The 57,139-nt window shown below is 70.6% G+C and carries 47 protein-coding genes and 1 pseudogene; 20 read left to right on the forward strand and 28 right to left on the reverse strand.

Annotation, left to right across the window (positions count from 1 at the left end; all coding sequences use genetic code 11):
- From ACIBK0_RS25965 to ACIBK0_RS25985, 5 genes are all read left to right on the forward strand, one after another.
- Positions 1–1,101: sulfate adenylyltransferase subunit 1 (locus tag ACIBK0_RS25965; protein WP_399084559.1), on the forward strand; the 1,101-nt coding region annotated here is incomplete at its 5' end.
- Positions 1,102–1,326: 225 nt separating this feature from the next.
- A complete protein-coding gene (locus ACIBK0_RS25970; RefSeq protein WP_399084562.1) occupies positions 1,327–2,436 on the forward strand; it encodes an aliphatic sulfonate ABC transporter substrate-binding protein in 1,110 nt (369 codons plus the stop codon).
- Positions 2,437–2,472: 36 nt separating this feature from the next.
- Positions 2,473–3,261, forward strand: a complete 789-nt coding sequence (locus ACIBK0_RS25975) for an ABC transporter ATP-binding protein (RefSeq protein ID WP_399084565.1) — start codon at positions 2,473–2,475, stop codon at positions 3,259–3,261.
- Positions 3,248–4,150, forward strand: a complete 903-nt coding sequence (locus ACIBK0_RS25980; protein WP_399084568.1) for an ABC transporter permease — start codon at positions 3,248–3,250, stop codon at positions 4,148–4,150. The genes ACIBK0_RS25975 and ACIBK0_RS25980 overlap by 14 nt, the downstream gene beginning before the upstream one ends.
- Before the next feature lie 7 nt (positions 4,151–4,157).
- Entirely contained in the window at positions 4,158–4,943 is a 786-nt protein-coding gene (locus tag ACIBK0_RS25985; RefSeq protein WP_399084571.1) for a sirohydrochlorin chelatase, read from the forward strand.
- 55 nt (positions 4,944–4,998) lie between these two features.
- Here ACIBK0_RS25985 and ACIBK0_RS25990 read toward each other — a convergent pair whose 3' ends face one another.
- The 4 genes from ACIBK0_RS25990 to ACIBK0_RS26005 all read right to left on the reverse strand — a co-directional run bounded on the left by ACIBK0_RS25990 (position 4,999) and on the right by ACIBK0_RS26005 (position 10,133).
- Positions 4,999–7,602, reverse strand: coding sequence for a fibronectin type III domain-containing protein (locus ACIBK0_RS25990; protein WP_399084574.1), 2,604 nt, complete (start codon positions 7,600–7,602; stop codon positions 4,999–5,001).
- A 155-nt stretch (positions 7,603–7,757) separates the two neighbouring features.
- A complete protein-coding gene (locus tag ACIBK0_RS25995) occupies positions 7,758–8,375 on the reverse strand; it encodes a DsbA family protein (RefSeq protein ID WP_399084576.1) in 618 nt (205 codons plus the stop codon).
- A gap of 55 nt (positions 8,376–8,430) precedes the next feature.
- Complete coding sequence (locus ACIBK0_RS26000) at positions 8,431–9,030, reverse strand: TIGR03086 family metal-binding protein (RefSeq protein ID WP_399084579.1); 600 nt, start codon at positions 9,028–9,030, stop codon at positions 8,431–8,433.
- Positions 9,031–9,095: 65 nt separating this feature from the next.
- Entirely contained in the window at positions 9,096–10,133 is a 1,038-nt protein-coding gene (locus tag ACIBK0_RS26005; protein ID WP_399084582.1) for a ketopantoate reductase family protein, read from the reverse strand.
- 108 nt (positions 10,134–10,241) lie between these two features.
- On the opposite strand from ACIBK0_RS26005, the gene ACIBK0_RS26010 reads away from it, so the two are divergent.
- Both ACIBK0_RS26010 and ACIBK0_RS26015 read left to right on the forward strand, forming a co-directional pair.
- Positions 10,242–10,688 (forward strand): hypothetical protein, encoded by a 447-nt coding sequence (locus ACIBK0_RS26010; RefSeq protein ID WP_399084585.1) that lies wholly within the window; start codon positions 10,242–10,244, stop codon positions 10,686–10,688.
- 174 nt (positions 10,689–10,862) lie between these two features.
- Positions 10,863–11,759, forward strand: coding sequence for a transglutaminase-like domain-containing protein (locus tag ACIBK0_RS26015; protein ID WP_399084589.1), 897 nt, complete (start codon positions 10,863–10,865; stop codon positions 11,757–11,759).
- On the opposite strand, the gene ACIBK0_RS26020 is transcribed toward ACIBK0_RS26015, so the two are convergent.
- A complete protein-coding gene (locus tag ACIBK0_RS26020) occupies positions 11,695–12,069 on the reverse strand; it encodes a DUF4440 domain-containing protein (RefSeq protein WP_399084592.1) in 375 nt (124 codons plus the stop codon). The two genes, ACIBK0_RS26015 and ACIBK0_RS26020, sit on opposite strands and share 65 nt — an antisense overlap.
- Entirely contained in the window at positions 12,062–12,610 is a 549-nt protein-coding gene (locus ACIBK0_RS26025; protein ID WP_399084595.1) for a DUF1697 domain-containing protein, read from the reverse strand. Before ACIBK0_RS26025 ends, ACIBK0_RS26020 begins: the two co-directional genes overlap by 8 nt.
- A 397-nt stretch (positions 12,611–13,007) precedes the next feature.
- On the opposite strand from ACIBK0_RS26025, the gene ACIBK0_RS26030 reads away from it, so the two are divergent.
- Positions 13,008–15,263, forward strand: a complete 2,256-nt coding sequence (locus ACIBK0_RS26030; protein WP_399084597.1) for an MMPL family transporter — start codon at positions 13,008–13,010, stop codon at positions 15,261–15,263.
- 164 nt (positions 15,264–15,427) lie between these two features.
- Here the strand turns inward: ACIBK0_RS26030 and mgt are convergent, their stop codons facing one another.
- Positions 15,428–16,627, reverse strand: a complete 1,200-nt coding sequence (mgt, locus tag ACIBK0_RS26035; protein ID WP_399084600.1) for a macrolide-inactivating glycosyltransferase — start codon at positions 16,625–16,627, stop codon at positions 15,428–15,430.
- Positions 16,628–17,252: 625 nt separating this feature from the next.
- On the opposite strand from mgt, the gene ACIBK0_RS26040 reads away from it, so the two are divergent.
- Positions 17,253–17,381 (forward strand): hypothetical protein, encoded by a 129-nt coding sequence (locus tag ACIBK0_RS26040; protein ID WP_399084603.1) that lies wholly within the window; start codon positions 17,253–17,255, stop codon positions 17,379–17,381.
- Positions 17,382–17,391: 10 nt separating this feature from the next.
- Here ACIBK0_RS26040 and ACIBK0_RS26045 read toward each other — a convergent pair whose 3' ends face one another.
- The 3 genes from ACIBK0_RS26045 to ACIBK0_RS26055 are packed head-to-tail and all read right to left on the reverse strand — an operon-like array spanning position 17,392 to position 20,437.
- Positions 17,392–18,672 carry an ABC transporter substrate-binding protein gene (locus ACIBK0_RS26045; protein WP_399084606.1) on the reverse strand — a complete coding sequence of 427 codons (1,281 nt, stop codon included), beginning with the start codon at positions 18,670–18,672 and terminating at the stop codon, positions 17,392–17,394.
- Positions 18,672–19,505, reverse strand: coding sequence for a carbohydrate ABC transporter permease (locus ACIBK0_RS26050; RefSeq protein ID WP_399084609.1), 834 nt, complete (start codon positions 19,503–19,505; stop codon positions 18,672–18,674). Before ACIBK0_RS26050 ends, ACIBK0_RS26045 begins: the two co-directional genes overlap by 1 nt.
- Positions 19,502–20,437, reverse strand: a complete 936-nt coding sequence (locus ACIBK0_RS26055) for a carbohydrate ABC transporter permease (protein WP_399084612.1) — start codon at positions 20,435–20,437, stop codon at positions 19,502–19,504. Before ACIBK0_RS26055 ends, ACIBK0_RS26050 begins: the two co-directional genes overlap by 4 nt.
- A gap of 200 nt (positions 20,438–20,637) precedes the next feature.
- Between ACIBK0_RS26055 and ACIBK0_RS26060 the strand changes: the two genes are divergently transcribed.
- Positions 20,638–21,501 carry a phosphotransferase enzyme family protein gene (locus tag ACIBK0_RS26060; RefSeq protein WP_399084615.1) on the forward strand — a complete coding sequence of 288 codons (864 nt, stop codon included), beginning with the start codon at positions 20,638–20,640 and terminating at the stop codon, positions 21,499–21,501.
- A 60-nt stretch (positions 21,502–21,561) separates the two neighbouring features.
- Here ACIBK0_RS26060 and ACIBK0_RS26065 read toward each other — a convergent pair whose 3' ends face one another.
- The 4 genes from ACIBK0_RS26065 to ACIBK0_RS26080 all read right to left on the reverse strand — a co-directional run bounded on the left by ACIBK0_RS26065 (position 21,562) and on the right by ACIBK0_RS26080 (position 25,917).
- Positions 21,562–22,284, reverse strand: a complete 723-nt coding sequence (locus tag ACIBK0_RS26065) for a 3'-5' exonuclease (RefSeq protein WP_399084618.1) — start codon at positions 22,282–22,284, stop codon at positions 21,562–21,564.
- A 105-nt stretch (positions 22,285–22,389) separates the two neighbouring features.
- Positions 22,390–23,628, reverse strand: coding sequence for an SAV2148 family HEPN domain-containing protein (locus ACIBK0_RS26070; protein ID WP_399084621.1), 1,239 nt, complete (start codon positions 23,626–23,628; stop codon positions 22,390–22,392).
- Positions 23,629–23,731: 103 nt separating this feature from the next.
- Positions 23,732–25,051: a copper amine oxidase gene (locus ACIBK0_RS26075; protein ID WP_399084624.1), complete on the reverse strand. Its 1,320-nt coding sequence runs from the start codon at positions 25,049–25,051 to the stop codon at positions 23,732–23,734.
- A 56-nt stretch (positions 25,052–25,107) separates the two neighbouring features.
- Positions 25,108–25,917 carry a Tat pathway signal sequence domain protein gene (locus tag ACIBK0_RS26080; protein WP_399084627.1) on the reverse strand — a complete coding sequence of 270 codons (810 nt, stop codon included), beginning with the start codon at positions 25,915–25,917 and terminating at the stop codon, positions 25,108–25,110.
- 177 nt (positions 25,918–26,094) lie between these two features.
- Between ACIBK0_RS26080 and glgX the strand changes: the two genes are divergently transcribed.
- On the forward strand, positions 26,095–28,203 hold the full coding sequence (glgX, locus tag ACIBK0_RS26085) for a glycogen debranching protein GlgX (RefSeq protein WP_399084630.1): 2,109 nt from the start codon (positions 26,095–26,097) through the stop codon (positions 28,201–28,203).
- Here the strand turns inward: glgX and ACIBK0_RS26090 are convergent.
- Positions 28,200–28,475, reverse strand: coding sequence for a hypothetical protein (locus ACIBK0_RS26090; RefSeq protein ID WP_399084633.1), 276 nt, complete (start codon positions 28,473–28,475; stop codon positions 28,200–28,202). The genes glgX and ACIBK0_RS26090 overlap by 4 nt on opposite strands.
- A 506-nt stretch (positions 28,476–28,981) precedes the next feature.
- Between ACIBK0_RS26090 and treY the strand changes: the two genes are divergently transcribed.
- On the forward strand, positions 28,982–31,396 hold the full coding sequence (treY, locus tag ACIBK0_RS26095) for a malto-oligosyltrehalose synthase (protein WP_399084636.1): 2,415 nt from the start codon (positions 28,982–28,984) through the stop codon (positions 31,394–31,396).
- Here treY and ACIBK0_RS26100 read toward each other — a convergent pair.
- The gene (locus tag ACIBK0_RS26100) at positions 31,356–32,540 is read right to left on the reverse strand and encodes a cytochrome P450 (RefSeq protein ID WP_399084639.1); all 1,185 of its coding nucleotides are present in this window, start codon (positions 32,538–32,540) and stop codon (positions 31,356–31,358) included. The two genes, treY and ACIBK0_RS26100, sit on opposite strands and share 41 nt — an antisense overlap.
- Positions 32,541–33,048: 508 nt before the next feature.
- Between ACIBK0_RS26100 and ACIBK0_RS26105 the strand changes: the two genes are divergently transcribed.
- Positions 33,049–34,299, forward strand: coding sequence for a M14 family zinc carboxypeptidase (locus tag ACIBK0_RS26105; protein ID WP_399085089.1), 1,251 nt, complete (start codon positions 33,049–33,051; stop codon positions 34,297–34,299).
- A gap of 53 nt (positions 34,300–34,352) precedes the next feature.
- Here the strand turns inward: ACIBK0_RS26105 and ACIBK0_RS26110 are convergent, their stop codons facing one another.
- The 3 genes from ACIBK0_RS26110 to ACIBK0_RS26120 all read right to left on the reverse strand — a co-directional run bounded on the left by ACIBK0_RS26110 (position 34,353) and on the right by ACIBK0_RS26120 (position 37,116).
- Positions 34,353–34,709, reverse strand: a complete 357-nt coding sequence (locus ACIBK0_RS26110; RefSeq protein ID WP_399084642.1) for a subtilase-type protease inhibitor — start codon at positions 34,707–34,709, stop codon at positions 34,353–34,355.
- Positions 34,710–34,855: 146 nt separating this feature from the next.
- Positions 34,856–36,181, reverse strand: coding sequence for a M14 family zinc carboxypeptidase (locus tag ACIBK0_RS26115; RefSeq protein ID WP_399084645.1), 1,326 nt, complete (start codon positions 36,179–36,181; stop codon positions 34,856–34,858).
- 383 nt (positions 36,182–36,564) lie between these two features.
- A complete protein-coding gene (locus ACIBK0_RS26120; protein WP_399084648.1) occupies positions 36,565–37,116 on the reverse strand; it encodes an FHA domain-containing protein in 552 nt (183 codons plus the stop codon).
- 193 nt (positions 37,117–37,309) lie between these two features.
- Between ACIBK0_RS26120 and treZ the strand changes: the two genes are divergently transcribed.
- Positions 37,310–39,055, forward strand: a complete 1,746-nt coding sequence (gene treZ / locus ACIBK0_RS26125; RefSeq protein ID WP_399084651.1) for a malto-oligosyltrehalose trehalohydrolase — start codon at positions 37,310–37,312, stop codon at positions 39,053–39,055.
- Positions 39,056–39,158: 103 nt separating this feature from the next.
- On the opposite strand, the gene ACIBK0_RS26130 is transcribed toward treZ, so the two are convergent.
- The 3 genes from ACIBK0_RS26130 to ACIBK0_RS26140 form a co-directional block, all read right to left on the reverse strand.
- Positions 39,159–40,100: an aminoglycoside phosphotransferase family protein gene (locus tag ACIBK0_RS26130; RefSeq protein WP_399084654.1), complete on the reverse strand. Its 942-nt coding sequence runs from the start codon at positions 40,098–40,100 to the stop codon at positions 39,159–39,161.
- A 146-nt stretch (positions 40,101–40,246) separates the two neighbouring features.
- A complete protein-coding gene (locus ACIBK0_RS26135; protein ID WP_399084657.1) occupies positions 40,247–41,368 on the reverse strand; it encodes an aminopeptidase P family protein in 1,122 nt (373 codons plus the stop codon).
- 95 nt (positions 41,369–41,463) lie between these two features.
- A complete protein-coding gene (locus ACIBK0_RS26140; RefSeq protein ID WP_399084660.1) occupies positions 41,464–42,084 on the reverse strand; it encodes a LysE family translocator in 621 nt (206 codons plus the stop codon).
- Between the two features lie 281 nt (positions 42,085–42,365).
- On the opposite strand from ACIBK0_RS26140, the pseudogene ACIBK0_RS26145 reads away from it, so the two are divergent.
- A pseudogene (locus ACIBK0_RS26145) lies at positions 42,366–42,674 on the forward strand (phosphodiesterase); the annotation flags it as partial.
- 40 nt (positions 42,675–42,714) lie between these two features.
- On the opposite strand, the gene ACIBK0_RS26150 reads toward ACIBK0_RS26145, so the two are convergent.
- On the reverse strand, positions 42,715–43,338 hold the full coding sequence (locus ACIBK0_RS26150) for a PDZ domain-containing protein (protein WP_399084663.1): 624 nt from the start codon (positions 43,336–43,338) through the stop codon (positions 42,715–42,717).
- 92 nt (positions 43,339–43,430) lie between these two features.
- Positions 43,431–44,297, reverse strand: a complete 867-nt coding sequence (locus ACIBK0_RS26155) for a LysR family transcriptional regulator (protein WP_399084667.1) — start codon at positions 44,295–44,297, stop codon at positions 43,431–43,433.
- A gap of 95 nt (positions 44,298–44,392) precedes the next feature.
- Here ACIBK0_RS26155 and ACIBK0_RS26160 point away from each other — a divergent pair, with 95 nt between their 5' ends.
- Positions 44,393–45,130 carry a hypothetical protein gene (locus ACIBK0_RS26160; RefSeq protein ID WP_399084670.1) on the forward strand — a complete coding sequence of 246 codons (738 nt, stop codon included), beginning with the start codon at positions 44,393–44,395 and terminating at the stop codon, positions 45,128–45,130.
- A 67-nt stretch (positions 45,131–45,197) separates the two neighbouring features.
- On the forward strand, positions 45,198–46,718 hold the full coding sequence (locus ACIBK0_RS26165; protein WP_399084673.1) for a hypothetical protein: 1,521 nt from the start codon (positions 45,198–45,200) through the stop codon (positions 46,716–46,718).
- Here ACIBK0_RS26165 and cyc2 read toward each other — a convergent pair.
- Complete coding sequence (gene cyc2, locus ACIBK0_RS26170) at positions 46,657–48,864, reverse strand: germacradienol/geosmin synthase Cyc2 (RefSeq protein WP_399084676.1); 2,208 nt, start codon at positions 48,862–48,864, stop codon at positions 46,657–46,659. The two genes, ACIBK0_RS26165 and cyc2, sit on opposite strands and share 62 nt — an antisense overlap.
- Positions 48,865–49,459: 595 nt before the next feature.
- Between cyc2 and ACIBK0_RS26175 the strand changes: the two genes are divergently transcribed.
- Entirely contained in the window at positions 49,460–50,308 is an 849-nt protein-coding gene (locus ACIBK0_RS26175; RefSeq protein ID WP_399084679.1) for an alpha/beta fold hydrolase, read from the forward strand.
- A complete protein-coding gene (locus ACIBK0_RS26180; RefSeq protein ID WP_399084682.1) occupies positions 50,305–51,573 on the forward strand; it encodes a cytochrome P450 in 1,269 nt (422 codons plus the stop codon). The genes ACIBK0_RS26175 and ACIBK0_RS26180 overlap by 4 nt, the downstream gene beginning before the upstream one ends.
- A gap of 4 nt (positions 51,574–51,577) precedes the next feature.
- Here ACIBK0_RS26180 and ACIBK0_RS26185 read toward each other — a convergent pair whose 3' ends face one another.
- A complete protein-coding gene (locus tag ACIBK0_RS26185) occupies positions 51,578–52,777 on the reverse strand; it encodes a damage-control phosphatase ARMT1 family protein (RefSeq protein ID WP_399084685.1) in 1,200 nt (399 codons plus the stop codon).
- A gap of 89 nt (positions 52,778–52,866) precedes the next feature.
- The gene (locus tag ACIBK0_RS26190; protein ID WP_399084688.1) at positions 52,867–54,666 is read right to left on the reverse strand and encodes a S8 family peptidase; all 1,800 of its coding nucleotides are present in this window, start codon (positions 54,664–54,666) and stop codon (positions 52,867–52,869) included.
- A 432-nt stretch (positions 54,667–55,098) separates the two neighbouring features.
- On the opposite strand from ACIBK0_RS26190, the gene ACIBK0_RS26195 reads away from it, so the two are divergent.
- Entirely contained in the window at positions 55,099–56,016 is a 918-nt protein-coding gene (locus ACIBK0_RS26195; RefSeq protein WP_399084690.1) for a lytic polysaccharide monooxygenase, read from the forward strand.
- Positions 56,017–56,020: 4 nt separating this feature from the next.
- On the opposite strand, the gene ACIBK0_RS26200 is transcribed toward ACIBK0_RS26195, so the two are convergent.
- Positions 56,021–56,686 (reverse strand): Tat pathway signal sequence domain protein, encoded by a 666-nt coding sequence (locus ACIBK0_RS26200; RefSeq protein WP_399084693.1) that lies wholly within the window; start codon positions 56,684–56,686, stop codon positions 56,021–56,023.
- Positions 56,687–57,139 lie beyond the last annotated feature (453 nt).

Genomic DNA, 57,139 nt, shown 5'->3' on the forward strand with positions numbered 1-57,139 from the left:
ACCATCGACGTCGCGTACCGCTACTTCGCCACCGCACGCCGCCGCTTCATCCTGGCCGACACCCCCGGACACGTGCAGTACACCCGGAACATGGTCACCGGCGCCTCCACCGCCGACCTGGCCGTCGTCCTGGTCGACGCCCGCAACGGTGTCATCGAGCAGACCCGCCGGCACGCCGCCGTCGCCGCGCTGCTGCGCGTCCCGCACGTGGTCCTCGCGGTCAACAAGATGGACCTCGTCGACTACCAGGAGCCCGTCTTCGCCGCGATCGCCGAGGAGTTCACGGCGTACGCCTCCGAGCTGGGCGTCCCCGAGATCACCGCGATCCCGATCTCGGCGCTCGCCGGTGACAACGTGGTGGAAGCCTCCGCGAACATGGACTGGTACGGCGGTCCGACGGTCCTGGAGCACCTGGAGACCGTGCCGGTCAGCCACGACCTGGCGCACTGCCACGCGCGGCTGCCCGTGCAGTACGTGATCCGCCCGCAGACCGCCGAGCACCCCGACTACCGGGGTTACGCCGGTCAGATCGCGGCCGGTACCTTCCGCGTCGGCTCCGCGGTCACGGTCCTGCCCTCCGGCCGTACGTCGAAGATCGCCGGAATCGACCTGCTGGGCAAGCCGGTCGACGTGGCCTGGACCCCGCAGTCGGTGACCCTCCTGCTGGAGGACGACATCGACATCTCGCGCGGCGACCTGATCGTCCCGAGCAAGGACGCGCCCCCGACCACGCAGGATGTCGAGGCGACCGTCTGCCATGTGGCCGACCAGCCGCTCACCGTCGGCCACCGCGTGCTGCTCAAGCATGGCACCCGCACGGTCAAGGCGATCGTCAAGGACATCCCGTCCCGGCTGACGCTGGACGACCTCTCCCTGCACCCGCACCCGGGCCGGCTGGTCGCCAACGACATCGGCCGCGTCAAGATCCGTACCGCCGAGCCGCTGCCGCTCGACTCGTACGCCGACTCGCGCCGCACCGGCGCGTTCATCCTGATCGACCCGGCCGACGGCACCACGCTCACCGCGGGCATGGTCGGCGAGTCGTTCGCATCGCCGGAGCCGGTCAAGGACGAGGGCGACGACGACGGGTGGGACTTCTGACATGACGTCCACCGACTTCTACTCCACGTTCGCGAAGGAGGGCGGCCGCGTCGGCAGCGGCGCCCTCGGCAGCGGGCAGGGCGGAGTGGCGCGATGTGCGCGATGACGTACGCGCACTGCCTGCGCGCCCTCACCCCCCACCGCCTGCGAAAACGAAGACCTGCCGACTTCCCGGCCACGACCTGAGAGCTCGTGACCGCCGGGCCAACGAGAGGAACACCTCCCGTGCCTGCCATCCGCTCCACCCTTGTCCGTCGCGGCATAGCCGCCGCCGTGGCACTTCCCCTCCTCGCCCTCGCCGCCTGCAGCTACGGCTCCGAGGCGAAGGACGACACCAAGGCGAAGGTCGCCGCCGGTTCGAAGAAGATCGACGGACTCGACTCCGTGAAGATCGGCTACTTCGGCAACCTGACCCACGCCACCGCGCTGGTCGGCAACCAGAAGGGCTTCTTCCAGAAGGAGCTCGGTGCCACCGAGGCGAAGTACCAGACCTTCAACGCCGGGCCCTCCGAGATCGAGGCGCTGAACTCGGGCTCCATCGACATCGGCTGGATCGGCCCCTCGCCGGCCATCAACGGCTTCACCAAGTCCAACGGCAAGAACCTGCGCATCATCGGCGGTTCGGCGTCCGGCGGTGTGAAGTTCGTGGTCAACCCGAAGAAGATCAAGTCCCTGAAGGACGTCAAGGGCAAGAAGATCGCGACCCCGCAGCTGGGCAACACGCAGGACGTCGCGTTCCTCAACTGGATCGCGGACCAGGGCTGGAAGGTCGACGCGCAGAGCGGCAAGGGTGACGTCTCGGTCGTCCGCACGGACAACAAGATCACCCCGGACGCCTACAAGTCCGGCTCCATCGACGGCGCCTGGGTGCCGGAGCCGACCGCGTCCAAGCTGGTCGCCGAGGGCGGCAAGGTACTGCTCGACGAGTCGACGCTGTGGCCCGACAAGAAGTTCGTGATCACGAACATCATCGTGCGGCAGAGCTTCCTGAAGGAGCACCCGAAGGCCGTCGAAGCCGTACTGAAGGCCTCGGTCGAGACCAACAAGTGGATCAACGCCAATTCGGACGAGGCGAAGGCCGCGGCGAACAAGCAGCTGGAGTCGGACTCCGGCAAGGCGCTCCCGGCCAACGTCCTCGACCCGGCCTGGAAGTCCATCCAGATCACCAATGACCCGCTGGCCGCCACCCTCAACACCGAGGCGGAGCACGCGGTGAAGGCGGGTCTGCTGGAGAAGCCCGACCTGACGGGCATCTACGACCTCACGCTCCTGAACAAGGTCCTCAAGGGCGCGGGCGAGAGCACGGTCGACGACGCCGGTCTCGGCGTCAAGTAAGCCCGGATCCCGATGAGTTCCCAGGAGGTGACGACCATGGCCACGACCTTCGCCAAGGCCGCCGACGCCACGACGTCGGTCGAGTACGCGGCGCGCATCGAGCACGTCTCGAAGTCCTTCGCCGGTCCCGCCGGGCAGCAGCTCGTCCTGGACGACATCACCCTCGATGTCGCGCCCGGCGAGTTCGTCACCCTCCTGGGGGCCTCGGGCTGCGGCAAGTCGACGCTGCTCAACCTGGTCGCGGGCCTCGACGCCCCGACCGCGGGCAACATCACGACACACGGGCGCCCTGCCCTGATGTTCCAGGAGCACGCCCTCTTCCCGTGGCTGACCGCGGGCAAGAACATCGAACTCGCCCTGAAGCTCAGGGGAGTTCCGAAGGCCGATCGGCGCGGCAAGGCCGAGGAGCTGCTCGAACTCGTACGGCTCAAGGGCGCGTACGGCAAGCGCGTGCACGAGCTCTCCGGTGGTATGCGCCAGCGGGTCGCGATGGCCCGGGCGCTCGCGCAGGACAGCCAGATCCTGCTGATGGACGAGCCGTTCGCGGCACTGGACGCCATCACCCGGGACATGCTCCACGACGAACTGACCCGGATCTGGAGCGAGACGGGCCTGTCCGTCCTCTTCGTCACGCACAACGTGCGCGAGGCGGTGCGGCTCGCGCAGCGCGTGATCCTGCTGTCCTCCCGTCCCGGGCGGATCGCGCGCGAGTGGACCGTGGACATTCCGCAGCCGCGCCGCATCGAGGACGCCCCCGTGGCGGAACTGTCCATCGAGATCACCGAACAACTGCGTGGGGAGATCCGCCGTCATGGCCAGCACTGAGACGAAGGCCGACGCAGCCGTCAAGGACAACGTCGAGCTGGGCGGTCTGGAGGCGGGACTCGACGCGCTGGAGTCCTCCGCCGCCGGCCGCAGGTCCTTCGGCACGACGTTCCGGCAGAAGGTGCTGCCGCCGCTCGTCGCCTTCGCGGTGGTCCTGGTGGCCTGGCAGGCGCTGATCACGTTCAAGATCGTCGACGACCCGACCAAGCTGCCCTCGCCGTCCGACGTCTGGAGTGAGGTCCAGAACGCCTGGCTGCAGGGCACGCTGCTCGACTACATCTGGACCAGCGTCTCGCGCGGTCTGCTCGGCTTCCTGTTCGCCCTGGCGATCGGCACCCCGCTGGGTCTGCTGGTGGCCCGCGTGAAGTTCATCCGCGCCGCGATCGGCCCGATCCTGTCGGGCCTGCAGTCCCTGCCCTCGGTGGCGTGGGTCCCCCCGGCCGTGATCTGGCTGGGCCTGAACAACTCGATGATGTACGCGGTGATCCTGCTCGGCGCCGTCCCATCGATCGCCAACGGCCTGGTGTCGGGCGTCGACCAGGTGCCCCCGCTCTTCCTGCGAGCGGGCCGCACGATGGGGGCGACGGGCCTGCGCGGGACCTGGCACATCGTCATGCCGGCCGCGCTGCCCGGCTATCTGGCCGGTCTGAAGCAGGGCTGGGCGTTCTCCTGGCGGTCCCTGATGGCGGCGGAGATCATCGCCTCCTCCCCCGACCTGGGCGTGGGCCTCGGCCAACTGCTGGAGAACGGCCGCAACGCCAGCTCCATGCCGATGGTCTTCCTCGCCATCTTCCTGATCCTGTTCGTCGGTATCGCCATCGACCTGCTCATCTTCACCCCGGTGGAGCGGTGGGTACTGCGCAGCCGCGGTCTCCTGGTGAAGAGCTGAGCCCGTCATGAGTCAGCCGGTCCTTCTGGTCATCGCCCACGGCAGCCGCGATCCGCGCCATGCCGCGACGGTGGATGCCCTGGTGCGGCGGGTCCGGGCCCAGCGCCCCGGCCTGCGTGTGGAGACCGGCTTCCTCGACTTCAACATCCCCTCGGTGCAGGGGGTGCTGGAGTCCCTGGCAGAGGAGGTGCGGCGCGAAGCGCCTCGTTGGAGGGGTGGTGGCGGGCGACGGGAGGGAGTACGGGACGTGGTGGCCCTCCCGCTGCTGCTGACCCGCGCCTTCCACGCGAAGGCGGACATCCCGGCGGTGCTGCGGGAGGCCCCGTCGCGGCTGCGCATCCACCAGGCGGAGGTGCTCGGCCCGTCCCCCCTGCTGACCGCCGCGCTGGAACGGCGTTTGTACGAAGCGGGGCTGACCCCCGCCGACAAGTCCTCGACCGGGGTCGTGCTGGCCTCGGCGGGGTCCACAGACCCGGAGGCGATCGCAGTGATCGCTGAAATCGCGCGGGAGTGGCGGCACACCGGCTGGTGCGCCGTGCGACCTGCGTTCGCCTCCGCATCCCTTCCGCGCACCGAGGACGCCGTGCGCGAGCTGCGCGCCCTCGGCTGCGCACGCGTCGCGGTCGCCCCCTACGTCCTCGCGCCCGGCTTCCTGCCGGACCGTATCGCGCGGGGGGCCGCCGAGGCCGACGTACTGGCCGATGTGCTCGGCCCCGCGCCGGAGGTGGCGCGCGTCCTGCTGGAGCGGTACGACGAGGCGCGCGTACCGGCGCCGGCGGCCGTCGGCGCCTGACGGCACCGCCGGCCGCCCCCCGGCACGTGCGGGGTGGGGCCTCCTCTGTGGGTGGCTAGGGCTTGGTGGTGGCCGTCGTTGTGGCCGTCGGTCCCGTGCCCGCCGCTGTGACCGCCGCGACCGTGACGGTGTACGAGGTGGCGGGCCGCAGGCCGCCGATGACCCGGAACATTCCCTTCGCCGAGGGCTGGGTGACCAGCACGTCCCGGCCCATGACGTCGATCGGGTCGCGGCCGTCGGAGACGGTGACGCGATAGCCGATGATCTTGGCGTCCCCGGTCGCCGTCGGCGGGGTCCAGGCGACGGTGGCCGCGCCGGCTGCCGTACGGAGCTTGGGGCTCGTGGGTGCGCCCGGGAGCACGCTCGCGGTGGCCGGTGTCAGCGGGAGCGAGGCCAGGGACGGGGCGCTGCTGCCCTGAGCGTTGCTCGCGGTGACGGTGACGGTGAACGGGCCGCCGGACGAGGGGAGTCCATCGATGCGGACGATCGCGGTGCGCTTGAACTCGGCTGCTGGGACGCTCTGTTCGCCGACCTGTCGGCCCGACGCGTCGTAGGCCCGTGCCGTGTACTCCGTCACCGGCGAACCGCCGTCCACGAAGCTCGGGTTGAAGGTGACGTACAGCGCGTCGGCGCCCGCGGTACTCGTGCCGGCGCGGGAGGGTGCCTCGGGCGCCGAGGGAGCGCCGACACGGCTGCCCAGCAGACCGGCGTAGGCGGGCTCGAGACCCGCGTTGCCGAGGATCTGCGACGGTACGTCGGACAGTCCCGTCATGATCTTGTTGCCGCTCGTCACCAGGCCCTTGTTGTCGCCGTCGGACGTGCCCTCCTCCCACCAGTTGTCCTTGACGAGGGTCGGGTCGTTGTTGCCGAGGTCGTCGCGGTAGTCGGTGTGGCGGGAGGCGACGTTGGCGTACGAGGCGTTGTAGAGGACGTTGCCCTCGACGGTCTCGTAGGTGCAGCCGTTGTCGGTGTAGACGTTCTTGCCCAGGCCCCACTGGTCGTGGATGACATTCCCCGTGACCTTCTCGCCGTCGGCCAGGGAGGTGCCGGTGAGACCCTGGGTGTAGATGCCGCCGCCGTCGTCGAGCATCTGCATGTAGTCGAAGATCAGGTTGTCGCGGACGGCGTTGTCGTGGCTGGGGTTCGCGGTCGCCGGGTCGCCGATCTTGTCGGGCCAGCCGCCCCAGCCCAGGGAGATCGCGCTGTAGCCGACGTGGTCGATCTGGTTGTGGGCGATGGTGTTGTGCTGGGTGTAGCCGTTGAGGATCGCGACACCGCCGTGGAACTCGCGGGGCAGGCCGTAGAGATGATTGTTCGTCACCTGCACGCCGGAGGCGGGGGTTTGTCCGTCCACTCCCCCGATCTCCAGGCCGTTGCCGGAGATGTCGGTGAAGATGGTGCCGTTGACCGTCGAATCCTTGGACCCGGTGCCCAAGTCGAGCCCTGACGCCCCGAGATGGGCGAAGACGTCGTCACTGAAGTCGATGCGCTGCCCGTGGACGACGGAGACATTGCCCGGCATCTTGGTCCAGGACGCGAACGGGCAGGTGCCGCCCTCGACGTACTGGCACAGTCCCTGCGTCGCCCAGCCTTTCTCCCCGGTGATGGTGTAGCCCGCCTGGATCTCGGAGAAGCCCTCGGGCCGGGACGGCGTGAGCCAGGTGGCATAGCTGAACTGCAGCCCACGGAAGGCGATGTCGTGGACGGCAGCGGAGGCGGTCCCCTGTCCGTCGATCAGCTTCTCGGCCTGCGCCGCCTCGACATCCGCCCGGGCCAGGTTCTCGCCCTTGCGCGGCAGATAGTAGACGCGGTGCGCGGCGCGGTCGAGGTACCACTCGCCGGGCTGGTCCAGGAGTTCGTACGCGTTCTCGATGTAGGTCGCCCTGCCGCTGTTGGTGAGATGGCCGGGGCCGACCATGCTGACGGTCCGGCCGGGGATGTCGGGGAACTCGACCCGCTTGTTGGAGTTGTCCCAGCACGGCTGGACCATCGTGATCGTGGTGCCCTCGGCGGCGGCGATACGGCAGCGCGGCTCGGTCCACTGGCCGAGCCCGTTGCGCTCGATGTTCCAGAGGGCCTCGCCGCTGGTGTAGACGAACTCGGCGTCGGACGGGCGGCGCCAGTGGGCGAGCGTGTCGGAGGACGCCGTGTAGCCGACGGCGGTCTGGGTGAGGTCGACGGGGACGGTGCCGCGGGCCCGCTGGGCGCGCACCCCGTCGACGTACAACTGCCGTGTGTCGGTGAGGCCTCGGGGCGCGGGGGCGGACCAGAGGCCGGGCCTGCCCGCGACCTTGCGCCACCCGGAGACCTGGCGGCCACCGCTGACGACGGTCCGGCCGGTCCCCTGCCAGATCACCTTGTGGCCGCCGGTTCCGGAGTCGCGGGCGTCCAGGACGAGCGGCTCGGTGCGGCGGTACGTGCCCGACGCGAGGTGGACCGTCAGGTCGTCCTTCATGTCCGCGACGCGGGCGCGTGCCAGATCGCGGGCGCGGTCCAGAGTGCGAACGGGATGGCGAGCGGTGCCGTCAGCGTGGTCGTCCCCGGCCGGGGACACGTAGAGGTCGGATGACAGGGGCTCGGTGGCGGAGGAGGCGGCGCCCGGTACTCCGAGGGCCAGAAGCGTGGAGATCAGGGTGACCAGGACGGCTCTTCGGCGCATGGGCATGTTCCCCTCCCGTGGGATCAGGCTGTACCCAACGCCGAGAAAGGTAGGATCTATGACGGGTCACCGTCAATGAATGATGCAAAGAACGACGCAAGTCCCTTCCTCGCGCGGTGATTCATCCGAGCAGCGTTCAGATTTCAGACCATCGTTCAGTCGAACGACAGCCCGCCGGTCCGGGTCCGCTTGAGCTCGAAGAAGTCCGGGTTTGCGGCGAGGACGCGGAAACTGTCGAAGAGCTCCGCCGCCTTCTCGCCGCGCGGAACGGCCCGCAGCACCGGACCGAACCACACCGTTCCCTCGACGTGGATGGTCGGTGTCCCCACATAGGCGTCGGAGTCGCGTTCCTTGCCCGCGTCATGGCTCCGGCGCACCGCCTCGTCGTACGACACGTCATGTGCCGCTTCGGCCAGTTCGGCCGGGAGACCGAGTTCGGCCAGGGAGTCGGCGACGACGGCGTCGAAGTCCTCGGCCCCGCGCTCGTGGATGCGGGTGCCGAAGGCCGTGTAGAGGTCGCGCAGCACCTTCTCGCCGTGCCGCTCGGCGGCCGCCACCGCGACCCGCACGGGGCCGATGGACTTGTCGACCAACTCCCGGTACCAGTCGGGTAGTTCGTTGTCGGCATTGTGCAGGTACAGGCTCATCGGATGAAAGCGGAGGTCGAGCGGCCGCTGCCGCTCGACCTCCAGCATCCAGCGGGAGGTGATCCAGGCGAAAGGGCAGGCGGGGTCGAAGTAGAAGTCGACGCGAGTGGGCGACGTGTTCGTCATGCCGTCGAGGCTAGCCACTCAATGGCACAGAGACACGGTCCAATTATCCCCGGTATCAATGGTCCAATTCAACCTGGGCCAGACGCGGATCCCGGCCGCTGTGGGCGAGGGCGCGCTCGAAGACAGGCGCATTGTCCGGCACCGGAACCGGGGCGGCGAAGCCGTCGTACTGGCGGTAGAGCTCGCCGTGCGTGTCGACCACGTCCAGGACGAGCCGGGCGGCGCCGTCCGAGATGCGGTACTCCTGACCGGTGGCGGTCGCGACGTCCCAGCCGTGGACGGCCGTCTCCTTGATGATCATCGAGGCGAGTTCGACGGCAGGCATCTTCGCCATCCCGAGGTCGACCTCGCCCTCCCATACGGCCGGTTCGTCCCAGGCGGCGACGGCGCGGTCGAGCTGAGCCGCGTACACCTCGGCCCAGTCGGGGGCGGCCGTGAAGTCACGCCCGGTCAGCTCCTCGGAGAGCTGCTTGCGCAGCGCCCGGTGCTCCAGGCCGTGCGAGGTGTAGAGGACCCAGTGGTTGACCAGGGTGCGGACGTCCCAGCCGGGGCAGTGGGTGGGCCCGGTCAGCTGCTCCGCCGTGACGCCGCGCGCGACACGCGCTGCCTCGGCGGCGCATTCGCTCATGTACGAGTGCATGTCGTCGTTCTTCATGCACCTCACGGTAGGAACTGCCTGCCCAGCACTCTTGAAGAAACGCGACACCTCACGAAGGGGGCTCATTCAGCAGTCGTGGCGGCCGCGTCGTACGAGGCCACCGCCTCGTCGGCGAGCCGCACCAGCTCCGCCACCGACAGCGACCCGGCCTCCCTGTGCTCGCGCGCGAAGGTGTTCGCCAGCCGCTGGAGCAGGTCGTTCAACGGGGTCGGTACGCCGTGCAGTCGGCCCAGGAGTGCGATCTCGCCGTTGAGGTAATCGGCCTCGATGGTGCCGGTGCCGCGGTTGAGCGACTGCCAGGAGGAACCGGCGCCGCGCTCGGAGCCGTCGAAGGGCTCGAAGCGAATCTTGTCGCCGCGGGTCCTCTTCTGCTCCTCCTCACCGACGTACGCGATGCCGGCGGCGTCGAGCGCGGCCTCGCCCTCCGCGCGCACCCGCTGGAAGAGCGCCAGGCCCTCCCCGCTGGTGAGCACCCCGGTGACCGCCTCGATGGAGTTGGCGAGATTGCCGAGGAGTTTGGCGTACTGCCAGCGGGCGACATCGGGCACCACCGGCGCCTCGAAGCGGGACTTCTCCAGGTCGGCGGCGATACGGCGGGCCGTCTCGTCCGTGCCGTGCGGATGACGCCCGAGGTGCAGGATGCCGGTCAGCGGCGTGCCGGCGGCGGACACGACCCCCGGTTCGACGAAGGTGGCGGGCAGCCAGACACAGACGCCGTACACCCGGCTGAAGCGACGCAGCGCGAGGCGCTGGCTCTCCACTCCGTTCTGCGCGCACACCAGCGGCAGCCGCTCGGCCGCCGTACCGCCGCCCGCGACCGGGCTCGGTCCCCACGCCTCCAGGGCGGCCTCGCTGTCCTGCGTCTTGACGGCGAGTATCAGCACGTCGTCGGTGCGCAACTCCCCGAGTGCCACCGGCCCGTCGACCGCGGGCAGCCGGTGCGTGCGCACTCCCTCCGGGGTCATGAACCGCAGCCCGCCCGCACGCAGCGCCTCGTAGTGCGCGCCCCGCGCGACCAGCACGACCTCGTGCCCCGCCTCGGCCAGCCGACCGCCGATCGCACCGCCGACCGCTCCTGCTCCGATGATGATGTACCGCATGCCCACGAGCCTCGCACAGATGGGTGTAGCGGCCATGGACGATTCCGCAAACTCCGCGGGCTGTCACGGCCCTGGTCCACCGCCGCGTCACATGTCAGGCTGTCCGCCGTGCGGAGACGGACCTTGCTGCTGGGAGCGTTGTTCCTGGTGATCGCCGTGTCCGGAGGTTGCTCGGCGACACTCCAGTGGCAGCGGGCGGAACTGATCGACGACACGGGGATACGGGTCACGGGCGTGGTTTCCCGGATCATCGACGCCGGCACCAAGTACCAGAGGCAGGAGATCTCGTACACGGTGGACCAGCACCGCCACACCGTGGTGCGGAATCTCGACACCGACCTCAGCCATCCGAAGCCGGGGCACCGGGTGTGCCTGGAGGCGGCCCGCACGCGTCCCGACGTGGTCCGGATGTGCGGGGAACACTATCCGCAGGGCGACGACATGTACCCCGTCTACATTCTGGTGACGGTGTTCGGCACGGCGGGGCTGCTGTTCGTCATCGGGTACCTCGTCACCGGCGTGCGCCAGGCACGACGGATCGGCATCACGGCATGAACGCCCTTCCCCGTCGGCGGCCGACCCGTACACGGCATCGGCGGAGACCACCCCGTACACCGCATGGACGGTGTCCCACCGGCGCGGGCGCCGTACGCCTCGCGGACAAGGACATGGCCCGCCCGGACGCCCTGGCTTGACCTTCCCCCTGGGACAGGCCCGAGGGTCCGGGGCATGGACATCTATCTGACGCAGAGCGCGTACAGCGATCCCGGTGACCTCGACGTGAGCGGGCTTCCCAGGGATCTGGGCGCGCTCGCCCATGTCGTAAGGGATGTGCTCATCCACCGGGGCGAGGGTGAACTCTTCGCGTACGCCATCCCCGAGCCGCGACTGGCCGAGGACGCCGAGTCACGGTACGTGACGGACGTGCTGCGGATTTTGCGGGAGCGCGCCGAGCGGCCCCTGACCCGGCGGCGGGAGCCGGACGAACGGTTCGTCGGTACCTGCCGCGACTTCTCCCTGCTGCTGTGCGCGCTGCTGCGGGCGACGGGCACACCGGCCCGGCTGCGCTGCGGTTTCGCCACGTACTTCACCGAGGGCTTCCACGAGGACCACTGGGTCACCGAGTACCGCCTTCCCGACGGCGGTTGGCGGCTCGCGGACGCGCAGATCGCGTACGGCCCCTATGACGTGGACTTCGACCCACTGGACGTGCCGAGGGACCGGTTCGTGGTGGCGGGGCAGGCCTGGCGGGAGTGCCGGGCCGGGCGAGCCGACCCCGGCACGTTCGGGGTCAGTTGGCTCCGCCTCAAGGGCCTCTGGTTCGTGCGGGGCAACGTCCTGCACGATCTGGCCGCTCTCAACGGCGTCGAAGTGCTCCCCTGGGACGGCTGGGGCCCCGAGATTCTCGACGACGCGGCGCTCACCGAGGACGACATCGCGCTGGTCGACACCGTCGCGGTGGCCCGATCCGAGGACGAGCTGCGACGGCTGTACGAGGATCCGCGCCTCACCGTCCCGGACGAGATCACCTCGTACACGACCTACGGCGGCGTACGAAAAGTCACGCTGCGTCGGAGTCGTACAGCGTCCCCTGGTGGAAGTACAGCAGCCACCTCTCCTCGGTGAGCCGCCACAGTGAACTCCGGTGCGCCCGGCGGCCGTTGTTGTCGGTGTCGAAGGTGAGGTGGACCAGGTCGGGCGCGAGCTGGACGCCCTTGATGCGGGAGGCGGTGGCGGGCCGGGCCCCGGGTTCGTTCTCGCCGGCCAGCGCGGCGACGATCGAGGCGCGGTCCCAGATCCGGCCCGATGCGCCGAACTCGTGGAAGTCGGGGTGCAGGAGCGCGCCGACGAGTTCGGGCGAGCGGCGGATCTCCGGGTCGAGCAGACGCAGTTCGCCCTCGATGGCGGCCTCGACCGGGGCGTTGTGCTCAAGCACCGGTCATCTCCTCCAGTTTGACGACGGTGTTCCAGTTGCGGGAGGTGGCCGTGATGCCCTTGAGCAGTCGCGGCTTCGACAGCGTCTCCGCCAGCTTGGAGCGTCCCAGGCCGTCGGGGGCATACAGGTACAGGACGCGGTCGCCGAGGCGGAACTCCTCCGGCAGGAAGGCCGATTGATCGACCGAGGCGAAGCGCTCGGCGTCGACGGGCCCGGAGAAGTAGGTGGCGTGCAGTTGCTTGGCCTCCAGATCGGCGGCCGGAAACGGGCACGCCTCCCGCACGGCCTTCAGATAGGCGTGGTCGCGCACCAGCACGCCGACGGTGAAGCCGAAGTGCTTCTCGATCGCTTGGGCGAGCTCCGCGGCGAGGGACTCCTCGTCGCCGTGGTCGCTGCTGAACACCGCGTTGCCGCTCTGGAGATACGTGCGTACATCGGCGAGGCCGAGTCCCTCCATCAGGGTGCGCAGCTCGGCCATCGGCACCTTCTTGGCGCCACCCACATTGATCCCGCGCAGCAGCGCCGCGTACGTCGTCGTCATCCGCACACCATAAAGCGGCCGTCGCGCCCCGTGGGGGTGAGCGCGACGGCCGCGGCCCGCACCGAAAGTTACCTGCGGGTTGGCACGAAACACTGTCCGATCGGCCCGCACAGTTCAACACCTACATAGAGCTGTGACTTAATCAACAACCCTTCGAAATAATAAAAGAGGACTCCACCCGACAGAACGGACACCCTGATCCACATCCCCGAGAAGTCTCGTTACGTGTAAGGGGCTTCCATCCTCCCCAGTGCGGAGACCCCGGGGTCCGAGGGGAGGAGTCGAGCCCTCGGGGGTTCACCAGGCAGCACGACGAGACCTTCTTATCCGGCCCATACCTTCATAACGAAAGGTGGCGGCAGGGGGCTGTCACCGCGCACAAGGGGGCTGGCCCGTCATGGGGAACGGAGATACACGGGTGCGGGGCATCGCCGCCCGGGCAGGCGGCTGGAGCGCCCGGCACCGATGGGCGGCCGTCGGAATCTGGGTGCTGTTCGTCGTCCTGGCGATGGGGCTCGGCTCGGCGACGGGCCGCGTCGATGTCAAGGAGAGCGACCAGCTCAAGGGCGAGACGCACACCGCCGCCAAGATCATCGAGGACGCCGACATCAAGGAGCCGGCCAGTGAGACCGTCCTGATCCAGGCGAAGGACGCGAACACCAAGGCCACGGACGCCGAGTTCAAGAGCGCCGTCGTCGCCGTCGTCAAGGCGGTCGAGGGCACCGGCAAGATCACGGACGTGACGTCGCCGTACGACACGAAGACGATCTCGAAGGACGGCCGAAGCGCGCTCGTGCAGTTCGACATGCGCGGCGACTCGGAGACCGCGGGCGACCGGGTCGAGCCCGTACTGAACGCCGTCAAGGGCGTGCAGAAGGACCACTCGGGGCTGCGGATCGAGGAGATCGGCGGCGCCAGCATGATGAAGACGTTCGACGACGCGTTCGGGGACGACTTCCAGAAGGCCGAGCTCTCCGCGGTACCGGTGGCCCTCGGCATTCTGCTGATCGCCTTCGGCGCGCTGGTGGCGGCGCTGCTCCCGGTGGCGCTCGCGATCACCGCGATCATGGCGACGATGGGCCTGATGGGCGTCGTCAGCCATCTGATGCCGATGAGCGACACCGCCAACTCCGTGATGCTGCTGGTCGGTCTGGCCGTCGGCGTCGACTACTGCCTGTTCTATCTGCGCCGTGAGCGCGAGGAGCGCGCGGCCGGGCGTGACGCCCAGACGGCCCTGCGGGTCGCCGCCGCGACCAGTGGCCGCGCGATCATCGTCTCCGGTGTCACGGTGTGCGTGGCGATGGCCGGCATGCTCTTCACCGGGCTCGCCGAGTTCGAGGCGATGGGCCTGGCCTCGCTGATGGTCGTGGCCGTTGCCATGGTCGGGTCGGTGACCGTGCTGCCCGCGCTGCTCTCGCTGCTGGGCGAGCGGGTCGAGAAGGGCCGGATTCCGTTCCTGCGCAAGGCCATGGAGCGCCGCGCCGCCCGCACCAACGGGGAGAGCCGCTTCTGGACCGCCGTCCTGCGGGGCGTGCTCGCCAAGCCGCTGGTCTCCGTCCTCGTGGCGGCCGGCACGCTGCTGGCGATCGCGGCTCCTGCGATCGGCATGAAGACCCAGAACCTCACGCTGGACCAGGAGTTCGGCGACTCGCTGCCGATCGTGCAGACGTACAACCGCGTCAACGACGCCTTCCCGGGCGGCTCCGAGCCGGCCGAGGTGGTCGTCAAGGCGAAGGACATCAACGCCCCCGAGGTGAAGAGCGCCCTCGCCGACTTCAAGGCGCGGGCGATCAGTTCGGGCGCCTCGCGCGGCCCGGTCGAGATCAAGCTGCACGACGCGCAGAACATCGCCTACGTCTACGTACCGCTGGTCGGCGGCTCCGACCTGGACAAGGCCGGGGCGAGCCTGGAGAAGCTGCGCGACCAGGTGCGGCCCGCCACGCTCGGCAAGGTCGACGGCGTCCAGGCGCCGATCACCGGACAGGTCGCAGGATCGCACGACTTCAACGACCAGCTCGGCGGAGCCGTCCTCCCGGTCTTCGCGTTCGTCGTGGTCTTCGCCTTCCTGCTGATGCTCCTCTCCTTCCGCTCGCTGACGGTCGCGATCACCTCGATCGTGCTGAACCTGCTGTCGGTGGGCGCGGCATACGGCATCCTCGTGGCCGTCTTCCAGCACGGCTGGGGCGCGTCCCTGGTGGGCGCGGAGGGCGTCGGTGCCATCATCACCTGGCTGCCGCTGTTCCTCTTCGTGATCCTCTTCGGGCTCTCGATGGACTACCACGTGTTCGTGGTCTCGAGGATTCGTGAGGCGCGGCTGCGCGGCCGCAGCACCAAGGACGCGATCCGGCACGGGGTGGTCACCACGGCCGGCGTCGTCACCAGCGCCGCGGTCATCATGGTCGCCGTCTTCGCAATCTTCGGGACGCTGTCCATGCAGTCCATGAAGCAGATGGGTGTGGGCCTGGCCGCCGCGGTGCTCATCGACGCGACGATCATCCGGGGTGTGCTGCTCCCCGCCGTGATGGCCCTGCTCGGCGAGCGCAACTGGTACCTGCCGAAGTGGCTGAACCGGCTGCCCGACCTCACGCACGACGAGGCGCCGGAGGCCGTGTTGCCGCCGGCGGCCCGGGAGGGCGAGCGGGCCGGGGTGTAGCCCGGAGGTATGCGGCTGGGCGGTGACTTCCGCCGCATGAGGGCCTGTTGGTTCCCCCGAGGAATCAACAGGCCCTTTCCTCATGCCCTCCAAAGGAGCTTCCGCGGCACGACGAGGGGCCACTTGCTCCTGCCCCCGGGCGCGGCTCGGCCTCGACGCGAGGCCTACAGCCCGGTCGGCAGCTCGGCCTCGATGAGGTCGGCCGCCCGTCGTGTGCCGCCTTCCTGTGCCATCTGCTCCCGGATCTCGTGCAGGCGGCGCGCCACCTCGGGATCGTCAGCGATCGAGAGGACGGCCTCGCGCAGAGTCTCGGCGGTGGCCGTCTCCGTCAGTACGTGGCGGGCGACACCTAGCGCCTGCAACATGTCGGCGTTGCCGAACTGGTCGACGGCCTGCGGTACGGCGACCATCGGCGTGCCGGTGGCCAGCCCCTCCTGACTGCCGCCCGCGCCCGCGTGCGTGATGAACGCGTCGGCCTGCCGCAGCACCGACAGCTGGGGCACCCATGGGTGCACCTCCACATTGCCGGGCACCTCACCCAGCTCCGACGGATCGACGAACTTCCCGATCTGCAGCACGACATGCCAGCCCGGCAGATCGCCGAAGGCCCTGACGCACTCGCGGTAGAAGCCGGGCTGCTTGGTGAAGCTGGAGCCCAGCGACACGAGCAGCACCTTCTCGGCGTCGGCGGGCCGCTGCCAGTCCCCCTGGGCGGCGCGGTCGCCCTGGCAGGCGCCGACGAAGGTGTAGCGCTTCTCGTCGACACGGTCCGCGTTCGGCTGGAGGACCTTGGGGATGAGGACGAGGCAACGGTCGGGACGGCCCATGAAGTCCTCGACGCTCAGGTCCATGCCGTTCTCGGCGATCCAGCGGGCGAAGGTCTCGTAGAACGCCTTGCCGCGCGGGGTCCTCTTGAGCGGCTCGAACATCGGCTTGCCGACCTCCTCCTCGTACCCCTCCCAGGCCACCAAATTCGGCGAGAGCTGCACGATCGGGACGCCCCAGCGGTGCGCGAGGACCCGGGCGGGGTACGCCGTGATGTCGTAAAGCACCAGATCCGGTTCGTCGCCCGCGTACGCCGCCGCGAGCTGCGGCTCGGCCTGCAGCGCGTCCGCCAGGAACGGCTCGATGTTGTCGATCAGTTCGGTCCCCCAGGCATCCGGGTCGTCATCGGTGGCCAGCGTCGAGTGCCACAGTTTCGGCTCGGCCCCGGTCTCGGCGGTCTTTTCGGCGAAGGCGGGCGGAATCGCGTACGTGACGCGATGCCCGCGTGCGACGAGCTCCCGGATCACTTCGATGCTCGGGTTCACATGGCCGTGGGCGGCGATGGAGAACATGGCGATATGGGCGCGACGAGTGGTCATGCGGCGAGGCTAGACGAGACGATACGTCTCGTGCAATCTCATTTCCCACGCGCAACGTGATGCGCACGGCGTGTTGCGCACGACGCCGGGGCTCTGTTCGCCGTACGCCGGTGAGACGCCGTCGGACGCGGAGCCGGAGCGATGCCCGGCACGCCCCGTACGCCTATGGGGGGCGCCGCCGCGGGGCGGCGGACGGCGGACGGCGGACGGCGGAGCGGTAGGACGACATGGGGGGTCCGACGCTGTCACGAGAGGGACGGTTCACCGTGGAGACTCGTCTCGACGAGATCGTCGTGCGTGGTGCCGCTGGAGCGGCTGCGCTGGATCGCTCCGCGGGCAAGCGGTACGCCGACGCGTACGCGGACTTCCGGGAGGTGTGGGCGCTGCGGGAGGCAGGGCTTAGAGGCCGCACACAAGAAACAAGCCCCGCCCCCGGAAACACCGGGGGCGGGGCTGTGTGGAGCGCCGGGCAGGCCTTGCACCTGCATCTCCCCGCAGGAAGCGGGACGTCTTTCCTTGGACCACCAACGCCGGGCTCACCGCGGAAGGTTCCGGCGGTTCGCTCAAGATCAATCATAGCGTATCCGCGGCGCCCGACGGCACCACGGTCAGAGGCGCGCAAGCCATGGCGCTCCCGATGCCCTGGGACACGAGCAAGGTCCCCGTCTCCGGCACCCAGGTCACCCAGTCCTCGACGACCACCAGCGAGGCGGACACGATCACCGTCCTGTGCAGCGGCAACTGCTACCAGTAGCCCGAGGTCCTCAGCGCTGATAGCGGGCCAGCACCAGATTGCCGTCCTTCACCAGCCGTCTGCGGAGCTCGCTCAATCCGATCGCCCCGCTGTAGTACTCCTGGAACGCGGGCGTCGCGACCTTGTCCTTCCACTCGGGGTAGCCGCGTACGGACTGGGCGGGTGCCGAACGGAGTTGGGCCGCGAGGGCCGTACCGGTCGCCCAGTCGTCCTTGGCGGTGTGCAGGGCGGGGTCCTTCAGGGCCTGTGTTCCAGTCGGCAGCATCCAGTCACCGAGGGCCAGCCGAGCCATGTTCCTCGGCTGAAGCAGGAAGTCGATGAACTCGGAGGCCTCCTTCTTGTGCGGGCTGCTCTCGGCTATGGACAGGGTCTGGGGACTGACACCCTGACTCAGCCCGTCCGCGCCGGCCGGAGCGGGCAGCACCTGCCAGTCGAAGCCCTTCGGCGCCTGCTGCGCGATCTGCTGGCGATAGGAGAAGCCGAGCGGAACCATCGCGTACTTGCCGCCGAAGAACCCGGGCAGCGTGTCGGAGCCGCCCATGCCGAGCGTCGCGCTCGACGCGCTCCTGTCCGTGTTCACCTCGTCGTGCACGGTCCGCGGAACCACCGCGTCTGCCGCGTCGAAGCGGACGGTCACCTTGCCGTCCGCGTCCCGGTGGAACATCTGCCCGCCCGTGGAGAGGGAGAGGTTGAGCGTCGCCGAGACCGGTTCCTTGAGCGGCCAGGCGACGCCGTACTTGCCCTTGCCGCTCAGCTGCTTCGCGATCGCGCGGAACTCGTCCCAGCTCCAGGGCTTCTCGGGAGTCGGGACGCGGACGCCCGACTCCTTCAGCCACTTGGCGTTGGCGATCAGGACCCGCGGCTCCTGGAGGAACGGCACACCATAGACGCCTCCCCCAAAGGTCGCCGTCTCCCAACTGTGCTGCGGTATATCGGACTTGAGCCGCTCGGGCAGCAGCCCGCGCAGGTCCGCGAGATAGCCGCCGTAGGCGAAGTCCGCGAGGTCGTCCGAGGCGTCATGGATGATGTCGGGTGCCTCACCGCCCTCGAAGGAGGTGAGCAGCTGGTCGTGGACGCTGTCCCAACTGCCCTGGACGTACTCGACCTTGACGTCCGGATGCGCAGCGTTCCACTCCTGCACCAGCTCCTTGTTGGCGGCCACGGACTCCTGCTGCCAGGCGAGGGACTGGAAGTGGAGGGTGATCACCCCACCCGATCCACCGCCGCTGTCCGTGCACGCGGTGAGCAACAGGCCGAAGACGGCCAGGACCGCCAGCAGTCTCGTCCGCATCAGCTCTTCACCGCCCCGGCGAGCATGCCGCCCGTGATCCGCTTCTGGATGATCGCGAAGATGACCAACGACGGCAGGGTCGCCAGAAACGCCGCGGCGGCCAGCGGCCCGAGGTCCGCTACGCCCTCCGCCCCGATGAAATGCGTGAGCACGACCGGGAGCGTCTGTTTCTCCGGGGTCTTGAGCAGCACGAGCGCGAAGAAGAACTCGTTCCACGCGCTGATGAACGCGAACAGCGCCGTCGCCACGATGCCCGGCGCGAGCAGCGGCGCCGTGATGGAGACCAGGGTCCGGACCCGGCCCGCACCGTCCACGGCGGCGGCCTCCTCCAACTCGGTGGGCACGGCCCGCACATAGCCCACCAGCATCCACAGTGCGAACGGCAGCGCCCACACCACGTACACCATGGTCAGTCCGGGCAGTGAGTTGATCAGCCGGAGGTTCTTGAGGACCAGGAACAGCGGAATGATCACCAGCACGAAGGGGAACGCCTGGCTGACCACGACCCACCCGGAGGCGGCCCTGGCCGGCAGCGTCCGGTGGCGCGCCATGACGTACGCCATCGGGGTCGCGATCAGTACGGCGATGAGCGCCGCGCCGAGCGCCGCCAGCAGGGAGTTGAGTGCGGCGCGCAGCAGCGGCTGCTCGTCGAAGGCCTGTCGGAAGTTGGCGAGGGTGGGGTCCTTGGGGATCCAGGTGGGATGCAGGCTGGCGAGCTCACGTGCCGGTTTGAAGGCGGTGGAGATCAGCCAGAGGAAGGGGAAGGCAAGGAAGACGAGATAGGCGAGGAGGGCGAGGTACTGGCCCGTGCGGGCCCCTTTGCCGGTCTTCACGTGTTCTCATCTCCTCTCAGACGGCCCACGAGATACACCGCGAGGATCGCCGAGATCACCGCGACCATCACACAGCCCATCGCGGCCGCGTAACCGAACTGCCCGTAGCGGAAGGCCTCTTCGTATGCGAAGAGCATGGGGAGCCGGGTACGGCCGCCCGGTCCTCCGTTGGTCAGCACATAGACCAACGCGAACGAGTTGAAGTTCCAGATGAAGTTGAGCGCCGTGATGGCGAGCGCGACCAGTCTCAGGGCCGGCCAGGTGACGGTCAGGAAGCGGCGCCACGCGCCCGCTCCGTCCATCGCGGCCGCCTCGTGCAGTTCGCGCGGGGTGTTCTGCAGCCCGGCGAGCAACGCGACCGTGGTCTGCGGCATGCCCGCCCAGACGCCGACCACGATCACGGCGGGCAGGGCGGTGCCGAGGCCGCTCAGCCAGTCGCGGCCGTCGCCGAGGCCGAGGTCACGCAGGGTCTCGTTCAGGATGCCCGCGTCCGGGTTGTAGACGAGCCGCCACATGATGCCGACGACGACCTCGGGCATGGCCCAGGGAATGATCGCAAGGGCCCGCGCCAGCCAGCGGAACCGGAGTTCCTGGTTGAGCAGCAGGGCGAGCCCGAGTGCGAGCAGGAACTGCGGCACGGTCACCCCGACCGCCCACAGCAGACCGATCCGGAACGAGTCCCAGAACAGCGTGTCGTGCAGCAGGTCCTGGAAGTTGAGGACCCCGGTCCACTGCGTAGCCGTGGTCCGCCCCGACTGCGAGTCCGTGAACGCCAGCGCGATCCCGTACAGCAGGGGTCCGACACTGAGCACCAGGATCGGGATGAGCGCGGGCAGCACCAGGAACCAGGCCCCGTGGTCGGCGCGACGCCGGTCCCTGCCGCTGCCGGGCACCTGCTTCACCGACCGCCTCGTCGCGGTCGCCAATGTCATGGAATCGGCTCCTTTGGGCGGCTCGTGACGGTCTGGCCGCCCGAGCGGCCCCCGTCATGGTCGTGAAGGTGGTCTACGGCGTCAAGGCACTGCGCATGCCGTCCGACCTGTGGGAATGCGACACTGGCCGACGGATGGCGTGAACACGACGCTGCCGGTGAGGACGGGGCGGGCACCGCACGAGAACACGGAGGCGAAGGATGGACGAGGCACGGGCGCGGGACGTACTGGCCGCGGCGGGTGTGCTGTCGGGGCCGGTGCCCGACGCCACGCTCCTCGCCCTCGGCGAGAATGCGGTGTTCGCCGCCGGTGACCTGGTGGTCAAGGTGGGACGCGACGCCGAACTCCTGGACCGCGCGCGGCGGGAACTGGACATCGCTGTCTGGCTCGCCGAGGCGGGCGTCCCCGCGGTGCGGGCGGCCGAGGCAAAGGCACTGCTGGTGGAGGGGCACCCGGTGACGGTGTGGCACCGGCTGCCCGATCCCGTACGCCCCGCGGAACCGCGCGATTTGGCCGAACTCCTACGGGTGGTGCACGCACTGCCCTCCCCTTCCTTCTCCTTGCCGCCCCGCGAGTTGCTGGGCGGTGTGGAGCGCTGGCTGCGGTTGGCCGGCGATGCGATCGACCCCGCGGACGCGGCGTATCTGCGGGCACGGCGCGACGGCTTCGCGGATGCCGCGGCCACGCTCACCCCGCATCTGCCGCCGGGTCCCATCCATGGCGACGCGCTGCCCCGCAACGTCCACATCGGCCCCGACGGCCCGGTCCTGGTCGACCTGGAGACCTTCTCCGCCGACCTGCGCGAGCACGACCTCGTGGTCATGGCCCTCTCCCGTGACCGCTACGGGCTCCCGGTCGAGGCGTACGACTCGTTCACCGAGGCATACGGCTGGGATGTCCGCGAGTGGGAGGGCTGTTCCGTCCTGCGCGGAGCACGCGAGACCGCCAGCTGCGCCTGGGTCGCCCAGCATGCCCCGACGAACCCCAAGGCCCTGGCCGAGTTCGAGCGCCGGGTGGCGTCACTGCGGGGCGGGGACGAGACAGTGCGCTGGTACCCCTTCTGACCGTGCGCCGGCCTCTTCCGGCCCTGCGCCGGGCCCCGTTCCTCTGAACCGGAGGCCCGGTCAGACCTTCTCGTCCGCCAGGTCCCGCAGCGGCCACGTCCCGTCCACCACCGCGTCCGCCTCCCCCTTGCGGCGCAGGAACCTCTGGAAATCGGCCGCCCACTGCGCGTACCACTCGATCTGGCGACGGTGCAGCTCCGCGGGGCCGAGGGCCGCGACCTTCGGATGGCGGCCGGCTATCGCGCAGGCGAGCCGGGCCGCGGCGAGCGCGTCGGCCGAGGCGTCATGGGCCGAGTCCAGCGCCACCCCGTACTCCGTGCACACCGCTTCGAGGTTGCGCTTGCCGCGGCGGTAGCGGTCCACGGAGCGGTCGATCGTGTACGGATCGATGACCGGAGCGGGGTCGATGCCGCCGAGGCGCTCGCGCAACGACGGCAGTGCGTACCTCCGCAGTTCGGCGGAGAGCAGGGTCAGGTCGAAGGCCGCGTTGTACGCGACGACGGGGACGCCCGTCTTCCAGTACGCGACGAGGACGCCCGCGATCGCGTCGGCGACCTGGTCGGCGGGGTGGCCCTCGGCCGCCGCCCGTTCGTTGCTGATCCCGTGCACCGCCACGGCGTCCGCCGGGATCTCCACGCCCGGGTCGGCCATCCACTCACGGCGCCCTATCGGCTCTCCGTCCCTGACTTCGATCACGGCCCCCGTGACGATCCGCGCCTCGCGCGGATCGGTCCCGGTCGTCTCCAGGTCGAAGCCGATCAGCAGCTCCCGGTGCCAGCCCATGGGCGGCCCCCCTTCTTCATGGTGCTTTCCCCCAGTGGTCTCCACGATCCCATGAGCCACTGACAATCAGAGGACCGCGTTCCGCTTCCCGGGAGGGGCGGCATTTCAGGACACCGGTCGCGAATCCGCCCAGGCCACCTCGAACTCCTCGCGATATGTCGGGAAAAGCCCCTCTTCGGTGGTGTCATCCGGTTTGACCAATCGGCCTCCGCCACGCAGCACGAGCACCGGCGCCTCCATGCCGCGCGTGCGTCGCAGATACGACTGCACGACCGCGATGCCGTCCGAGCCGTCCCCGTCCACCAGGTAGGCGGTGAAGCGGGGCGTCTCGTCGAAGACCTGGATCTCGAACGCGCCCGGATCGCGCAGCTTGGACCGCACCCGGCGCATGTGCAGGATGTTCATCTCGACGGCGCGACTCAACTCGCCCCGCTTGATGCCGAGTTCGCGCTCACGACGTTTCACCGCGCTGGAGGCGGGATTCAGGAACAACAGCCGCACCCGGCAGCCGGACTCGGCGAGACGTACGAGCCGCCGTCCGGAGAAGTTCTGCACCAGCAGGTTCAGCCCGATACCGATGGCGTCGAGGCGGCGGGCACCGCCGAAGAGGTCCTCGGCGGGGAACTGGCGCAGCAGCCGTACGCGGTCCGAGTGCACCCCGACCACGTCCGCGTACCGGTCACCGACCAGGTCCTCGACGGCGTCCACGGGAAGCCGGCGCGCGGAGGGCACATCACTGCCGGCGCCGAGTGTCTCCAGGAGCTTCGCCGCGGCCCGCTCGGCCTGGTTGAGGACCGCCTCGGACAGGGCCCGGTTGCGGGAGACCACGTTCCGGGTCACTTCCAGCTCGTCCAGGGCGAGTTCGACGTCCCGGCGCTCGTCGAAGTACGGCTCGAAGCAGGGCCAGTGCTGCACCATCAGCTCACGCAACTGCGGCAGCGTGAGGAAGCTGAGCACGTTGTCGTCGGCGGGATCGAGCAAGTACCCCTTGCGGCGGCTGACTTCGCGTACGGCGACCGCGCGCTGGACCCATTCCTGTCCGGCAGGTCCTGCGGCGGCGACCACCCAGTCGTCGCCGTGGACGGGTTCGTAGATGGGACGGAGAACAGCGGCCACGACCGCGCGCAGCCGCTGTTCGACCAGGTTCAGCCAGATGTAGGCACGCCCGGCTCGCTGAGCGCGCGTACGTACCTCGCGCCAAGCGTCGGCACCCCAGTCCAACTCCGGTCCAATGGATCCCATTTCCATCGGCCGTGCCAGGGACACCGCGCCGGGTGGGACATCTGTGGAGTTCCCCTCGTGACCCTCGTCACCAGGAGGCAACTCCAGCCCTCCCGAGCCCACCCGCGCACCGCCTTCCGCTCCCCCGAGCTCTCCCCTAGTCAACGATCAAGGAAGGGTACTCCGGGAGCGGTGGGCGGTGCAGCCCGATGGACAGGGTCGTTTCTCAACGACCTTCTTCCACATGGCCGTTCTGGTCCGCGAGCTCCGGAGGAGTGAGCGGATTCATAGCAGTGACGTCGCGCGGGGCGATCGAGAAGCCCTGCCAGTGGACCGGCATGGGCTGCTGGTCCTCGTCGCGCGCGATGTGGTGGAAGCCCGAGTTCACCCAGACCACGGGGTGCGTGAGCGTCTGCCCGCCGATCCACTTGTCGACCGACTTGCCGTGTCCGGCACCGCAGTTGCGCAGGTTGTCGCTGGCGAACTGCTCGCACTTGTTGTACTCGGTGAAGTAGATGTCGTGCTTGGTGAAGGGGCGGCCGAGGTACTTGGTGGTCGCGCCCGGGACGATCTCGTACGAACGCGCGTGGTCGTCCTTGTTCTTGCCGGTGTTGCTGACGATGCGCCACCAGCGCGAGTTCTTCGCGTCGCCCGCGAGTTCCTTGGTGACCTTGGTGAGCGTGGTCTTCTTGCTCGGGGCCTCGGCACCGTGCGCGGGCGGGCTGACCGCGGAGTCGTACTGCTCGACCTTGGCCTTGGAGGAGCCGTCGAGGTCGAAGTTGAGCCGCCAGAAGATGTTGTGGCTGTGGCTGGTGGCGTAAGCCTTGGCGCCCTTGCCGAGCGGCCAGCCGCGGCCGTCGCCCGCGTCGTAGTCACCGGGCGAGAGGCTGCCGGTGGCGCCGACGTTCATGTTGAGGGTGCCGTCGTCCTGGAAGCGCCACTCGGTGATGTACTCGTACCAGCCGACCTTGTTGACCGTGTAGATCAACAGGTCCTTGCCCTGCTTCTGGAAGACCTTGTTGCCCGTGTCGGACTGCATGCGGTAGGCGTGGCCGCGCGAACGGGTCGTGGCGCACAGGCCCTTGACGTTGGCGTGCTGCGGGTCCCAGGCCTCGGGAACCTTGACCGTCTTGATGGTGCCGCCGGGGCACTCGCCGGGCGCCATGTCCATCAAACCCTGGCCGAAGCCGGCACCCGTGAGGTCGCTGTACTCGACCGATCCGTCGTCGTAGGGGACGTCGATCTGGGCGAGCTTCGCGCTGGCGAGGACCTTGATCGGGTGGGCCTCACCAGGGGGCTGGTAGGAGATGTTCTCCAGGACGAGCCCGGCCTCGCTCTCGTAGTGCCAGCACATCCGCCACGTGGTGCCGGTGGAGAGCTTCTGCTCGATCTTGTACGCCGCGCTGCAGTCGGCGGCGGCCGCGGAGGCCCTCTTGGGCTGGGCGACCGCCGGTCCCGCGGCCGTCGTCGCGCCGGCGGCCAGGGCGAGCACCGAAAGGCCCACCGCCGTCCGGCTGCGGGCACGGCTGTTTCTGTTGACGCGCATGAAGAAGTGACTCCTTGCGGAAAGCAGTGAAGGTGGGAGGTGAGAGAAGGCCGTGCTCAGCCGAGCTTTCCGACCTTGCGGGCGCTCAGGTCGATCACCAGGTCACGGCTGTCGATCCAGGGCCCGTTCTTGACCTTCGGGAAGAGCCGCACGCACCGGTGCTCGCCGCATGCGTCGAGGACGGCGGGCTGGGCGCCGGACGTCGCGCGGTAGACCATGCTGTTGAGCATCAGCTGGTCGGGCGAGGTCAGTTCCTTGCCGGTGGCGTCCTTGAAGTCCGCCTTCAGACCCGCGCCGAGCGGGTCGGCGATCAGCAGCTTGGCGGCCTCGATCATCTCGTCGCGGCTGATGGGCGGCTGGACGTCGTGCTGGGTGCCCGTCTTCTCGACCTTCCCGGTGTCGAGGTTGACGGTCTTCGTGACGAGCGTGTCGTTCTTGTAGTCGTAGAACGACACATCCGCGCGCCGGGGCGCGTTCGGGTCGTCCAGTTCGTTCGCCTCGGGTTCGGCGAGGTCGACGCTGATGCGCTGCGGGCCGCGCTTGCCCTCGACGTTCTCACTGGCGCTGAACGACTGCTGGTTCAGCGCGATCCGCTGGACGCGCTTCATCTCGTCGTCGGTCAGCGGGTCGCGGCCCTTGCCCTTGTCGCCCTGGGCCGGCGCCTCCTCGACGACACCCGGCTGCACCGCCGACTGTCCCTGCTGCCCGGCCTGTTGCGAGGTCCCGTTGGCGCCCTGGCCCCCGCCCGAGTCGTCGGCCCCCGCCGTGCCCGGCAGTGTGATTCCGACCATCACGGCCGTCCCGGCCACCGCTATGGCCGCACCTGCCACCACCTTGCCCAGATGGCGGTGCACTATCTTGCGCACATTTCCCCCTACTCCCCCTATGACATCAGGAGTCGCTTGAGCCCCACTGGTCGGCATACGACGTATGCCTGGTCATCGGGTAAGAGGGACGTAAGTCATAGGAGGTTCCATCACTTTCGGGGAGACTCGGCTCGGAGTCGCCCCCAGGGGCACGGCACTACTGGAAGAGTCGTATCCATGCAGGTCTGGCCTGGAGAGGCATATCCACTCGGTGCCACGTACGACGGCGCCGGTACCAATTTCGCGGTCTTCTCGGAGGCCGCCGACCGTATCGAGCTGTGTCTGCTGCACGACGACGGCTCGGAGACGGCGGTTGAGCTGCGCGAAACCGACGCGTTTGTCCGGCACGCGTATCTGCCGGGGATCATGCCCGGACAGCGGTACGGCTTCCGGGTGCACGGGCCGTACGCGCCCGGCCGCGGGCAGCGCGCCAACTCCGCGAAGCTGCTCCTCGACCCCTACGCGCGCGCCATCAGCGGCTCGGTGAAGTGGGGCGAGGAGGTGTACGGCTATCCCTTCGGGACCCCCGACAAGCGCAACGACCTGGACTCGGCGCCGCACACCATGTCGTCGGTCGTGGTGAACCCGTACTTCGACTGGGGCGACGACCGACGTCCGCGCACCGAGTACCACCACACGGTGCTCTACGAGGCCCATGTGAAGGGCCTCACGATGATGCACCCGGAGCTGCCCGACGAGCTGCGCGGCACGTATGCGGCACTGGCACACCCGGCGATCATCGAACACCTGACGGAACTGGGCGTCACCGCACTGGAACTGATGCCCGTTCACCAGTTCGTGAACGACCACCGTCTGGTGGACATGAACCTCAGCAACTACTGGGGCTACAACACGATCGGCTTCTTCGCCCCGCACAACGCGTACGCCTCCTGGGGCGATCGCGGCCAGCAGGTCCTGGAGTTCAAGTCGGCGGTCCGCGCGCTGCACGAGGCCGGCATCGAGGTCATCCTGGACGTGGTCTACAACCACACGGCCGAGGGCAACCACCTGGGCCCGACGCTGTCCTTCAGGGGCCTCGACAACGCCTCGTACTACCGCCTGGCGGACGACCCCCGCTACTACATGGACACCACGGGGACCGGCAATTCCCTTCTGATGCGCTCCCCGCACGTGCTCCAGCTGATCATGGACTCGCTGCGCTACTGGGTCACCGAGATGCACGTCGACGGGTTCCGCTTCGACCTCGCGGCCACGCTGGCCAGGCAGTTCCACGAGGTGGACCGGCTGTCGTCCTTCTTCGACCTCGTCCAGCAGGACCCGGTGGTCTCCCAGGTGAAGCTGATCGCCGAGCCGTGGGACGTCGGCGAGGGCGGCTATCAGGTGGGCAACTTCCCGCCGCTGTGGACCGAGTGGAACGGCAAGTACCGCGACACCGTACGGGACCTGTGGCGGGGCGAGCCGCGCACACTGGCGGAGTTCGCGTCCCGGCTGACGGGCTCGTCGGACCTCTATCAGGACGACGGCCGCCGCCCCCTCGCCTCCATCAACTTCGTGACCTGCCACGACGGCTTCACGCTGCACGACCTCGTCTCGTACAACAACAAGCACAACGAGGCCAACGGCGAGGACAACCGCGACGGAGAGAGCCACAACCGGTCCTGGAACTGCGGTGCCGAGGGTGACACCGACGACGAGGACGTCCTCGCCCTGCGGGCCCGCCAGATGCGCAACTTCATCGCGACGCTGATGCTCTCCCAGGGCGTGCCGATGCTCAGCCACGGCGACGAGTTCGCGCGCACCCAGGGCGGCAACAACAACGCGTACTGCCAGGACAGCGAGCTGGCCTGGGTGTCGTGGCCGGAGGGCGGCAGCGAGCTGCTGGACTTCACGCGCGCGATGGTGTGGCTGCGGCGCGACCATCCCGTCTTCCGGCGACGCCGTTTCTTCCACGGGCGGCCTGTGCAGGGCACGCACGACGAGCTGTCCGACATCGCGTGGTTCACCCCCGAGGGCGAGGAGATGACCCAGCGCGACTGGGGCTCCGCGCAGGCGCGGGCGCTGTCCGTCTTCCTCAACGGCAACGCGATCTCCGAGCCGGGCCCGCGCGGGGAGCGCATCGCCGACGACTCCTTCCTGCTGCTGTTCAACGCCTCGCCGAAGGCGCTGGAGTTCGTGGTTCCCGTCGACCACGGACGGCAGTGGCAGGTCGTGGTCGACACCTCCCGCCCGGAGGGGGTGGCGCCGGGGACGGGCGCCAAGGTCGAGGCCGGGGACCGGCTGACGCTGGTCGACCGGAGCCTGACGGTGCTGCAGCGGCCTGCCTAGGCGGGCTTGTTCTCCTCGGGCACGCGCGCGTGGGGGTCGTTGTCCGGGTGCACGCGCGCGTGGGGGTCGTTTTCGGTTTCGGTGTACGTCGTCGGGCGCGCCGTCAGTGCGAGGGCACAGGCGGGCGCGGCGAGCGCGCTTCCGACCGCGAACGCGGCGGTGGGGCCGCAGGACTCCGCCAGGCGTCCGGTGAGGGCCACGGCGAGGGCCTGGCCACCGACCATCGCGCTCGTCGCGACGGCCATCGCCTCGGCCGGCCGCGCCGGCGGCACGGCCCGCTCGGTGAGCCGCAGGCCACCTGCCCGGCGGCGAGCGCGCCACCGACCAGCCCCGCTGTCCCCAGCGAGCCACTCGTCCGCGCGACGAGGAGCACATTGCCGAACTGGATGGTGACGTGGGCAGCCGACCGAGGAAGGACACGACGGGGAGCGCCGCACCGGTCAGAGCAAGGACGCCGAGATAGGCATCAAGCGTGCTGTTCACACGGTGGGGCGTGTCCCTCGTGCCGGCCGTGCCGAGGAGCGGGCCCGGCGTACCGTCCGTGCCGAGAGGCTCATCCTGCATCCCGTGCGTGTCGTGACGCGCGTCCCGCGTCCGGTTCACCCAGCCGGTCGGGGCCGGTGCGTCCTTCGCGTCGACGTGCGGCACCGGCGTCGTGCCCTCCGCGCCGTGTGCCGCCGCGCCCCGCGTTTCCCATCATGCGACGCCAGCCACGCGTGCGGGCCCGTATGCATGCGTCGATGACACGAAACGCGGCGGGGCGGGTACGTAGGTTCGCATGACACCTGAGCGTCCCGACCCGGTGATTGCGGACTCGGCGGTCGGCCCGGTGGTTCCCGCCGTGCCGACCGCCACGTACCGGCTGCAGTTGCAGCCGGAGTTCCCCTTCGGGGCAGCCGAGGCGGCCGTGCCGTATCTGGCCTCGCTCGGCGTCTCGCATCTTCACCTCTCGCCCGTGCTGGAGGCCGTCCCGGGCTCGACGCACGGCTACGACGTGGTGGACCACGCGCGCGTGCGGGCCGAACTGGGCGGCGAGGAGGGGCTGCGCTCCCTGGCGCGCACCGCGCGGGAGCACGGCCTGGGCCTCGTCATGGACATCGTGCCGAACCACATGGCGATGGCCCCGCGCCACAACCGCCCGCTGTGGGAGGTGCTGCGTGAGGGCCCCGAGTCGCCGTACGCGCGCTGGTTCGACATCGACTGGGACGCCCAGGACGGTCGGTTCCTGCTGCCGGTGCTCGGGGGCCGGCTCGGCACGGAGATCGACCATCTGAAGGTCGACGGTGACGTACTGCGCTACCACGACCATGTGTTCCCGCTACGCGAAGGCACCGAGAGGCTGCCGCTGCCGCGACTCCTCGACGCCCAGTGGTACCGCCCCGTGTGGTGGCGGCTGGCCCGTACGGAGCTCAACTACCGCCGCTTCTTCAGCATCTCGGAGCTCATCGGCGTGCGCGTCGAGGACCCCGAGGTGTTCACGGCGACCCACGCGAAGATCCTTGAGCTGCTCGACGACGACGTGATCGAGGGGCTGCGCATCGACCACCCGGACGGACTCGCGGACCCGGACGCGTATCTGCGCCGCCTGCACGAGGCGACCGGGGGCCGCTGGACGGTGGTCGAGAAGATCCTCGCGGACGGCGAGCCGCTCCCGGCCGCGTGGCCCGTCGCCGGCACCACCGGCTACGACGCGCTGCGGCACGTGGACGGCCTCTTCACGGACCCGGCGGGCGCGGGTGAACTGCTCGGCCAGTACCGACGGTTCGCGGCCCCTCAGGCCGACCGGGGCGGCCACTGGGAGTCGACGGTGCGCAGGGCGGCGTACAAGGTGGTCACGCACGAGCTGGCCACGGAGGTCGACCGCCTCACGCGCGTGGTGAGCGCTGTGTGCGCAGCGTCCCCGGACCCGGCATTGCGCGATCACGCCCCCTGGGCCCTGGCCACCGCGCTGCGGGAACTCCTCGTACGCCTCGAGGTGTACCGGCCCTACCCCTCCACGGACGCCTCCCTGGTGGTGACCGAGGAGGCCGCCGAGGAGGCCCGGGCGGTCTTCACGGTGCCCGAGGAGGCACATGCCGTGGACGTCGTACGGGATCTGGTGATCGGGCGGGCCGGTGACGGGCCCGGTCACGCGGAGTTGAGGGCCCGGTTCGCGCAGACCTCGTCCGCGTTGCGGGCCAAGTCCGTGGAGGACACGGCGTTCTACCGCTATGTGCCCCTCCTGTCCGCCAACGAGGTGGGCGGCGACCCTGGCGCTCCCGCCGTGTCCCCGGAGGACTTCCACGCCTACTGCGCGCGCGTGCAGCGCGACTGGCCGGCCACCGGCACCGCCCTGTCGACGCACGACACCAAACGCAGCGCCGACGTACGCGCGGCGCTCTCGGTGCTCACCCAGTGCCCCGCACGGTGGGCCGACGTCCTGGCGGAGGTGACCCGGGGTGGCACAGGCGTGCCCGACCCGCAGCTGGCGTGGGCCGCGTGGCAGACGGTGTTCGCACTCGGCCCGGCCTCCGAAGAGCGTGTCCAGGGCGCCCTGTTGAAGCACGTCCGGGAGGCCGGACTGCACACCTCCTGGACGGAGCAGGATCCCGCGTACGAGGACATGGTCGGCGCCTTCGTCACGGAGGGGCCGTGCGGGACGCCCGGACGGCTCGTGACCGACTTCCGGGCCTCCCTGGCACCGCATGTGCGGGCGAACGTCCTGGGGGCCGCTCTGGTCCATATGACGATGCCCGGGGTCCCGGACGTCTACCAGGGCACCGAGGGCGAGTACCTGGCGCTGGTCGACCCGGACAACCGGCAGCCGTTCGCGCCGCAGGAGCGGCCCTCGGAGAAGGCCGCGCTGACGACGGCCGCGCTGCGGCTGCGCGGGCGGCGCCCGGCCGTCTTCGGCGACTCGGCGACGTACGCGCCGCTGGTGGCGCAGGGCCCTGGCGCCGGGCACTGTGTGGCGTTCGTACGCTCCGGAGAGGTGATCACGGCCGTCACGCGGATGTCGCTGCGGCTGGCCGAGGCCGGTGGCTGGCGCGACACCCGGCTCGCGCTCCCCGAGGGCCGCTGGGCCGATGTGCTCTCCCCGGGAAGGGAGTTCACGGGGCACGCGCGCGTGGAGGAGCTTTTCGAGCGGCTGCCCGTGGTGCTGCTGGAGCGGGTCAGCGGGGGCGCACCAGCAGGGTCCGGGGAGAGCGGCTGATCAGGCCCTGAGGGGCCGGCCGGAAGCCCGGGGCCCAGCGCAGGTCCGGCAGGGCGGTCAGCAGGGCGTGCAGGCCGTGTTCCGCCGTGAGCCCGGCAAGCAGCGCGCCCGGGCAGAAGTGCCGTCCGGAGCCGTACGCGAGCTCACCCGGGTCGGCGCGGAAGGCGTCGTAGCGGTCCGGGTCGGCGAACCGTGCCGGGTCGCGTCCCGCGGCACCCAGCAGACACGCCACGGTGGCGCCCGCCGGGATCGCGCCGATGGGCTCGACGGCCCGGCGCGAGACGACGTGCAGCGGCGGATCGCGGCGCAGCGACTCGGCCCAGGCACCGGCCGTGAGTGCGGGACGAGCGCGGATCATCCCCAACTGGCCGGGGTGGTCGAGGAGATTGGCGAGGAATGACGCGAGCGCGTGGGCGGTCGCCTCGCCGCCCGCGCCGAGGAGCGTCCCGGCCAGCCCCGACACGGCCTCGTCGGGCAACGGGTGCCCGTCGGCCCGGGCCGTGCACAGCGCGGACAGCAGATCGACGCCCGGGTGGGCACGGCGGCGGGCGATGTACGGGCGCAGGAACGCGTCCAGTTCGGGATGGTGGCCGCCCAGGTGGTCGAGGCCCGTACGGCACCAGGCATGGACGCGCGCGGTGTCCTCGTACGGCAGCCCGAGCGCGGCGACGGCCGCCGCGGTGGGCAGCCAGTGGCAGAACTCGGCGACGAGATCGGCCTCCTGGCGCGCGGCGAGACGGCGGGCGAGGACATACGCCGTGCGTTCGACACCGGCGGTCAGGGCAGCCAGCGCGGCCCCGCGGAACGCCGGTGAGACGAGGGCCCGGTGCGCGCTGTGCGTGCCGCCCTCCAGGTGGGCGAGGGTGCGCCCGGGCGGCGGCACGACGAGCCGCGGGTCCGCGAGCGCGGCGCGGACGTCGGCGTACCGGCTGACCAGCCAGGCGCCGAAGGGCTCGTCGTACACGAGGGGATGCCGCTCACGGAGGGTCCGGTACAGCGGGTACGGGTCGCGCTCGGTGCCGGGGGCGAGCAGGCTCGGCGGCGCCGAGCCGCTCTCCGGGCGCGGGCACATGGCCTCGGCCCCGCTCGGTGGCGCCAACGGTCTCTCGAGCGCGGGCGGGCCCTGCGGCGCGAACGGATTCACCACCCCGGTCCCCCGGGGCGCCGACAGCGGCCGCGCGGGCAGTGCTCCCGTCGGCGCGGGCGCGTCTTCGCCGGGAAGGCCGTGAGGACACAGCACCGGCGGCCTCCCACCTAGGATGTGCGCGCCGGACCTACGCGCGATAGTTCTCAGCCGACCACCGATGTGATCGGACCGCAGTCCCCGTACGCCCGAACGGGTGAAGTGGGCGCATCGGCGCAGGCCCCTCACCACCCGTCGGTGGCACCGGCGGGAAGCGGGGCGGGGCACGTCTCCGGAGCAGGTCGGCGGAGAGCGCCACACCCTCCTCACCGACAGCGAGCCACGCAGTCCTGGCCGAAGGCACGCCACGCAGTCCTCGCCGACGGTGAGTCCTTCCTCTGGCGGTGCACACCCCCCTGCCAGCGGTAAATGCCACCTGGCGCCCCCGGGAGCCGCCCCGTCAACTCCTTGACAGTTCACTCAGTCCGTGGAGTACTGCGGAAAGCGACGCAGGGCGGACAAGTCGGGGGTGAGTCTCCTGCCGGAGTTGCGCTACCCCAGTGTGACCGAAATCGTCTCGTCCGCCCGGGCGTTGGCGGCTCACCGACCCGGCCTGTGCGTCCTCAGAGAAGTGGGCGTCTCGCGCGCGGGCAGACCTCTTCACCTGCTGTCCGTCGGCCACGCGCGGCGCGCGGTCCTCGTCGTGGCGGGCGCCCACGCGAACGAACCGACGGGCGGTTCGACCCTGCTGGCGCTGGCCGAGCGCGCGCTGCTCGAGTGGGAGTTGCGGGCCGAGACCTCCTGGCACTTCCTGCTCTGCGCGGACCCGGACGGGGCGAGCCTCCATGTGACGCCCGCGCCGCGCACACTGCTCGACTACCACCTGGGTTTCTTCCGTCCGGCCGGCCCCGAGCAGCCGGAGTGGTCGCCTTCCGTGCTGCCGCCCGACCGGCTGCCGCCCGAGACCCGCGCCCTCACCCGGGTCATCGACGAGCTGCGGCCCTACCTCCAGGTGACGCTGCACGGGACCGATCTGGGCGGCAGCTGGGTGCAGTTGACCAAGGACATCCCGGGGCTGGCCGAGCCGTTCGCCAAGTCCGCGGCGGAACTGCACATCCCGGTGGAGACGGCCGCCTCGGACGCCGCCGGCTGGCCCGCCTCGGGGCCCGGGGTGCATGTGATGCCGGCGCCCGGCTCGGACGCGGCGTACCCGAGCATGCCCGACGACGCCCGGCACAGCACCTGGTACCACGCCCACCGGTACGGCGGGCTGACCGCTGTCGTCGAGGTACCGATGTGGGCCAGCGACCTGGTGGACGATCCGGCGCCGCACCCCGCCCCCGCGGCGGCGATGCGGCGGCTGGCGCGCCGACTGGTGCGTGACGCACTCCAGGTGGAGGCGGTGCTCACGGAGGCCCTGCCGCGGCTGCCTGGACCCGACGGGCCGCTTCTGCGCGCCGCGAAGTGGGCGCTGGAGCTGGTGCCGGGCCTGGCCGACGACTGGATCCAGACGCCGCCTCCGGACACGACGATGGCGTACGTCGGCAGTGTCGACGCGTTCGGCCGCCGGCTCCCGCTGCGGGCCGCCGCGATGCTGCTGCGCGTCCTCCGGGAGGCCGACGACCGCGAGGCGCAGCGCCTCGAAGCCCTCGTCGCAGCGTGGAGCGACGCGTTCGCCCAACGGTTCCGCGCCCGCTGGGTGCCGCTGGAGCACCAAGTCGAACACCAGGCCCGTACGGTGGTGGCGGCGGCGCGCCACGCGCGCGAGAACGCGGCGTGAGGGGTTTTCGAGGCGTACGCGCGCGTGCCGGTCCACCGCCCGACTCGATCCGATCAGTCCGCCGTCTCGAACACCGCTCCCGTCTCGGCCACCATCACGCAGGAGTTCGCGAAGGTATGCGTGTAGGCGACGCGGCGGCCTTCCCATACGCCCTGCGCCGACGCGGTCACCGGGGCGTAGATCAAGGGGCACAGGGCGTCGGCCCGGGGCGGGATGCGGGAGATGTCACCTCCGGCGGCGCGGAGTTCCTCACAGGCCTGTGCCGCGTGCGGGTGTCCCAGGGGCGGGTCGCAGAGCAGCAGGGTGCCGGGGGTGCCGTTGGAGTGGGCGTCGCCGGGCGTGACGGTGAGGTAGAGCCAGTTGCCGGACAGGGACTCCTGGGGTGCCGCCTGGACCGGGGCGGCACCCACCGTGAGGAGGACGGCGACAGCGAGCAGACCGGCACGTACCGCTTGAACGGTTCTCGCTTGAACGGTTCTCGCTTGAACGGTTCTCGCTTGCATGGTCTGCGCCTGAAGGGTTTTCGCTCGAACCGTCTTCGTCGGAGTGGATTTCGTCATTCCAGGTGCATCGGCACCGCCGGCTCCGAACCCCACCCGGACTCACCCGAACGGGAGCGCGCGGGCGCGAGTCGCCCGGCGAGTTCGAATGAGGCGAGCACCACGCGCGCCTGGTACTCCACCTGGCGGGCGACCGGGATCCAGCGCGCCCCGCAGCCCTCGCGGTAGTCGGCGCACCACTCGTCGATGAGCCGGTCGAGCTCCGGCAGCACGCCGCAGGGGTCGTGCCCGGAGGCGGACACGAGCTGATGGAGCAGCCCGGCCGTGCGCAGCGCCACCCGGCGTCCCGCGAGGCGCAGCGCCGTCAGACGAGCGGTGTCGAGCGGCGGCAGGGGGCGCGCCCCGGCGTCGTACACGTCGGGGTCCCAGGAGTCGGCGAGTCCGGGGCCGACCAGTAAATAGTCGTCGACGGGCGCGAGGAGGCAGGCCACGTCCGGGGAGGCGCCGAGGCTGGGCCGTACGCGCGCGAGGATCCCCTCCAGGAGCCCTGTGTCGCGGCGCAGCATGCGGCTGATGGTGCGCAGCATCGCATCGGCGTCGGCGGGCCGCGTGGGGTCCTCCACGGCCGCGACGCCCCACATGGGGGCCTCGACGACCGCCGTCACCGTGCCGTACGGGTGCGGGTGGAACCAGGTGGACTCGACCGCCGCCTCCGTGATGGCGGCGGCCAGGCCGCCCCTGCGCGGCGGCGGGATGCGGTAGACGGCGGGCCCCAGAGCCGGCCAGTACAGGGTGTCGTACGGGCCGAGTTCGCGCGGGATACCGAGGCGCGCGGCAGTGTGCGCGACGCGCTGGGCGAGGCCGGGCAGTTCGCGGGTCAGCTCGACGAAGGCGCCCCCGACGTCGACACCGTGGAGGGAGCACTGCAGGAAGGGCCGCAGTTCGTCCTGGAGGTCGAGGAGGGCGCGGGTCTCGGGGAGGGTGGCCCCGTCCGCGCCCTCGGGCAGCCATTCGGGCTGCTCCAGGAAGCCTGGCCGGAAGAAGTGCCGGAAGTAGTTGCCGAGGGCGTACGGGCCCGACAGCCAGGCCTCGTTGCGGCGGGCGCCATCGGGATCCAGGCACAGCAGCAGGTTCCAGGTGGCGTCCGCGCCCTCGGTCAACCGGGGGTCGGCGAGCGCCCGTTCGGCCAGGCGCAGCGCTGTGGCACCGCCGACGGGTTCGTTGGCGTGCGGTCCTGCGACGACGAGGGCCTGGCGACTGCCGTGACCGACGGACAGGAGCCACAGCGGCGTGCCCGCCCGTGAGGTGCCCACGCGGCGCAACCGTGCGTCCTTCGGCCGGCGGGCGACGAGCGCGGCCGCACGGGCGCCCAGCTCGTCCACGGTCGGGTAGCGGAGGAGTGGTGGCAGGGCACACCTCCACTTATGTGGTGCCGTCGGTTCACCTGATGTGCATGGTGTACGCACAGTCAGTCACGGCTCTGGGGGTACGTCAACACCACGGAACGTAAGGGATGTTGAGGAAATCGGTGGGTGAATCCCAGGCCAGAGGTCGATGCGACCGGGCCTGCCCCATGCAAGGCGGACGTCGCACTCACTCGCGCACAGCGGCACACCAGACTCGCTCCGCCCCAGGGCGGAACGTCAGACTCGCTCCCACCCAGAGCGGCACGTCAGGGCTCCCTCCGAGGCGGGCCCTCAACGCCTCGGGTCAGCCGCGACGCCACAGTTCAATTCGACGCCACGGTTCACTCCGACGTCACGGTTCACTCCGCCGCGAGGCGGAACGTCATCCGCCCGAAGCCGATCTGGTCGCCGTCCCTGACGACGGCGGCCCCGATGACGCGCCGTCCGTTGACGGTCGTGCCGTTCGTCGAGCCCAGGTCGCGCAGCACCCAGAGCCCGCCCTGCCGGCTCAGCTCGGCATGCACCCGGGACACCGTCTCGTGGTTGAGCCGCAGTCCGCTGGCGGGGTCACGGCCTATGCGCAGCGGGTACGGGTTGCCCGGGTGGGGCAGCAGCAGCTTCGGGAGCCGCTCGGCCTGCCAGGCCCTGCGCAGTCGCACGGTGAAACCGGAGACCGCCTCCACGGTGCCGAACACCAGTTTCGACCAGCGGCCCTCGGTGGGCAGGTCGGCGGTGAGCACGGCGAGTTCGTCGGACCTGCGAGCGGCGAGCGCAAGCTCCATGCGTCGGATGAACGTGTCGTGCGAGAGGCGACCGAGGGCGACGCCGTCACGGAGCGCCTTGAGCGCCCGGTCGCGCTCCGCGTCGGACAGCCGCGCGGGGTACGTGTGGAACTCGAAAGACGACGTCACGCTGGTGATTGTCGGGCAGCGAGAGCGGGGTGTCCAGAAAACACGGAAACGGCCGCTGCGGCCGGACGGAGTGTTCCGCGTGACAAGAGGGCGGCAAACACGCGGCAAAAGGGTGGATTCGAAAGCGAATTGATCTCACGTGAAGCACCATGGACAGGCTATGTCACGGTGAGCTGACAAGGGGGAACCGTCTGTGCGGTTCGAGGTGTGGGCACCGCAGGCCGACCGGGTGACGCTCCATTGCGCGGGCGCCACGCGCGCGTTGGAGCGCGACCAGCAGCGTGCCGGGTGGTGGACGGGTGACGCGGACGCGCAGGACGGGACGCGGTACGGGTTCGCGGTGGACGACGGCCCCGTGCTGCCCGATCCCCGCTCACGGCGGCAGCCGGACGGCCCCGACGGGTTGAGCGCGGTGGTCGACCAGGGGCGGTACGACTGGCGCACCGAGTGGGCAGGGCGTGCTTTGCCGGGCGCGGTCCTGTACGAGCTGCACCTGGGGACGTACACGCCCGAGGGCACATTGGACGCGGCCGCCGAGCGGCTCGGCCACCTGGCGGAACTGGGAGTCACCCACGTCGAGTTGATGCCGCTGTGCCCCTTCCCTGGACAGCACGGCTGGGGGTACGAGGGCGTCTCGCTGTGGGCCGTGCATGAACCTTACGGCGGCCCCGAGGCACTGAAGCGCTTCGTCGACCGGGCACACGAACTCGGCCTGGGCGTCGTCCTCGACGTGGTGCACAACCACCTCGGCCCCTCCGGCAACCATCTGCCGGCGTTCGGGCCGTACTTCACGGACACCCACCAGACGCCCTGGGGCTCCGCCGTGAACCTGGACGCGCCGGGTTCGGACGAGGTGCGCGCGTACCTCGTCGGCAGCGCGCTGGCGTGGCTGCGCGACTACCGGCTCGACGGGCTGCGCCTGGACGCGGTGCACGCGCTGCGCGACACGCGCGCGGTGCATTTCCTGGAGGAGCTGTCGACGGCCGTGGACGCGCTCGCCGACGACCTCGGCCGGCCGCTCTTCCTGATCGCCGAGTCCGACCTGAACGACCCTCGGCTCGTCACGCCGCGCGAGGAGGGCGGTCTCGGTCTGCACGCACAATGGAACGACGACTTCCATCACGCGCTGCACACCGCACTGACCGGCGACGCACAGGGCTACTACGCGGACTTCGCGCGCGCCCCGTTCCTGGCGCTCGCGAAAACGCTTACGTCGGGCTACTTCCACGACGGCACGTACTCCAGCTTCCGCGGACGCTCTCACGGCCGCCCGCTGGACCGTACCCGCGTCTCGGCACACCGCCTGCTCGGATACGCCCAGACCCACGACCAGGTCGGCAACCGCGCCCAGGGCGACCGGCTCTCGGCCACCCTCTCCCCCGGGCTGTTGGCCTGCGCCGCCGCGCTGACACTCACCGCGCCCTTCACGCCGATGCTCTTCATGGGCGAGGAGTGGGCCGCGGGAACGCCTTGGCAGTTCTTCACGGACCACACCGATCCCGAGCTCGCCGAGGCCGTACGGCGGGGCAGGCGCCGGGAGTTCGCGGCGCACGGCTGGGCCGAGGAGGACGTCCCCGACCCGCAGGACCCGGCGACCCGGAACCGCTCCTGCCTCGACTGGTCGGAACCCGAAAAGGCACCCCACGCGCGCGTACTGGCCTGGTACCGCGACCTGATCACCCTGCGCCGCCGCCAGGCCGACCTCTCGGACCCCGATCTCGCGGCGGTCAGGGTCGCCCACGACGCGCAGGCCCGCTGGCTGGCTCTGCGGCGCGGTGACGTCCGGGTGGCCATCAATCTCTCGAAGGAGACCGTGGCGATCCCTCTCGGCATTCGCCATGCGCGCGTGCTGGCCGCCTGGGAGCCCGTCGAGGCGCCGGACCCGGACGGGGTGCTCAGCGTGCCGGGCGAGTCGTGCGTCGTGCTGACCCAGGCATGAGGCTCTCGCCCGTCGGTGATGCCACAGCTGGTGACGAGGCAAGACGTGGCCTGACGCGACGCAGCGAGACGCGCCCCACGCGGCCCGGGCCCGGCCCTCTCGCCTACGGCGTCTCGTCCAGCCCGTCCCGCAGATCGGTGACCCGTTCCAGCAGGATCGCCTCCCAGGCGCGGCGCAGTTGTGTCTCCAGCAGCGGGACGGGACTGTCGTCACGGCCCTGGAGGCGGTCGGCGAGGCGGATCACGGTGTCGCAGCGGGCCAGCCACAGGCCGCGCAGGCAGGGGCGGGCACCGTAGCCGGCGAGCGTGGCGGCGCGTACGGCCGCGGGGGCGCCGACGGCGATCGCGAGCCCGGCGATGTCCTCGGCGGGGTCGCCGATCACCGCGTCGGTCCAGTCGAGGACGCCGCGCACCCGGCCGTCGGCGCTGACCACGAGGTGTTCGCCCTTGAGGTCGTGGTGCACGAGGATCGCGGCGGCGGGCTGCGCGGCGAGTTGGACCGCGGCGGGAGCGGTGAGCTGGGCCAGGCGGGCGGGGTCGAACTCGTCGGCGGCGGCGAGTTCCTCGGCGGCGTGCGCGGCGGCCGTGCGCAACGCCTCCAGGGAGCGCGGCGCGGTGCGCGGGACGCCGAGCGTCTCGGCCTGGCGTACGGGCACTTCGCGCAGCCCTGTGAGCAGTCCCGCCAGGTCTGCCTCACCGACGGCGGAGACGGCCTGCCTCTCGCCGGAGGCGCCGGGCAGTCTGGTGTCCAGGGTGCAGCTCAGTCCGCTCGCCCATTCGCCGTGCGCGACGCTCACCGGGATCGGGACTCCGATGTGGGGGCGTACCAGGTCGCGCAGCCGCAGTTCGCGACGCTGGCGTACGGAGGCGTCGCGGTCCTGGGCGAGCCGCAGCACATGGCGCGTGCCGACCCACCAGGTGGAGTGCTCGCCGCCCTCGGCGACGGGCCGCACGTCTGGTCCCGCACCCGCCGCAACGTCGTCGGCGAGCAGCGAACGGACCAGTCGGCGGACGGTGTCCGCGGTCGGTGTCGGTGCCTGGGTCATGGTCGCGCCGTTGTCATTGGGGGGGTTGGGGTGTTGAGGCCTCGGGGTCTTCGGGTCTTCGGGGCCTCGGGGCCTCGGGGCCTCGGGGCCTCGGGGCCTCGGGGCCTCGGGGCCTCGGGGCCTCGGGGAATGCTCCCGATGGTCGGTCAGTCGACGATCACCAGCTCGCGGGAGGTGGTGTTGAGGCGCCGTCCGCCGTCCTCGGTCACCGTCACGATGTCCTCGATGCGCACCCCGAAGCGGCCGGGCAGATAGATGCCGGGCTCCACGGAGAAGCACATTCCGGGTACGAGGGGCTGCTGTTCGCCCTCGATCATGTACGGCGGTTCGTGGGTGGTGACGCCGATCCCGTGCCCGGTGCGGTGGATGAAGTACTCGCCGTACCCGGCCTCGGTGATGACCGCGCGGGCCGCCCGGTCGACATCCTGGCAGGCTGCTCCGGGCCGCACCGCACGGAAGCCCGCCTCCTGGGCGGCGCGCACGATGTCGTGCACCTTGCGCTCCTCGTCGTCCGGTTCGCCGACGTGGACCGTGCGGGAGGTGTCGGAGCCGTAGCCGTCCTTGAGGCCGCCGAAGTCCAGGACGACCATGTCGCCGCGCTGGATGATCCGGTCCTCGGCCTCGTGGTGCGGGTTGGCGCCGTTCGGCCCCGAGGCGACGATGGTGAAGTCGACCTGGGAGTGGCCGAACCGCCGCAGCAGATCGGCGACGTCGGCGGCCACATCGGCCTCCCTGCGGCCGGCGAAGCGAACCTTCCGGATCTCCTCGAACGTTGCGTCCGCGGCCGCTCCCGCGGCCGCCAACCGCTCCAGTTCCGCCGCGTCCTTGACGGCCCGCAGCATCGGCAGGGCCTCGGTGAGGGCGACGTGGCGGGTGTCCGGCAAGCGCTTCTGGAGGCCGAGCAGATGCAGGGCCCAGGCGTTGTCGCTGACGCCGAAGCGTCCCTTGGGGGCGAGGAGGGACGCGGCCGCCTCGTACGGGTCCTTGCCGTCGGTCCAGTCGCGGAGAGTCAGCGCGGGCGCGCCGGTCGCCTTGGCCGCGTCGGGCGCCTCCAGAGTGGGCACGACCAGGACCGGGTCCTCGCCGGCCCTCAGCACCAGCAGAGTGAGCCGCTCGGTCTCCACCGGCCGGTATCCCGTCAGCCACACCAGATCGGGCCCTGGCGCCACCAGGACGCCGTCGAGCCCGGCGAGCGCGGCGGCCTCGGCCGCGCGCCGCATACGGGCCTCATAGTCACCGGCGGTGAAGGGCGCGGGCGTGCCGGTCATCCATGCCTCCGTGTGTCCGGAGTTCCCCAGGGGGCTACGGGCAGCATCCTGCCCTTCCGGTGAGGCGCGCGCGAGCCGGTTTCCGCCGCCGCGTGTCAGCTTTCCAGGGCGAGGCGTACCCCCAGGAGCAGCAGCACGCCTCCGGAGACCTGCTCCAGGCGCCGGCGCACGCCGGTCCGGGACAGCACGGCCTTCATCCGGCCGACGAACCACACGTACAGGCCGTAGTAGCCGACCTCGTAGACCGCCCACAGTGCTGCGAGACCGACCATCGTGGGCAGATGCGGGGCGCCCTCGGGCACGAACTGCGGCAGGAAGGACATCGCGAAGATGGCCGCCTTCGGGTTGGCGAGGTTGAGCAGCAGCCCGCCCCGGTAAGAGGCCCAGGCGCTCTTCTCCGCGTCCTCCCAGCCGCCGTCCACGGCTTCCTTGGAGCGGCGCGCCTGCCACAGCGTCTGGACGCCGAAGGCGACGAGCACGACGGCTCCGACGATCCGCATGACGTCGTACGCCATCTCGGAGGCGGCGAGCAGTGCGGTGAGGCCGAACGCGGCGACGACGCCCCAGATGAAGACGCCGGTCTCGTTGCCGAGCACGGTCAGGAAGCCGGATCGCCTGCTGCGCAGCGACCGCTTGATGATCAGCACGGTGCTCGGGCCGGGCGATGCCGCGATCAGAGTGCAGGCGCCGAGGAAGGCGAGAAGGGTGCTCAGCATGCAGCCATCGTGACGTGCCGCCTCTCGTGCGGCCAGCCCCATTTCCGGTTTCGTGCGGCACGTCTTCCTTGTGCGGCACGTCTTCCGGTTTCGTGCGGCGCGCCCTTTTCCGGCCACCCATCTAATGGCTGATCATTGCTGTCCCGTTAGAGCTAATGCCTAGATGTCCATAATCCATTAGGGTGACGAGGGGATGAGCATGCTCGTACTGGCGCACATCAGCGACCTCCATCTGGACCGGACCGCGCGGGCCACGGAGCGGGCCGAACGGGTGCGCGACCGCCTTCCACCACCCGCCCGTCGCGCTGCATCATCCGCTGCCGGACGCGTATCAGCTGCGCCAACCGCGCTCGCCGGCCACCCTGCTGGAGCGCAGGCCCGAGGTCGTGGGGCTCATCACCGGTCACGCGCATACGCCCGCGGCCACTGCTTTCGCCGGACGGCCGCTCGTCGTCGGCCCCGGTGTGACCTGGACGCTGCGGCTGCCCTGGGAGGGCGACGGGGTCGCGGACCGGGACGCTCCTCCTGGGTTCGCGTTTCATGTGCTGGACGACGAGGGGCGGTTGACGAGCCACTTCAGGGTCGCCTGAGGGGGCGTCGGACATGGCATTCGGGCGGAGGCGCCTGACGTCACGTCACGATCCCTGGCACCGTGGACAATTGCCGGCGGCTGCCGTTCGCGTGGCGCACGGTGAGCGTGACGGTGGTCCCAGGGTGCGCGGCCGCGACCGCGCGCGCGAGGTCGGCGGCCGACTCGATCCGGCTCTCGCCGAAGGCCAGCAGGACGTCCCCGCGGGTCAGGCCCGCCGTGTAGCCCGGGCCGGGGATGTGCACACCGACGACGAGCGCGCCCGCATCCTTGGGCGCGTCGACGGCCTCGACGCCGAGGGTGGCCTTCACTGGCTCCTGCCCGGGTGCCTTCGAAGGGGACTGACTTCCGGCCCCGGACGCCGACTTGGAGCCGCCCACCTGCGGCGCACCGGAGGTCCGCCCGGGTTGCCCCGCCGCCCCCTGCGCCCCGGCCTGCTTCTGAAGATCCGCCAGCTTGCTCATGCCGATCACGGTGGCGCCGACGGTGCCGAGTCCGACACCTGACAGGACCAGCACCGTCCCGACGAACAGGCCGAAGAGCAGACTCATCAACCGCTTGCCGCGCCGCCGCGCGGCGTGCGGGCGCCGAGGGCTGCCGGGCGGACGGCCGCCGACCGGCTCCCGACCGGGCATCGGCTTGGGACGCAACGCGGTCTGTTCCATGGATCGCCTCCGGCAGATGCTCTACGGACCGCCTCCGGCTCTTGCTCTACCCTGCGCCCCGGCGCGCGACGATCCACGAACGAGTGAGACTGTCAAGCGCGTTCGAGAAGTTTGTCCGCCATGGTCGCCGCGGCTCCCCGCAGCGATCCGCCGTGCACCAGTTCCCTGCGGTGCACCAGACGGGGCGCCACCAGCGGGACGGCCACCGCTCCGGGCACACCGGTGGCGGTCGTGCGCGGCAGCAGGGTCAGGCCGTGTCCCGAGGCGGCCAGGGTGGTGAGGGTATGGATGTCGGTGCCCTCGTAGCGCAGGGCCGGACGGAAGCCGCCGCTGCCGTTCGCGGCACGAAGCTGGTCGAGCGGCAGTCCCGCGCCGGGGGCGTCCAGCCAGCGCGCGTCGACGAGGTCGCCGAGGCGCACGCCCGTGCGCCGAGCGAGCGGATGGGATGTCGGGAGCAGTACGCAGACCGGCTCCTCGCCCACCCCGTGCGTGGTCAGCGGCGCCACGTCGGGCAGCCGGAGGGGGTCGCTGGGCGCGGCGAGCCCGTCGACGAGGCCGAAGTCCGCGGTGCCGGTGGCGACCGCCGCGGGGATGTCGTCGCGGGCCAGCACGCGCAGGGTCACGCCGGCGGCGGGGAGCGCCGCGAGGGTACGCGGTCCGAGCGCGGTCGGCGCGGCGGCAAGGGTCAGCCCGTGCTCGGGCGCGGCCGCCATCCGGGCGACGTCGGCGCGGGCCGCGTCCAGGCGCAGCAGCAGGGGTCCGGCGTGTTCGAGCAGCCGCTCGCCCGCGGCCGTGGGCGCGACCGGACGCCGGGTGAGCAGGGGTGCGCCGAGGTCCTGTTCCAGCGCGGCGATGTGCTGGGACACCGCGGACTGGGTGTAGCCGAGCTCGCGCGCGGCCTCCGAGAAGGACGCGAGCCGGGCCACGGTGACATACGTACGCAGGAGATGCGGGTCCATGCGCTTCAGGATCCCGCACCCCATCAGCATTGCTTATCGAGGGTGCAGAAATCATCGTTGGACGTGAACCATGAGGCCCGCCCAGGATGAACGGCATGACCACGAACACCGCACGGACCGCACGGATCGCCCTGGTCGGCGACCGCTCCCCGAACGTCGTCTCGCACACCCGCGTCCCGCTCCTCCTCGACGCGCTCGCCGCCCGCGACCGGATCGTCCTGGACGCCTACTGGGTCCCGTCCGACGATGCCGAGGACGAGGAGGCGGTACGCGGCTTCGACGCCGTGTGGGTGCTGCCCGGCAGCCCGTACCGCAGTGAGGCGGGAGTGCTCACGGCCATCCGCACCGCGCGCCAGGACGGCGTCCCGTTCCTCGGTACTTGCGGCGGTTTCCAGCACGCCCTGCTCGAGTACGCCCGCACTGTGTGCGGTCTCGCCCGGGTCGCGCACGCCGAGAACGACCCAGGCGCCGACGACTTCCTCATCGAGCCCCTCGCCTGTTCGCTCGTGGGCCACGAGGCCACCGTCACGGTCGAGCCCGGCTCGCTCGCCCGGTCGGTGATCGGTTCCGAGCGGACGGTCGAGCGCTACTTCTGCGCGTACGGGCCCTCCCGCCACCTCGACACCCTGCGCGCGTACGGACTGCGCTTCAGCGGACATGACGAGGACGGACGCGTCCGCGTCGCCGAACTCCCCAGCCACCCTTTCTACCTGGCCACCCTCTTCCAGCCGGAGCTGTCCGGGGACGGCTCGCGGCCGCACCCGATCGTGCGGGCGCTCGCGCGAGCCGCCGTCGCCCACGCGGCCGTCGCGAGCGAGGGGCAGCCCGTTTGACCACAGGCGCACACGGCGGCGTGACATGATCGACGCGTTGTCAGTGGCGGCTGTTACGTTCTGTGACATGACCGATCACGCCCTCCGGCTGCTCCGGGAGAACCCTCGACTGGCCGAACTGGCCGCGTTTCCCTTCAACTTCGACCTGACCCGCGCGGACCACGTCGAGAGTGTCAGGCTGGCCTCGGACGGCGCGCTGCGGCCGATAGCGGGCGACGACACGGGCGGTACGTATTTCGTGTGCGCGGACGGGTCCGTGTTGTACGCCGATTCCGAGGGTTCGGCCGGAATCATCGGGGACAGTGTCGACGCGGCGTTGGAGATCCTGGTCGGACTGCCCGGCTGGCACGACTACCTGCACCTCGCTCCGAGCGACGGCGAGGAGAAGATCCTCGCGGAGATCGCCGAGACGGAGGAGGAGATCCGGGAGTACCACGGGATCGACACCGAGCGCACCGAACTCCGGGCGGCACTGGGCCTGCCCGAGCGGTCACCCGTGGAGCTCATCGGCCTGCTGCACGCGGCGCTGCTGCGCACGGAGCCCGACTTTCTCCTCCTCAACGCCGAAGAGGGTGGCGCCTACCAGCTCCTCGACCGGCATCCCCGTCCCCCGTTCCGGGAGACGGTCCTCGACCGGGGCCGCGCCGATCTGGCGCTGCTGCGGGCCGGTACGGCGTGGGACGAGGTGGCCCAGGACCCGGTGCGACGCGTACTCGCCCTGCGCGCCGCCCAGTTCGACCGCCGCGACACCGACCTCCCGCTGCTGCGGCAGCTGTTGAAGCACGAGGCCGAGTCCTCCATGACCGACGAACTGCGCCTCGCCGCCGTCCTGGTGGGACTGCACGGTCGGCCGGAGGACCTGCCGCTGCTTCACGAGGTCCGCGAGACGACGTACGACACCTGGTGCGGACTCGGTGGCATGCCCGAGCCCGGGGCGAGCGGGGAGGAGCTGCGGGAGTGGGCGGAGGGCCTCGACGCGTCCCTCTTCGGCACCGACCCCGAGGACGAACCGCTGACCACCTGGACCGCCCTCGCTCGGGAGCAGGGCCTGACCGAACCGGCCCGCGCAGCTCTGATCCGCCGACTGGACGACATCGGCCTGCGCGCCTTCAGAAAGAGGCCGTCCAGATCGGACGAATTCCAACTGCTCTCGCTGACACACGAGTTCACGGAACTCGGCGACACCTTCCAGGCGCTGCGCGCCTACCGCCTGTACGTGCCTTTGAGGGACACCTGCGAGGCCCGGGTCAGCGCACTGCTGACCCTCGCCCGGATGGAGCGGGAGGCAGGCGAACTCGTGGCGGCCGTAGGCGGGCTGAGGCTTCTGCGCGACGCGCTGGCCAAGCCCTGGGACGACACCTTGCCGCACTGGAGGGGCACTCGGCTCGGCGCGCACATGGTCGAGGAACACCAGGATCTGGCCCGTGCCGCCGCGGCCGACGCCTCTCTCGCGGCGGAGGTCCACGAGCTGACCGAGGCCGCCGCGGCGCTCCTCGCGGAACTCTCCGAGGCGGCCCGGGCCAGTGTCAGACAGCGACAGGAGAGCCCGGCCGCACAGCGGCCGATACCGGAACCCCCGGCCGGCTGAACGGCAGCGCGGGCACCTGGTCCGGCACGAAGCCGTGGGCGCGCCGGGCCAGGTCCGCCGCGCCGTAGCGATGGCAGTCCTGGTGCCACTTCAGGATCCCGGCCATCCAGTTCTGCAGCTCCACGACATAGCCCTGCATGATCCCGCGCACCTCCTTCGAGAGCTTGAAGTCCTCGTACAGGAGCGGCAGTTCATGGGCGGCGACGTGCTCGAACTGCTGCATGCGCTGGGTCATCAGGTCGTGGATGACGCCGAGCGCGGCCGGGTAGTCGCAGCCGAAGAAGTTCTGCACGACGAGGATGCCGTTGTGGACCTCGCCCTCGTACTCGATCTCCTTCTGGTGCGAGAAGACGTCGTTGATGAGCATCCCGTAGTCGACAGCGGCGTTCTCCAGCGACCGGACCGGGCCGCTGCGGTAGACCTCGGGCGGGACCTTCGGGCCGTGCCCCAGGCGGCACAGGCCCATGGTGAGGTCGGCGCCGAAGGTGGCGCGGCGCATTTCCAGGTAGTCGATGGGGTCGGGAATGCGGTGCTGGATCTGGTTGGACAGCTCCCACAGCCGGCTCTCCGTCATCACGTCCACCGCGGCCCGTAGTGTGCGCCGCTCGTCCGGGGTCATGTCGGCCGTCGTGCGCTGCCAGAGGTCGAGGAGTCCGTGCTCCATGCCGTTGACCGGGACCGGAGTCGCCTCGCCGTCGACGGGCATACAGGCCGACAGGCGTGCGGTGGTCAGCTTGGCGGCGGCCAGGTCGCGGCGGTTGCCGAAGACGAGCGGGTAGTAGTCGTCACCGTAGGTGCCCCAGGCCAGCCACTGGGAGCCGAGGTCGAGGGCCTCCGCCGTCGCGTCCGGGTGGAGGCCGGCCGCGCACAGCGGCAGGTCGTAGGCGGCGAGTTTGTCCTCGTCCCAGACGCCCTCCTGGAGCATGCCCATGGCGTGCATCCAGCCGGTGAGGCGCTCGCGGGCGCCCGGCAGATGCGGGCTCAGCGTCACCTCGAACGGCATGTGGAAGTCGGGGAGTCGGGACGGTCCGACCTTCTGGAAGGGGACATGGGTGTACGAGCGCAGCCGCTCCGCCCCGGCCGCGGAGAGCAGGGCCCCGACGTCCACGGCGGACGTGCCGAACCCGCCGACACCGAACGGCCGCTCCCCCTCCAGCGCCCCCTCGTTCATGTAGCGGCTCGACCGCAGATGCCACTCGTGGCCGCCCGACTGCCAGTCCTGCAGGCCCTTCGTGTACGCCGCGACCGCCGCGACCTCGTCAGGGGTGAGCCCCTTCTCCTCGGCCAGCGCGGGCACTTCGGTGAGGGCGGTGTGCTCGAACTGCTGGAGCCGTGAGGTGAGGATGTCGTTGACGGTCTCGGCGGCCTCCTGGGTGGTGCAGCCGAAGAAGGTCTCCAGGACGAGGACGCCGTTGCTGAGCTCGCCCTCCTCCTCGACCTCCCGCTGGTACGAGAAAAGATCGTTGCGCAGATGCACACCGTCGGAGAAGGTCTCCATCAGCACGCGCAGGGGCCGGGATCCGGCGACGGAGGCGGGCACTTCGGCGGTCGCGTACTCGACGAGACCCGCCGACCACGGGGCACCGCCCACCTTGCGGCGCATCTCGATGTACTCGACGGGGTTGGCGATCCGCCCTTCGTCGATGTTGGAGAGCTCCCACATCGACTCGTTGAGCAGGTGCTCCGTGGACACGGCGAAGCGCTTGCGCCATTCCACCGACATAGAGGGCACCGTGCGCGCCCACAGGTCGGCGAGGCCCGCCTCGACCGGATTCTCCGGCTCCGGTACGGGGGTCGAGAGGTCCAGCGGCATGAAGAGGGGCAGCCGGTCCAGGTAGGCCTTGCCGCCGTCGCGGTCCTGGCTGCGTTTGAAGGTCTCCAGGAAGTGGTCGTCGAAGAAGAACACCCACACGTACCAGTCGGTGATCAGGGAGAGTGAGGCTCCGTCGCAGTCGGGGTGCGTGTACGAGCACAGCAGGCCGTAGTCGTGTGCGTCGAGGTCGGACCGTTCCCAGATGCCGGAGCCCTCCAGCATGCCCATTCCGCGGGCCCATTCGACGGAATGAGCCCGTGCCTCGTCGAGATGCGGGTTCAGCCGTGCGGGATACGGCATGTAGAAGTGCGGGAGTTCGAACGGCTGCGTCATGGCCGGGCACTACCCATGGCCCCCGGCGACATCCGACTGCCCGGACATGATCACACCATCGCGTGAATCCACCCGTTTTCGATGCGTGAAGGCCAGGCGTACAGGCAACGGCTGCCAGATCACCTGCCCTTTCGGCCGACGCCGCTCCGGCGATGTCGGCGAGCGCGGCGCGGCGTGAGAGGCGCGGCCGCGCCTTGGCCGGCGCCCCGCCGGCCTCGGGGCTTCTCCCGTGCGGGAACGATGTCTTCTGGCCCACCTCGGACGATCCGCTGTACCGGCTCGTCGGGGACGGGACCGTGCCGGGGTCGGACCACCGGATGGTGTGGCAGGTCGTACGGCTGGGGCGACCGCGGGGCGGATTTCGCCCCCTCCGCCTGCGCAGTTCCCCGCGCCCCTGAAAAGGGGCGCGGGGCGAAAGCCTTCTGCTCGTGCTCTCAGGCCCCCGCCAGCACCTCCTCCGCCACCCACGCCAGCGCATCCGGCAGCGCCTCCGTGGCCACCGCGCGCGCCTCACGGATGTGTCCTCACTGACGTGTCTCACGGACGTGCCGCGCGCGCCCTTGCCGACCCGCATCCTCCGGGTCACCGTGGTCGCATGACCTCCTTCGTGCTCCCTCATGAAGTGCACGGCGACGGCGCCCACAAGGTGTTCGCCGTGCATGGCTGGTTCGCCGACCGGTCCGCGTACACGGCGGTGCTGCCGGATCTGGACCGCGCCGCGTTCCAGTACGCGCTGGTCGATCTGCGGGGCTACGGAGAGGCGAAGGACGCGGTCGGCGCGTACACGACCGCCGAGGCGGCGGCCGATCTCGTCGAGTTGGCGGACCGGCTCGGCTGGGAGCGGTTCTCGGTGATCGGTCACTCGATGGGCGGCGCCGTCGCCCAACGTCTGGCGGCCCTCGCCCCGGACCGGCTGCGCCGCCTGGTCGGTGTCTCTCCGGTGCCCGCGTCGGGGCTCCCGATGCCCGCGGACCAGTGGGAACTCTTCGCCGACGCCGCCCACAAGCCGGAGAACCGGCGCGCCATCATCGACCTCACGACGGGCGGCCACCGCCCGGCCATCTGGCTGGACCGGATGGTGGCCCGCTCGCTCGCCGTCAGCGAGGCGAAGGCGTTCCGGGCCTGGCTGGACTCCTGGGCCGGGGAGGACTTCCACACCGAGGCCGAGGGGTCGAGGGTGCCCGCGCTGGCCGTGACGGGCGCACTGGATCCCGCGCTCTCGGCGGCACTGATGCGGGAGACCTGGCTGCGCTGGTACCCCCGCGCAGAGGTGCGCGAGCTGCTCGGAGCGGGCCACTACGCGATGGACGAAACCCCTCTGGAGCTGATCCGCGTGGTCGAGGACTTCCTGCGCGCGGACGACGCGGGCGCGCCCGCTTCCGGGTGTTCGGACGACTCCGGCGCAGCCACGGCCGGGCGCGCGGGCGAGGGCGGCCCCGCGTGAGCCTCGCGCGCGAGACCGCGCCGCCCGTGCCGGACGTCTTCGATCCACGGCGGTACGCCGATGGGGTCCCCCATGTCGCGTACCGCACCCTGCGCGACCGTCACCCCGTGGCCTGGCAGGAGGAGCCCGAGGTGCTCGGCTGGCCGGCGGGACCGGGGTTCTGGGCGGTGACCCGGCAGGCGGACGTGGTCCGGGTCCTCAAGGACTCGGAGGTGTATTCGTCGTACCTCGGAGCGACCCAGATCCGCGATCCGGACCCGGACGACCTGCCGTTCATCCGCCGCATGATGCTCAATCAGGATCCGCCGGGACACCTCCGGTTGAGGCGTCTGGTCAGCCGCGCCTTCACTGCGCGCCGCGTCGAACGCTTCGAGTCGGTGGCGCGCGAACGGGCCCGTACGCTGCTCGGGCGGGCGGTGGACCGGGCTAGGTCCGGCGACGGGACCTGCGACCTGGTCTCCGCTGTCACCGACGACTACGCCCTGCTCAACCTCGCGGACGTGCTCGGCGTGCCGGAGCGCGACCGGGAGCTGCTGCTGCACTGGACGCAGCGGGTCATCGGCTACCAGGACCCCGACGAGGCGGGCGAGCCCGTGCTCGACGCGCGGGGCCGGCCCGTCAATCCGCGCTCCCCGGGGATGCTGCGGGACATGTTCGGGTACGCGCACCAATTGGCCCTCCACAAGAAGAGCCGTCCCGGCGACGATGTGATGACCACCCTCGCTACCGACCCCGAACTCGCCCCCGCCGAGCTGGAGATGTTCTTCTTCCTGCTCACGGTCGCGGGCAATGACACCGTACGCAGTGCGGCTCCCGGAGGCCTGCTGGCGCTGGCGGAACACCCGGAAGCGTACGACGGACTGCGCTCGGGCCGCTTCCCTCTCGGTACCGCCGTCGAGGAGTTGCTGCGCCGGCATCCCCCCGTGCTCAGCTTCCGTCGCACCGCGGCCGTCGACACCGAACTGGCCGGGCAGCGCATCCGAGCGGGCGACAAGGTGGTCGTCTTCCATGCCTCGGCCAACCACGACGAGCGCGTGTTCACCGATCCGCACCGGCTCGATCTCGCCCGGAGCCCGAATCCCCACGTCTCCTTCGGCGACGGCCCGCACGTCTGCCTCGGCGCCCACTTCGCCCGGCTGCAGCTGCGCGTGCTCTACGAGGAGACGCTGCGCGCCCTGCCTGCACTACGCACCGCCGGACCTCCCCGACGCCTTGTCTCGAACTTCATCAACGGCCTCAAGACGCTTCCGGCGCAGGTGACTTGAGACGTCATGACCTCACCTGGATCAACGCATGCGTGCCGCTCGTGCGCCAGCGCTGATCCTCAGTGGCGACGAGCGCGGACTCGGTGCGAGCGTCGAGGCCGACGATGACGTCGGACTTGAGGGTGCGCAGGGCGGCCACCGGGCCGGGAAAGTACGCGGTGGGGACGGCGAAGGGGGTGGTGGCGGGCCACAGCCGGTCGCCGATGAGGCGGCGGTAGTTCAGGTCGCCTTTCATGATCGTCACATCGGCTTCGGCGAACTCCTGACGGAGGTCGTCGGGCATGTCGGCGTACGGCAGCGGGGCGCAGGAGAAGGGGTGGGCCCGCACCACGAGGCGGCCGTCGGTCAGGGCCGACCAGAGGCGGTGGCCGGAGTCGGCGGCGGCGCCCTTGGCGGCGGTGAGGCGGCGCAGCGCGTCGAGCACGTCGGCGGTCGTGGCGTCGGAGACGTAGTACGGGTAGGGCTTGATGTGCAGGAGGGCCCGCCCGGCGCGGTGGTGGCGGAGGAGATGGTCGATCAGGAGCAGGTCGGGGATGAGTTCCCGGCCCGCGTTGTCCGCGACCAGGCAGAGCGTGCCGCCGGCGAACAACGCCCGCAGCCGCTCGCTGTCGTTGGCGACCAGCGGGGAATCGGCCGCCGGTTCGCCCTCCTTGGCGGCCAGGCGGAAGCCGAGGTCCGCGCGGTTGCCCCACAGCGAGCCGTGCAGCAGCGCCTGCTCCTGGTCCTCGACCGGCCGCTCGGCGAGTGCGTCCAGCGCGGAGAGTTCCTCGGCGGCCTCCGGGGTGTCGAGTTCGGCGAGCTTGAAGGGGCGGAAGGGGTCGATGCCCTTCCAGGGGCCCGGGGCGAAGTACGCGACGGCTTCGAGGAGTTGGCGGTACCAGTAGCTCTCGGCCCACAGGAAGGGCACGTCGAACCAGGATCGCCCGAAGTACTTCCGCCCCCACGCATCCCACTGTTCCCGGTCCGACGCCTGCGCGCCGAGCGGTTCGATGACTCCCTCGGTGCTGCTCTTGAGCAGGGCGTCGAGCGCGCGGTGCTGTTCGGGGCCGTACGGGAAGGCGTCCCGCACCTTCCGGATGAGCGCCGGGTGCCGCTCGGCGAACACGCTCCAGGGGAACGAGCCCACCGCGTTGCTGAGGATCACGGGGGCGTCGGCGGGAGCTGCGGAATCGGGGGAATCGGGGAATTCGGCGCGCTCGGGCATGCCGCTCACCGTACCGGCCGAGCAGAAGGGGCCGGCCGACACGTGTGCGCGTCGGACGGCCCCTCCCCCCGTAGAGCTCAACCGGTCTGCTAGAAGGTCAGCTTCCAGCTGTTGAGCGTGCCGGTGTCCTGCGCGGCCACGTCCTGGACGCGCAGCTTCCAGGTGCCGTTGGCCGTCTCGCTGGAGGCGTCGACCGTGTAGGTGGCACTGACGTTGTCCGCGGAGTCCGAGGAGCTGGAGGACTTCAGACGGTACGTCGAGCCGTCGGGCGCGACCAGGTCGATGACGAGGTCACCGCGGTAGGTGTGGGTGATGTCGACGCCGACCTGGAGTGTGGAGGGCGCGTTGCCGCTGCGGCCGCTGACCGCGATCGACGACTCGACGGCGGAGCCGGCGTCCGGGATCGACAGGGCGGTGGTGTTGGAGAAGGTGGTGCCACCGGTCGAGCCCCCGCTCGACGCCACCGCCTGGACGGTCTTGGTCGCGTCCGCGAGTCCCGCACCGCAGCCGCCCGAGCAAGTGCCGGGCAGGGCACGGGCGTTGGACTTGATGGCCGATTCGATCTGCGCCGGGGTCAGCGACGGGTTCGCCGACTTCATCAGCGCCACCAGGCCGACGATGTGCGGAGTGGCCATGCTGGTGCCCTGGTAGTACGCGTACGACTCCGAAGTCGGCGTCTTCGTCCCGGAGTTGAGCGTGGACAGGATGCCGTTGGCGGTGCCGGTGCTCATCTCGCCGCCGGGGGCCGCGATGTCGACGATCGAGCCGTAGTTGGAGTACGAGGCCCGGGAGCCGGTACGGCCGGTGGCGGCGACGGTGATGACGTTGCTGCAGCTCGCCGGGGAGTACTTGGAGGCGTTGTCGTTGTCGTTGCCCGCGGCCACCACGACTGTCGTACCGCGGTTCACGGCGGCGTTGATGGCGCTCTGGGTGGCGGAGGTGCAGGCGCCCGAGCCGCCGAGGCTCATGTTGATGACCTTGGCGACGTTGGTGTTGGCCGGGACCCCGGAGACGCTGCCGCCCGACGCCCAGGTGATGGCGTCGATGATGTCGGAGTCGTAGCCGCCGCACTTGCCGAGGACACGCAGCGGGGAGATCTTCGCGTTGTACGCGATGCCCGCGACGCCCTTGTTGTTGTTGGTGACTGCGGCGATGGTGCCCGCCACGTGGGTGCCGTGCCAGGACGAGCTGCTGGAGCCGGTGCCCGTGCCGCACTCGTCGGTCGCGTACCAGTCGCCCGGGTCGGCCGGGTTGCTGTCGCGCCCGTCGCCGTCTACCGAGACCGCCGTGTCGGAGATGAAGTCGTAGCCGCCGACGATGTTCGCGGCGACGTCGGAGTGGGCCACGTAGCCGGTGTCGATGACGGCGACGGTCACCCCGCTGCCGGTGGACGTGGACCAGGCGCCCGGGACGCGCATGCCCGCGGTGGATTCGAACAGGTCCCACTGCTTGGCGTACTCGGTGTCGTTCGGGTCCGCCTGCGGCTTGTTGAGGCGGTCCGGTACGACGTAGGCGACCTGCGGGTCGGCCTGGTACTGCGCGATGACGTCGGCGACGTCCGCCTTCTTGAGCCCGGTGCCGAGGTCGACCAGGGCGGCGCCGGTGCCGAGGCGGCGCTGGAAGTCGAGGTCCTCACCGGCCTTCTCGCCCTTGACCCGGGCGTCGGCGTCGGCGGCCTTGTTGGAGTTGGCCTCGGGGGCGCCGGACTTGTAGCCGACGATCAGGCGCTCCGCCGGGGCGGCGGCCGCCTGCGCGGTGGGGGTGACCCGCACGGTCCCGGTGGACGGCTGTGCGGCCACCGTGGTGGTCGTTCCGGCCAGCAGCGCGGCGGATATCGCGGCGACGGACAGCAGCTTCCGTCTGCCGGAGGGGGAGGGGGAGGGACGCAAGGGCTTGCCTTTCGGGCCCGGCTCCGGGCAGCGCGGTGCGATGCGGAGCAGCGGTCGATTCGCTTCGTCGTCGAAGCGGCGGGGGGTGCAAATCCAGAAAGCGGCGCGGTGACCGGCCATGCGCGTGCGACCCGGCGAGGGGTTTCCTGTGGGTCGCCTGTGCTCGAACGATAGGCAAAGGCCAGGTAAGAGGGATACAGGGGAAACCCTCGATCTGGCCGGTAACCGACCCTCGGATCAGGGCAGTTGGCCAAGAAAATGCCGTTTCGCGCATATCACGGTGCTGAACGTTCGGCCCCGCGGCCCCGTACTTCACTGTGCCCCGAGCCAGGAGTGCGTCCAGGCCGCGTGCGGTGGCATCCGCCGCGACGGCTCCCAGCCACGCGCCGCATTCCCGGTCCGCTCCGCCGACGTACCGAGGAGACCCACCGGATGACCGCCTACCGCTCCGCCACCGCGGCCGCTGTCGCCGTGGCGGCTCCGCTGCTCCTCGCGACGTGGGCCGCGGCGCCCGCCCAGGCGCACGGCGCGCCGACGGATCCGGTCAGCCGGGTCGCGGCCTGCTCTCCCGAAGGCGGAAGTCTGATCCGGACCGCGGCCTGCAAGTCGGCGATCGCCGCGAACGGCGCGCCCTTCACGGCCTGGGACAACCTCAGGGTGGCCGGCGTCAACGGCAGGGACCGCCAGGTGATTCCCGACGGGCAGCTGTGCAGCGGGGGCCTGCCCGCCTACAAGGGCCTCGACCTCGCCCGCGCGGACTGGCCCTCGACCCGGCTGAGGCCCGGCGGGAGCTTCACCCTCACGTACAGCTCGACGATCCCGCACACGGGGACCTTCAAGCTGTATCTCACCAAGCCGGGTTACGACCCGACCCGGCCCCTGAAGTGGTCCGACCTGCCGGCGCAGCCGTTCGCCACCGCCACCGACCCGGCTCTGGTGAACGGCGCCTACCGCATCAAGGCCACACTGCCGTCCGGCCGGACCGGCCGCCAGATGCTGTACACGATCTGGCAGAACTCGAGCACGACCGATACGTACTACTCGTGCTCGGACGTCGTTCTGTCCGGCGGGCGTGAGGCGTCGACGCCCGCCCCTCAGAACACGCGCAGGTCGTCGGCACCGGCGAAGCGGACGCCCACGCCGGCGCGGACGACCACGTCCCCGTCGCCGACGACCGAGTCGCCGTCACTGGTGACCACCGCACCGGCCCGGGAGACCGCGCCGGATCATCTGGCGCCCGCCGCCGACAGCACATCGGGCGGTAGCGCCGCGCTCCCCCTCGTGGCCGGGGGGATCGCGGCACTCCTCCTCACCGTGGGGGTCGCCGTCACCATCCGGCGCCGCCGCTGAGCGGTCAGTTGACGAAGACTGCCGGGCTCCCGGACTGGCCGGTGTCCGTGACAGGCGCGTACTTGGCGGTGAAGTAGCCGTTGGCGAAGCACAGGGACGAGCCGGAGGTCTTCGTGAACTGCTGGTTGGTGAAGGCGATGCTGTTGTCCGTGTTGCTCGCCGTCCCGGACAGGCTGGGTGCCTGGTAGACACAGGTGATGCTGCCCAGCAGGGTGCGCAGCTTGACCGTGGTCTGAATGGTGGAGCCGGCCCCGGGAGTGACGGTGACGGTGCCGTCGGAGGCCACGGTGGTGGTGTACGGCAGGTTGTCGACGGTGATGCCGGTGACGCCGAGCACGCCGGTCACGTTGCTGGTGCACGTGCTGCTGTCGAAGGTGTGCCCGGTGAGCGACTCGGTGGCCACACCGGGGGCCGCCGGGTTGTCGGCGACGGTGGCGGTGAAGGTCGACGAGGAGCAGGAGACACCGCTCGTGCCGGTGCTGCTGGAGTAGAGCGTGGCCGCGGTGCCGCTCGCCAGCGAGGCGCTGAGGACGTCCCCGGTGGCGACGGGGGTTCCACCCGCGGCGCCGGTGGTGAGCACCGGGGTGTCGGCCGCGGAGGCGGGGACGGCCGCGGACACCGAGAGCGCCGCGGCGACGCCGACGAGGGCAAGGAGGGATCGAGTACGCATGGGGGGTGCCTCTTCTCCGAAGGGGTGTGGGGTGCCTGGCCGCGCGGGGGCGCGGGGCGTGCGGGGGTGAACCGCCGCCGGGCCGTGGCGCCTTCTCCGCACGCCACGGACCGGCAGCGACAGCCGGGCGACCGGTCACGGCCCAGGGGGGAAGGCGACCGCGCCGGTGCCACGGGGTGGGGGGTGGACAAGGGGGCGCACTGCGCGATCGGACATGTCACGACAGCCCCGTACAGGTCGGGGTCCGGGAGGTGACTTGCGCACACCGCAAGGGATCCGGCGCCACGGATCCGTGGGAAACAAGGGAGAGTTGTAGACCTGGTGAAGGGTCAACGTCAAGGCGGAGCAAGGAAGTTGAAGGTCAACGCGGCCATGTCACCGTGTCGTGTTCACAGGCGCCGCACAACCAACACTCTTTTCCCACAGGTCACTTGACCCGTGAATGTAACCCCG

The organism is Streptomyces sp. NPDC050564 (genome assembly GCF_044457265.1).
In the GTDB taxonomy this organism is placed as follows: Bacteria; Actinomycetota; Actinomycetes; order Streptomycetales; family Streptomycetaceae; genus Streptomyces.

Excerpts from the sequence above, each read along its gene's own strand:
- ACIBK0_RS25975 (WP_399084565.1), top strand. The coding sequence starts at position 2,473 with ATGGCCACGACCTTCGCCAAGGCCGCCGACGCCACGACGTCGGTCGAG.
- ACIBK0_RS25980 (WP_399084568.1), top strand. The coding sequence starts at position 3,248 with ATGGCCAGCACTGAGACGAAGGCCGACGCAGCCGTCAAGGACAACGTC.
- ACIBK0_RS25985 (WP_399084571.1), top strand. The coding sequence starts at position 4,158 with ATGAGTCAGCCGGTCCTTCTGGTCATCGCCCACGGCAGCCGCGATCCG.
- ACIBK0_RS25990 (WP_399084574.1), bottom strand. The coding sequence starts at position 7,602 with ATGCGCCGAAGAGCCGTCCTGGTCACCCTGATCTCCACGCTTCTGGCC.
- ACIBK0_RS25995 (WP_399084576.1), bottom strand. The coding sequence starts at position 8,375 with ATGACGAACACGTCGCCCACTCGCGTCGACTTCTACTTCGACCCCGCC.
- ACIBK0_RS26000 (WP_399084579.1), bottom strand. The coding sequence starts at position 9,030 with ATGAAGAACGACGACATGCACTCGTACATGAGCGAATGCGCCGCCGAG.
- ACIBK0_RS26005 (WP_399084582.1), bottom strand. The coding sequence starts at position 10,133 with ATGCGGTACATCATCATCGGAGCAGGAGCGGTCGGCGGTGCGATCGGC.
- ACIBK0_RS26015 (WP_399084589.1), top strand. The coding sequence starts at position 10,863 with ATGGACATCTATCTGACGCAGAGCGCGTACAGCGATCCCGGTGACCTC.
- ACIBK0_RS26025 (WP_399084595.1), bottom strand. The coding sequence starts at position 12,610 with ATGACGACGACGTACGCGGCGCTGCTGCGCGGGATCAATGTGGGTGGC.
- ACIBK0_RS26030 (WP_399084597.1), top strand. The coding sequence starts at position 13,008 with ATGGGGAACGGAGATACACGGGTGCGGGGCATCGCCGCCCGGGCAGGC.
- mgt (WP_399084600.1), bottom strand. The coding sequence starts at position 16,627 with ATGACCACTCGTCGCGCCCATATCGCCATGTTCTCCATCGCCGCCCAC.
- ACIBK0_RS26040 (WP_399084603.1), top strand. The coding sequence starts at position 17,253 with ATGGCGCTCCCGATGCCCTGGGACACGAGCAAGGTCCCCGTCTCCGGC.
- ACIBK0_RS26045 (WP_399084606.1), bottom strand. The coding sequence starts at position 18,672 with ATGCGGACGAGACTGCTGGCGGTCCTGGCCGTCTTCGGCCTGTTGCTC.
- ACIBK0_RS26055 (WP_399084612.1), bottom strand. The coding sequence starts at position 20,437 with ATGACATTGGCGACCGCGACGAGGCGGTCGGTGAAGCAGGTGCCCGGC.
- ACIBK0_RS26060 (WP_399084615.1), top strand. The coding sequence starts at position 20,638 with ATGGACGAGGCACGGGCGCGGGACGTACTGGCCGCGGCGGGTGTGCTG.
- ACIBK0_RS26065 (WP_399084618.1), bottom strand. The coding sequence starts at position 22,284 with ATGGGCTGGCACCGGGAGCTGCTGATCGGCTTCGACCTGGAGACGACC.
- ACIBK0_RS26075 (WP_399084624.1), bottom strand. The coding sequence starts at position 25,051 with ATGCGCGTCAACAGAAACAGCCGTGCCCGCAGCCGGACGGCGGTGGGC.
- glgX (WP_399084630.1), top strand. The coding sequence starts at position 26,095 with ATGCAGGTCTGGCCTGGAGAGGCATATCCACTCGGTGCCACGTACGAC.
- treY (WP_399084636.1), top strand. The coding sequence starts at position 28,982 with ATGACACCTGAGCGTCCCGACCCGGTGATTGCGGACTCGGCGGTCGGC.
- ACIBK0_RS26130 (WP_399084654.1), bottom strand. The coding sequence starts at position 40,100 with ATGACCCAGGCACCGACACCGACCGCGGACACCGTCCGCCGACTGGTC.
- ACIBK0_RS26135 (WP_399084657.1), bottom strand. The coding sequence starts at position 41,368 with ATGACCGGCACGCCCGCGCCCTTCACCGCCGGTGACTATGAGGCCCGT.
- ACIBK0_RS26140 (WP_399084660.1), bottom strand. The coding sequence starts at position 42,084 with ATGCTGAGCACCCTTCTCGCCTTCCTCGGCGCCTGCACTCTGATCGCG.
- ACIBK0_RS26150 (WP_399084663.1), bottom strand. The coding sequence starts at position 43,338 with ATGGAACAGACCGCGTTGCGTCCCAAGCCGATGCCCGGTCGGGAGCCG.
- ACIBK0_RS26155 (WP_399084667.1), bottom strand. The coding sequence starts at position 44,297 with ATGGACCCGCATCTCCTGCGTACGTATGTCACCGTGGCCCGGCTCGCG.
- ACIBK0_RS26160 (WP_399084670.1), top strand. The coding sequence starts at position 44,393 with ATGACCACGAACACCGCACGGACCGCACGGATCGCCCTGGTCGGCGAC.
- ACIBK0_RS26165 (WP_399084673.1), top strand. The coding sequence starts at position 45,198 with ATGACCGATCACGCCCTCCGGCTGCTCCGGGAGAACCCTCGACTGGCC.
- cyc2 (WP_399084676.1), bottom strand. The coding sequence starts at position 48,864 with ATGACGCAGCCGTTCGAACTCCCGCACTTCTACATGCCGTATCCCGCA.
- ACIBK0_RS26175 (WP_399084679.1), top strand. The coding sequence starts at position 49,460 with ATGACCTCCTTCGTGCTCCCTCATGAAGTGCACGGCGACGGCGCCCAC.
- ACIBK0_RS26185 (WP_399084685.1), bottom strand. The coding sequence starts at position 52,777 with ATGCCCGAGCGCGCCGAATTCCCCGATTCCCCCGATTCCGCAGCTCCC.
- ACIBK0_RS26195 (WP_399084690.1), top strand. The coding sequence starts at position 55,099 with ATGACCGCCTACCGCTCCGCCACCGCGGCCGCTGTCGCCGTGGCGGCT.
- ACIBK0_RS26200 (WP_399084693.1), bottom strand. The coding sequence starts at position 56,686 with ATGCGTACTCGATCCCTCCTTGCCCTCGTCGGCGTCGCCGCGGCGCTC.